Source organism: Bacillus cereus group sp. BfR-BA-01381, from assembly GCF_022663555.1.
GTDB classification, from domain to species: domain Bacteria; phylum Bacillota; class Bacilli; order Bacillales; family Bacillaceae_G; genus Bacillus_A; species Bacillus_A pacificus.
On sequence record NZ_JAKUFR010000038.1, the window covers coordinates 1 to 47701 of the forward strand.

The window sequence follows — 47701 nt, forward strand, 5'->3', positions numbered from 1 at the left end:
ATAGTATAGCAGAGACTATTTTGCAAAACAAGATAGTTAACAATATTTTTCCAAATCTTTGCAGGATTTTTATTATCCACTCTCTAAATAGAGCAATAGGAGAACTTTATTACGAAAGGATGTTTTTCATCATGGTTACAAATCGAGTTGTCTTTTTAACAGGTGCTGCAAGTGGTATTGGTTATGAAATGGGAAACGCTTTTGCAAAAGAAGGTGCAAAAGTTGTTATTACCGATCGTCTTGAAGAACGTGCAAAAGAAGCTGCTGAACAACTACAAAAAGAGGGCTTTCAAGCTATCGGCTTAAAATGTGATGTTACATCCGAAGAAGAAATAGAAGCATCCATTTCCCAAACTGTTAATCATTTCGGTTCATTAGACATATTACTTAATAACGCAGGCATGCAACACGTTTCACCAATTGAAGATTTTCCAACCAAAAAGTTTGAGCTACTAATTAAAATTATGCAAATCGCTCCTTTTATCGCAATTAAGCATGCCTTCCCCATTATGAAAAAGCAAAAATATGGCCGAATTATTAATGTCGCTTCCATTAATGGCCTCGTTGGATTTGCAGGGAAATCCGCCTACAATAGCGCGAAACATGGCGTAATTGGATTAACAAAAGTTGCTGCTTTAGAAGGCGCTACGCATGGTATTACTGTAAATGCACTTTGTCCTGGTTATGTCGATACCCCTCTTGTACGTAATCAACTACAAGACTTAGCTACTACACGAAATGTACCACTTGAAAATGTTTTGGAGGAAGTCATTTATCCACTTGTACCGCAAAAACGCTTATTACAAGTACAAGAAATCGCTGATTATGCAATGTTTTTAGCGAGCGAAAAAGCGAAAGGTATAACCGGGCAAGCTGTCGTTATCGATGGTGGTTATACTGCTCAATAAAAAATAAAGTTTGCTCACGAAGAGCAAACTTTATTTTTTATCCCGGGGATCTTCCTACTTTAGTAATTGTTTAGGGAGTTTCTCGATTGCAACAATTACCCCATCTAATTTGCTTTCAATTCGATGGAGTAAATATAATGTTACAACAATCGGAAACCCTACATTACCTATCATCTTGATCCACTCTTCCATTCTTTTTCCCTCCTTTCATTATATAAATAAGAGAAAAGAACATATTTAGGCATAAAAAAACAAGCTATTATGTATTAGCTTGTTTTTTCAAACAATGATGCAATTTCTCGCTTATAATCTCCACGTATAATACCTTCCTCAGTAATAATACCTGTAATTAATTCATTCGGTGTTACGTCAAATGCAGGATTATAAACAGTAGTTCCAACTGGCGTTACTTGTTTCCCAAAAATTTTCGTAACTTCTGTTTCATCTCTTTCTTCAATAACAATTTCAGCTCCTGTTTGTTTCGTAATATCAAATGTCGATAACGGAGCTGCAACGTAGAATGAGATACCGAAGTACTTTGCTAATATAGCTAAATTCATTGTTCCGATTTTATTTGCTGTATCTCCATTTGCGACAATCCGGTCCGCTCCTACAATAATTGCGTTGATTTCTTTCGTTTGAATAGCATGAGCTGCTGTATTATCTGTAATAAGTGTTACATCAATATGTGCCTGTTTTAATTCCCAGGTCGTTAAGCGTCCGCCTTGTAAAACTGGTCTCGTTTCACATGCATATGCATGTAAATGTACACCTTTTTCTTTCCCAATATAAAACGGTGCTAGTGCAGTACCATATTTAGCAGTTGCAATACTGCCAGCGTTACAAATTGTTAAAATGTTATCACCGTCTTTAAAGCATGATAATGCATGTTCTCCAATACTTCGGCATACCGCTTCATCTTCTTGCTGAATACGAAGCGCTTCTTCTTCTAATATTTTTTGCGCTTCTTTTATTGAAGTAATTTCTTGAATGGATTCTCTCATACGATCGATTGCCCAAAATAAATTGACTGCTGTCGGGCGTGACGTTCCTAAATAATTACAATCTCTATTAAACTTCTTTTGAAATTCTTCAATATGTAAAGTAGTATATTTTTTTGCTGCAAGCGCCAAGCCAAATGCAGCTACAATTCCAATTGCCGGTGCTCCTCGTACTTCTAGCATGACAATACTTTTCCATACCTCTTCAATCGTCGTTAATGTTTTGTATTCTGTGCTATGCGGCAACTTTGTTTGATTTAATACTGCAATAGCATCCCCTTTCCAACTGACAGACCTCGGAATCGTAACAATTGTACTCATGCTTTTACCCCTCCAGAAACTGTCTGTTGGAATAATACTCGGAACAGTTGAATATCAGCGTTTTTAGATTCATATTTTATTAGTTCTTTACCTAAGGATAACGCTTGTTTCTTAGTTTGAATTCTCGTTTCTTTATTTGTTATTTCTTCTAAATCAGCTACATGTGCTAGGCCAATTGTTCTACGGATAAGCTCACACCCAGCAAATCCAACGGCATCCGTAAAAATATTTTGCAAAATAATTGGCAACCATTGTTTCTCTTTCGTATATGCCTCTACACCTTCTCCAATCCATAACTTCGTAAAAGTTTCTACAAAATAACTCCATGTCTTCTCTATATGGAAAAATAATATACTTCTCTGTTCTTCTTCTCTAGATAAAGCATTTAATAATAGATTTGCAATAAATTGACCGATGTCAAACCCAATTGGACCGTACGTTGCAAATTCTGGATCAATCACTTTCGTTTCAGAAGGTGATGAAAAAATACTACCTGTATGTAAATCACCATGAATAAGCGCTTCTTTTTTCGTTAAAAACTTATATTTACATTGAGCCACTTTTAATTTTAGAGTTTTATCACTCCAAAGTTCATCAACAGCCAATTGTAACTCCGGCTCATAATCATTCGTATCGTAATGGTCAAACGGATCTGTAAACACTAAATCTTCTGTAATTTTGCAGAGATCTGGGTTTACAAACGTACCTTCTAGTACCCTTTTCTCTTCTGACTGTAAACCAAAATCTGAAGTATAAAATAAAACATTTGCTAGAAAACGACCGATATGTTGGGATAAAAGTGGATATTCTTCTCCATCTATTAATCCCTTTCTTGTAATTATTAGTCTTGATAAGTCTTCTATTACTGTTACTGCTAACTCTTCATCATGACTGTGCACTACCGGAACATAATCCGGTACATACTTCGCAAAAATTTTCAGTGCCTTGCTTTCAATTGTCGCTCTTTTTATAGATAACGGCCAGCTTTCACCAACTACTTTCGCATATGGCAGTGCCTGTTTTATTATAATAGACTTCTCTCCATCATCTAATTTGAACACGTAATTTAAATTTCCATCTCCAATTTCATGACAAACTACATTTGCTTTCTTTTCAAAATAACCGTGTTCTTTCGCATATTGTATAGCTGTTGTTTCAGTTAATGCATAATATCCCATCGTCTTCTCCCCCTTTTTTATATTCAGAGGTTTTTCTGACGTAGAAAAACCTCTTTCCACTAAGAAAGAGGTTTGAAGTTTATCTTCTCCCCTCTTATCTGCCAGAAAGTTTTACTTTCTGCTGGAATTAGCACCGTGCCTTTTGGCGTAAATAAACGCCCCATTTCACAATGGTATTACGGTCGGTTGCTGGGCTTCATCGGGCCAAATCCCTCCACCTGCTCTTGATAAGAGTTGTATAATTTTTTAGAATTTTTAACTTTATGTTGAAGACTATACCAAGAATAAAAATCACTTGTCAACATTTTATTTGTATAATTCTGGACGTCGATCCGCAAAAACTGGAATTCCTTTGCGGACTTCTTTAATTTTCTCAAATGTAAGCTCTCCAAATAGAATTGATTCTTCTTCATTTGCTTCTACAACAACTTCGCCCCAAGGATCGACAATTAAAGAATGGCCGGCAAACTCATTATTTGGATCCTGCCCTGCCCTATTACATGCTACAACATAACACTGGTTTTCAACTGCTCTTGCTTGTAATAGCAAACGCCAATGTGCTAAACGAACTAATGGCCATTCAGCTACAACAAATAAAACTTTTGCACCTTTAGCAGTATGAACGCGCATCCACTCCGGAAAACGAATATCATAGCAAATTGTGCCAGCGCACTCTACATCATCTAACTTAAATTCACCAGTACGATTTCCAGCGATTAAATATTTATGTTCATCCATAAGCTGAAATAAATGCACTTTACTATATTCATTGACTAGTTCTCCTTTATTCGTTACAACATACATTGTATTTGTAACACCTTGCTCCGTTTGCTTTGCTATAGAACCACCAACAATATGTACACCATATTGTTTCGACCATTCTATCAACTTTTCTTTCGTTTCCAATCCATCCCTATCTGCAATTTCAGAGAGTCTCGTTAAATCATAACCTGTTGTCCATAGTTCTGGTAAGACGATAACATCTGGTCTTTCCTTCATCGCTTCGCTTATTTTATTTTTAGCATTCTCAATATTTTTTTCTACATCTCCAAAGACAATATCCATCTGAATACATGCGACTTTCATTTTTTCAGCCCCATTCTCATTTTTTTCTTTACAAAATACTGGAAAGATTATATCATTTGTCACTAGAATTGTAACAACTTTCAAAAGAGGTGGAAAGTATGAAATCATTTCAACCTTCTGAGATAGTAACATCATTGCCAACACAATTTTTCGCTTCACTTGTTGCAAAAGTTAACAAAGTCGTTGCAGCTGGTCACGATGTTATTAATCTAGGTCAAGGTAATCCAGATCAACCAACACCGCAGCATATCGTAAAAGCTTTGCAAGATGCTGCTGAAAAGACCATTCATCATAAATATCCGCCATTTCGCGGACACGAAAGCTTAAAAGAAGCTGTAGCAACATTCTATCAACGTGAATACGGCGTAGAATTAAATTCGAAAACTGAAGTTGCTATTCTGTTTGGTGGAAAGGCTGGATTAGTAGAATTACCAGTTTGCTTTACAAACCCTGGTGATACGATTCTCGTTCCCGATCCAGGTTATCCAGATTATTTATCAGGTGTCGCTTTAGCAAAAGCAAAATTTGAAACAATGCCACTTATTGCAGAAAATAACTTTTTACCAGATTATGCGAAAATTGATGTTTCTATTGCCGAGCGTGCAAAATTAATGTTTTTAAACTATCCAAATAATCCTACAGGTGCTACTGCATCAAAAGATTTTTTTGATGAAACGATTCATTTTGCCAATAAACACAATATATTAGTTGTTCATGATTTTGCTTATGGTGCTATAGGATTCGACGGTCAAAAGCCAGTTAGTTTCTTACAAGCAGACGGTGCCAAAGATACAGGAATCGAAATTTACACATTATCGAAAACTTTTAATATGGCTGGCTGGCGCATCGCTTTTGCTGTAGGGAATGAAAGTGTGATTGAAACAATTAACCTATTACAAGATCATATGTATGTTAGCATCTTCGGTGCAGTTCAAGATGCCGCCCGCGAAGCACTATTAAGTTCACAGTCTTGCGTAATAGACCTTGTAAATAGTTACGAATCTCGACGAAACGCTCTTATTTCAGCTTGTCACTCAATTGGTTGGAATGTAAACATTCCAACAGGATCATTCTTTGCATGGCTTCCTGTTCCAAAAGGATATACTTCTGAGCAATTTTCTAATATTTTACTAGAAAAAGCACATGTCGCAGTTGCTCCTGGTGTTGGATTTGGTGAGCATGGCGAAGGGTATGTCCGTGTTGGTCTCTTACATACAGAAGATAGATTAAGAGAAGCCATTAATCGAATTGATAAATTAAATTTTTTCAAAAAGTAATTGACAACATGAAAAATATCTGACAAAATTCAGTTATCTTAAAAATTTAAACATTTCTAAATACTTCTTATCAAGAGCAGGTGGAGGGACGAGCCCGACGAAACCCGGCAACCGATCTACAATTGTAGACACGGTGCTAATTCTCGCAGCATTACGCTGACAGATAAGGAGCTGGTTGTAAAAAAACCTCTCCTTAGCTGAGAGGTTTTTTTATTTAACTAGGAGGTTATAACAATGAGCGGAATTATAGCGACATATTTAATCCATGATGATTCACATAACTTAGAAAAAAAAGCTGAGCAAATTGCACTCGGTTTAACAATTGGCTCTTGGACTCATTTGCCGCATTTATTGCAAGAACAATTAAAGCAGCATAAAGGCAACGTCATTCATGTTGAGGAATTAGCTGAACATGAACATACCAATTCGTATTTACGTAAAAAAGTGAAACGCGGAATTATTAAAATCGAATATCCGTTATTAAATTTCAGTCCAGATTTACCAGCAATTTTAACGACTACATTCGGAAAGCTATCACTTGATGGCGAAGTAAAATTAATTGACTTAACTTTTTCAGACGAATTAAAAAAACAGTTTCCTGGTCCAAAATTCGGGATAGATGGTATTCGAAATCTTTTACAAGTACATGATCGTCCCCTTTTAATGAGTATTTTTAAAGGAATGATTGGACGAAATATCGGGTATTTAAAAACGCAATTACGCGATCAAGCAATTGGTGGTGTAGATATCGTAAAAGATGATGAAATATTATTCGAAAATGCATTAACACCACTTACGAAACGCATCGTATCTGGAAAAGAAGTTTTACAATCCGTATATGAAACATACGGACATAAAACGTTATATGCCGTAAATTTAACAGGACGAACTTTTGATTTAAAAGAAAATGCGAAACGTGCAGTGCAAGCTGGAGCTGATATTCTATTATTTAACGTATTCTCTTACGGACTAGATGTACTACAATCACTTGCAGAAGATGATGAAATCCCTGTTCCTATTATGGCACACCCTGCTGTAAGTGGTGCTTATTCTGCATCTAAGTTATATGGAGTTTCATCTCCATTATTACTCGGAAAGCTACTCCGTTATGCTGGGGCTGACTTTTCATTATTCCCATCTCCATACGGAAGTGTTGCGCTAGAAAAAGAGGAAGCTCTTGCTATCTCAAAATATTTAACTGAAGACGATGCATTTTTCAAGAAGAGCTTTTCTGTTCCGTCTGCTGGTATTCACCCTGGTTTCGTTCCCTTTATTGTACGAGATTTCGGTAAAGATGTTGTTATTAATGCTGGTGGCGGAATACATGGACATCCAAATGGGGCGCAGGGCGGCGGTAAAGCTTTCCGTGCTGCAATTGATGCTACTTTGCAAAATAAACCACTCCATGAAGTAGATGACATAAATTTGCATAGCGCACTACAAATATGGGGAAATCCCTCTCATGAGGTGAAATTATGAGTATTCAAGTATTTTGTGATTTCGATGGCACGATTACAAATAATGATAACATTATGTCCATTATGGAAAAATTTGCACCACCAGAAGCTGAAGAAGTAAAGAATAGAATTTTATCACAAGAGCTATCTATTCAAGAAGGTGTTTCTCAATTATTTCAATTCATACCTACTAATCTGCACGATGAGATTATTCAATTTTTAATAGAGACTGCTGAAATCCGTAATGGTTTTCATGAATTTATACAATTTGTAAATGAAAATAATATTTCCTTTTATGTTATATCAGGTGGAATGGATTTCTTCGTCTATCCACTCTTACAAGGACTCATTCCAAAAGAGCAAATCTACTGTAATAAAACAGATTTTTCAAATAAATACATTACAGTGAATTGGCCTCACCCTTGTGATCATCATTGTCAAAATCATTGCGGATTATGTAAATCATCACTCATCCGTAAATTAAGTAATACGAATGACTTCCATATTGTAATTGGAGATTCAATTACTGATTTACAAGCTGCGAAACAAGCGGATAAAGTGTTCGCTCGTGATTTCCTTATTACAAAGTGTGAAGAAAATCATATTTCTTATACACCATTTGAATCGTTTCACGATGTTCAAGCTGAATTAAAACATTTGTTGGAGGTGAAATTATGAAACAACTTTTTCGTCAATGGTATGACTTAAGCGAGATAAAAAAAGAATTAACGATACGAAATTGGTTTCCAGCAACGAGTGGTAATATTTCTATAAAGGTTAGTCATGAACCACTCACTTTTCTCATTACAGCAAGTGGTAAAGATAAAACAAAAACGACTCCAGATGATTTTCTATTAGTAGATCATCTAGGGGTACCCGTATTAGAGACTGAATTACGTCCTTCAGCAGAAACAATTTTGCACACACATATTTATAACAATACGAATGCCGGGTGCGTCCTTCATGTTCATACAACCGATAATAATGTCATCACAAATTTATATAGCGATGCAGTCACACTTCAAAATCAAGAAATTATTAAAGCTCTCGATATTTGGGAAGAAGGTGCAACAATAAACATTCCTATTATCGAAAACCATGCCCATATCCCAACGCTTGGAGAAAACTTCCGAAAACATATACAAGGAGATTCGGGAGCAGTATTGATCCGGAACCATGGTATTACCGTATGGGGCCGAGATAGCTTTGATGCAAAGAAAAGATTAGAAGCTTATGAGTTTTTATTCCAATTTCATATAAAACTATTATCAATTCAAGGAGGCGTTTCTAATGGCGCAAATTCGTATTCATGAAGTAAATACTCGCATTGAAAATGAAGTGGAAGTATGTAAATTTCTACAAGAGGAAGGTGTTTTATATGAGAAATGGAATATTTCTAAACTTCCTCCTCATTTAAATGAAAATTATTCTTTAACAGATGAAAACAAGGCTGAAATATTAGCTGTGTTTTCAAAAGAAATTGCGGATGTTTCATCACGCCGAGGTTATAAAGCACATGATGTAATTTCACTTTCAAATAGCACACCTAACCTTGACGAACTATTAATTAATTTCCAAAAAGAACACCATCATACTGATGATGAAGTTCGCTTTATTGTTAGTGGTCATGGCATCTTTGCCATTGAAGGAAAAGATGGGACATTCTTTGACGTTGAACTTGAGCCAGGCGATCTCATATCTGTTCCTGAAAATGCAAGACATTATTTTACTTTGCAAGATGATCGTCAAGTTGTAGCTATTCGTATTTTTGTTACAACTGAAGGCTGGGTTCCAATCTATTAAGGTAGTTAGTTGAATAAAAGGCCTTGGACCCCCTTTTCCAACCTTTTATTCACTCTACATATATACATCCTCCTATGGAGCAGGCTTATTTCAAAAAATGAAATAAGCCTGATTTTTTATTGTTCTAACCGTATTCTTCCTTCCGTTCAGTACAATCTCTCCCTTCAATTTTTCAAGTATATTTATTAATACTTTTTGAACATTTATTGAACTTTTTTTGAATTTTTTCTGAAAATTCTGTTTTGTATATGATATACTACAATTAACTAAGAAGGAAAAGAAAATCGCAAACAGAGGGGGATAATCATGAGTTTACTTATCGCACTTATACTAGGAGTTATGTGTGGAGCACTTCCTGTTATTTTAGGAGCCATTATGGAAGAGTTAGAAGTTGGTGTTTTAGGTTTTGTCGCATCTTGTGTAAGCGCTTTACTTTTTGGTTTATTCGGTGCTATTCCTGTTTCAATTCTCTGTGCATTTTATATAGTACGCCATGCTCGTACAAAACAATTTGGTCCTAATCACATCGCGCAAGTGATTCCATTCCCAATCGAACGATGCCGCCGGGCTTCTAGCTTATAATTACAAAATTAAAAATAAAAGTCCTCAAATGAGGACTTTTATTTATTTTCTTCTAGAAATTGAAACAATTCTTGTAGATGCAAAGCGTCTTCACTATAGCTAACAGATACATGATATATACCATCAATCTCCGCTTCCATGTAAAGGTCAACTCCATCTCGATCATATTTCAATGCCAAATAAAATTCCATTTCTTCTAGCATCTTTTTTGAAGTTCGAATAACGCAATGCCCTTTCTCATCTCTTCCATATTCGAAATTCGGTTCAAAATCATATTTTTGTTTAAAAGCTTCTTTTTGTTTTTCATTAATTTGTATACATGTTGCTCTTTGTACAGTATCAATCATCTCATCAAATTTTTGAAGATCCATCTCATTTACCCCCTTACGTATTTTTTGTATAACACTTGTGTTCCGCTATTTTCTTCCCCATCTTTTATTAGCTCTTCATACAATTCCTTCGCCAAACTTAAACCTGGTACTGGTAATTGTAATCTTTCAGCCTCATCTAACGCGATCTTCATATCTTTCATAAAATGCTTTACATAAAAACCTGGTTCAAAATCTCCCTTTAGCATTCGAGGAGCTAAATTACTTAATGACCAGCTACCTGCTGCTCCCGTTGAAATACTCTCCAATACTTTATCAGGATCTAATCCAGCCTTTTTCGCATAAGCAACAGCTTCACATACTCCAATCATATTGGAAGCAATCGCAATTTGATTGCACATTTTTGTATGTTGTCCACTTCCAGCAGGCCCTTGCAACTGAATATTTGTTCCTAGTTTTTCAAATAACGGTAAACATCTATCATATATTTCTTTCTCTCCACCGACCATAATTGCGAGTCTTGCTTCTTTCGCACCAACGTCTCCTCCAGATACAGGTGCATCTAACGTGTATACATTCTTACTTTTACCAGTTTCATTAATACGTTTTGCCAATGTTGGTGTAGATGTCGTGAAATCAATTGCGATTGTGCCTTCATTTGCATTCTCCAAAATTCCATCTATCCCAAAGTACACTTCTTCTACATCATGTGGATACCCAACCATAGTCATTACAACATCAACTTGCTTTACTAACTCTTTCGGTGTATCACACCAATTTGCACCATCTTGCACTAAAGAGTCTGTTTTCGATTTTGTTCTATTATATACATATACTGTATGACCGTCTTGCATTAAATGACGCACCATACTTTTTCCCATTACACCAATACCAATGAAACCAATTGATACATTTTTATGTTTCATTTTCTCATCCCCTTTGTTCTAATAAATCACTTACCATCTTTCGGAAATCTTTATTAAAGTCATCATCCATACTATTTTTCACGTTTGAAAATAAAATAACAAAAGTCCCTTTTTCTTTATTAAAATTATTGAAAGTATTCCACCCAGATAGTACACCATGGTTATGAAAATAATCCGGATATATGTAAAAACTAAATGCATATTTTCGTTCTGTTGAAGGTGAAAACATCGCTTGTATACTTTGTTCAGAAAGAAGTTTCCCATTTATAATTGCTTCGTCTAATTTCTTCATATCTCCAACTGTCGTATACATCTCACCACAACCATATAGCCAATCCATGCCTACCTTCTGCGCTGGTACAAGCTCTTGATTTTTTTTCACATAACCCTTTGTGAAATTTTTATCTCCAGGTACCATATTTCCCATACCAGATTCATGCATATCTGCTTTTATAAATATATTTTCTTTTATGTAATCTCCTAAAGGTTTTTTCGATATATGTTCTATTATATAGGCAAGCACCATATAATTATAATCTGTATATCTCCAACCTGTTCCTGCAGGAAATTCTAAATTTTGACGTCCAATCCAATTCATTAACTGTAAACGGGAGGCAGCATTAACATTGCCTTTTGCGTGTTCAGGTAAACCAGAGGTATGCGTTAATAAATGATATAACGTAATATTTTTATTCTCCGGAAATGAAGGAATATATTTATTTACATTATCTTGAATATTTAGCTTCCCTTGATCCTGCAGTTGTAAAATAGATGTAGCCACAACTGTTTTCGTAATAGAACCGATACGATATTTTGTGTGAGGCGTATTTTCTATTTTATTTTGAACATCAGCATACCCATATCCTTTATTCAATATAACATGCTCTTTATCTGTTACCAAAACTGTTCCATTGAATTGCTTTCCGACTAAATATTGATCTAATTTTTGAGATATGCTAGCATAATCAATTTGCTTTTCTTTTTTTTCTTCTTCTATATTCTCTTGTACTTCTGATTCAACAGCAGGATTCACCTTAGTTGTTAATTCTTTACTTTCCTTTATATTAGGATTATAGAGAAAATAGTATACTCCTCCACAAACTACAGCACATATTAAAACTATCATCATTATTTTTTTCATCATATTGTTCCTCCATAATTCCTTCGTTCAAAATCCCCCCTACACTCTATTATCAAGTAATAAAAAAAAATCGCAACAATTTGTTGCGAAAAATCACTTTTTTTCTTTTCTATATACACACACTTGATTTTTCCCATTTTTTTTCGCTTCATATAATGCAATATCCGCTCGTTGCATTAATTCTTCTCTTGTAATCCCTTTTTCATATAATGCAACTCCAAAGCTCGCTGTTAATTTCGAAATTCCTGAGAATTGCTTTGTTTCAATGAAAAATCGTAATGATTCCGCAACTTGAAATGCTTCTTTTTCTACCGTATTTGTTACTAAAATAATAAACTCTTCTCCTCCCCACCTAGCAAATACATGTTGCTGCTCCACTTTAGATTTCATGAGCTCTGCAAGCTCAATTAATGCTAAGTCACCAAAATCATGGCCATATGTGTCATTTACTGCTTTAAAATTATCTATATCAAATAAAATAAGTGCTATGTTTTCATTATTACGCATCGCATTATCCCATTCTGCCTCGAGTATTTGTTGGAATTTCAAACGATTATAAATCTCTGTTAACGAATCTATCATAGCAAGTCTTTCTTGTTCTTGATAGATTTCATCTAATTCGGTAATCTCTGTACACTTCACAATAAATCTTGATAAATCTTCTGGCAATGGTGTCGCACGCAATAAAAAAGTTGACACTTCCCCTTCATAGTTGGACATCTTAATTCTTCTATCATATGATAATGTATCATCTAACCATGTTATATCATGAGTTGTTGAATAGTATCCATTTTCTCTAATAAGATGTTCAGCAAATACTAAATGTTGCTCACGATACGCAAACAAATTTTCATATCCGAAAAACTCTAAAAAATTTGTATTACAATCAACAATCTCATCGTCTTCTACTATAAATAATAGATCATTTCGAAAATCAAACATCGTTTGAAGTAGTTCTTGTTGCAAACTTACTTGCCGCACTAAAGAAAGCTGATATAAACTTTTATTTACTTCCTCTAACACCATTTGTGGAGTCACAGGGGCTATCACAATATTACGTATTCCTAACGTAAGCACCTCTGCAAACTCGCTTGTTATTTGTTGATCCCAAATGACAATAAATGTACTCTGTGGATTATACATATTCTTTATATATTTTATTTGAGAAAAATCTGTTACATACATAATTACAATATGTGGTTTAGTCCTCTGAAATAATACTTCTCCTTCTTCAAAACTATTTGCTATAAACATACATTTTGGATGAATATTTTCTATCGTTTGTTGATGTGTGCATCCATTTTCTATATAAAGGACATTTAACTGAAGATCTTGTAATACATTTTGGAAAACCGTATTCTCTAATAAAAAATGTAGTATGTTCATCACTAGTCTTCACTCACTTCATATATCTTGTTCTACAGAATTCCTCACAAACATTTTATAAAAAACTGTTCTCTAAAAACTTTAATGAGTGAGGGATACATGTTAACAAGCTAATTGAGAATGTTCTCTTCGTTTTTCACTCTATAAATTCCTTTTTTAGTGTATGATTATAGGAATTGTATCGTTTGTATGAATGCCCTAGCTTCCGCTTTAAAACTTGACAATTAAAATAAAGATATTATATTCTTAAATTCGATAACTTACAAAATGTAAGTAGAATATTTTATATGTATTTTTTTCATAATTTGATATGTAATTTGGAGGATATATAATGACAAACGAAAACTTTTTTAATGTTTTATATGAACGCACATCTACACGTGCATTCAACCCAGAGAAAGAAATTTCATCTACAGAGTTACACGAGATTTTAAAGGGAGCTGCTCAAGCACCTTCTGCTTGGAACTTACAGCACTGGAAATTCCTCGTATTCCAAGGTGAAGATGTACAGAAACGATTACATCCAATTGCTTATAACCAACAACAAATTCTTGATGCTTCTGCTGTAGTCGCTATTTTAGGTGATTTAGAAGCTTATAAAAATGTTGAACAAGTTTATGGTCCAATTGTAGAACAAGGATTTATGAAAGAAGAAGCAAAAGAGCGCTTAGCTAAAAATATTGAGTCTGCATATGCCCGTGAGCAATTCCCAAGAGATGCAGCCTTTTCAAATGCATCTTTAGCAGCAATGCAACTTATGCTTGCAGCTAAAGCAACTGGCTGGGATACTTGTGCGATTGGTGGTTTCAACCCACAAGCACTTACAGAAGAATTCAATGTTTCATCTCGCTACGTACCAATTATGCTTATTACAATTGGTGAATCAACTTTAAAAGGCCACCCTGCACCACGAATGAGCGTAGAACAAGTGAGTGAATGGGCAAAATAATAAAGTGAAACTTGAATCAATGAAAGGGTTTTACTGTCCTTTCATACGAATAAAAAGAAACGAAGGTAATTTCATTACCTTCGTTTCTTTTTTATTCTGTCACACATCCGTAATACTAAAATGTATGATTCGACATCCGCACATAAAAAACAGTAAATTTCATGCTATTCGCATACACATAAATGACGTTTCGTGTCGAATTTTGTTAAAGTATCGAAATATAACCGTGTGTTTTTGTTACAATTATGATACAATGATAACAAATAGATAACAAGAGAGGGATTTTCATTGAGTTCATACGGAAGCTTTATTGCACTTTTATGTTACATAGTAACTGTACTGCTTCTATATTTTATTGGCGATGCTGCAAATATTTCAGTTTTACAATTTCCAAAAGAAGAAGCATTCCACTTAGAATCAGAAAAACATACTGCACGATCCATTGTACCGCTACTGTTAGCTCTTCCTGTATATATCATCGTTTTATATAAAAGCAAAAAAGTGTAAAGGCTACCTATTTCATTCATTTCGGTGGTCTTTGCACTTTTTTGTGATATCTATCCTATTTTAAACATCATTCCATAATAAACACCCAGCTAGTCTTTTAAAATGAGAAATTCCCCTAGAAAAAATTCCACTCTCTGTCCAGTCACTCACTACCGAACTTACATAGATTATAAGTGTGAAGGGGGTGATGAGGATTATGTTTGGATCATTTGGATGCTGTGATAACTTTAGAGACTGTCATCATCATGAAAGAGAGTGCAGACATCATGAGAAAGAGAAAGAGAGAGAAGTAGTTAGACCACAACAACCAGCTGTATGTAACGTACTTGCTAACATTTCAGTTGGAACAGAGCTTTCTCTTTTAAGCATTAGAGGTAATGGCACTTTCAACAATGTAATTTTTGAAGGTTTCGCTAACGGTGTTGCTCTTTTCTCTGCTTTAGCTCGTAATAACAAAGACAACAAAGATAACAATAAAGACGATAAGAACAATCAAAACCGTAATACTTTTACTGGTATTTTACGTGTATGCCCAACTGATATCGTTGCTATCGCTATCTAATTCTGTTCCTTATCCTCTATAGTAAAAAAATAAGATTTACTTTTCTCATAGAAAAAACCTGAGACCGATTTCAAATCGACTCAGGTTTTTTTATTGATTATATGCTTTTAACTAGTTCAACAACTTCTTCAGCAGTTGACATCATTAATGCTTTTTCTGCTAATGTTTCCATTTCTGCTTTTGACAACTTGCTTAGTTGTGTTCTTGCAGGAAGAATAGATGTTGCACTCATACTGAACTCATCTAAACCTAATCCTAATAATAATGGGATAGCAAGTGAATCGCCCGCCATCTCACCACACATACCAGCCCATTTGCCTTCTTTATGAGCAGCATCAATAACCATTTTTACAAGACGTAAAATAGATGGGTTATATGGTTGGTATAAGTAAGATACTTGTTCGTTCATACGGTCTGCAGCCATTGTGTATTGAATTAAGTCGTTTGTTCCGATAGAGAAGAAATCAACTTCTTTTGCGAATTGATCTGCTAATACTGCTGAAGCTGGAATTTCAACCATCATACCAACTTCAATAGAATCAGAAACCGTTGTACCCGCTTCTACAAGTTTCGCTTTCTCTTCTAATAAAATCGCTTTCGCTTGACGGAACTCATCAAGAGTTGCAATCATTGGGAACATAATTTTTAAGTTACCGTATACGCTAGCACGAAGTAATGCACGAAGTTGTGTACGGAACACATCTTGCTCATCAAGACATAAGCGAATTGCACGGTATCCTAAGAATGGGTTCATTTCTTTTGGTAAATGTAAGTATGGAAGCTCTTTATCTCCACCGATGTCAAGTGTACGAACAACAACAGGTTGACCTTCTTTTACACCTTCAAGAACTGCTTTATACGCTTCGAACTGCTCTTCTTCTGTTGGAAGATTGTCACGGCCCATGTATAAGAATTCTGTACGGTATAAACCAACGCCTTCTCCGCCATTATCGATAATACCTTGTACATCATTTGGTGTTCCGATATTTGCAACAAGCTCAACGTGATGTCCATCACTTGTTACAGTAGCTTGGTCTTTTAATTTTGCCCATTCAGCTTTTTGCTCTTCAAATTTCGCTTTCTTTTCTTCAAACGAGCGAAGAGTTTCTTCTGATGGATTAACAATTACTTCTCCATCTAAACCATCGATGATTACGATATCGCCATTTTGGATTTTCTCCATAACAACTTTTGTACCAACAACAGCTGGAATTTCCATAGAACGAGCCATAATTGCAGAGTGAGATGTACGTCCACCGATATCAGTTGTAAAACCTTTTGCATACTTACGGTTTAACTGAGCTGTATCAGATGGTGTTAAATCTTCAGCAATAATGATTACTTCTTCAGAAATTGTACCTGGATTTGAGAAGTTAATGCCTAGTAAATGTGCAAGAACACGTTTTGTTACGTCACGAATGTCCGCAGCACGTTCTTTCATATATTCGTTATCCATGTTTTCAAACATAGAAATAAACATTGATGCAACTTCATCCATTGCAAATTCAGCATTTACTTTTTCGCTATTTACTTTATCTTTTACTGGGTTTACTAGTTCTGGATCATTTAACACTAATAAATGTGCTTCAAAGATCGCAGCTTTGTCAGCACCTAGCTCAGCAAAAGCGTGGTCCTTAATAGCTTCTAATTCAGTTTTTGCTTTCTCAAGCGCAGCTTCTAAGCGTGCAATTTCTGCAGCTTCGTTTGTAATTGATTTCTTTTCGATGTTAAATTCAGGATTTTCAAGTCTGAAAGCCTTTGCAATAGCAATCCCACTTGATGCAGCGATCCCTTGAATGTTAAGAGTCATTATTCTCCTAATCCTTCGTTTTTCATAGTTTCTTCGATAGCTGCTAGTGCTTGAGCTGCATCATCACCATTTGCAGTGATTTTAATTTCCGCGCCTTGTTGAATACCTAAAGACATAACGCCCATGATTGATTTTAGGTTAACGTTCTTTCCGTTATACTCTAAGTTAATGTCAGAACCAAATTTGCTTGCAGTGTTTACAAGTAGAGTTGCTGGACGTGCATGAATTCCTGAGTCGCTAGTTACTTTAAAGATTTTTTCCATGATAATTTATCTCCTTTAAATTACAGTATTTTTTAGTTGTATAGACGTGAGTACTACATCATCTATTGTATATAATAGGCGATGTTCGGTCAACCACATCGCCTATTATAATTATAAACATTTTGCGTCAAATTCCTACTGAATGTCAATAATAGCGTTTTCGCCCTTCTTAACATTTCCATCTTTTTTCAATTCGACTTGTTGCCCTTGTTGTAAATTCGTAAATACAATTGGTGTAATGATAGATGGTGCATTTTCTTTTACAAATGCAAGATCTACTTTTAATAATGGTTGTCCTTGTTTCACTTTGTCACCTTGTGCTACAAGTGCTTCAAAACCTTCACCATTTAATTTTACAGTGTCAATACCGAAGTGGATTAAAATTTCTTTTCCACCTTCAGATTGAATACCAATTGCATGCTTTGTAGGGAATACGTTGACAATTTCACCATTAACTGGAGAAACTACTGTTCCTTCTGTTGGCTCAATTGCAAATCCATCTCCCATCATTTTTCCTGAGAATACTTGATCCGGTACTTCTGTAATCGGTAGGATTTTTCCTTCAATTGGTGAAACGATTGTTTCGTTTTCATCAACTTTTTGAGGAGCTTCTTCTACTTTTACAGGCTCTTCTTTTTCAACATGAGGTGTACGACCTGACATAATATCATGAATTTGTGATTTTAATGTGTCAGATTTCGGTCCAAAAATAGCTTGAATATTATTTCCAACTTCAAGTACACCAGCTGCTCCAAGCTCTTTCAAGCGATCTTTATTTACATTCTTTTGTTCGTTAACTTGAACACGTAAACGAGTAATACAAGCGTCTAAAGAAGCAATGTTTTCTTTACCACCAAGTGCTACTAATACTTCACGAGGAAGTTCACCAGCTTCTGCTTTTCCTGCACCTTCATTCGCATTTGCAACTTCACGACCAGGTGTTTTTAAATCCCATTTACGGATTGCAAATCGGAATCCGAAGTAGTAGATAACTGCTAGTACAAGACCAACAATAATTACCCACCACCATGCCGTACGGCCTGGTAGTACACCGAATAATAGGAAGTCGATTAAACCACCAGAGAATGTCATACCAATTTTAACACCTAAAATTTGCATTGTCATAAATGATAGACCAGCGAATACTGCGTGAATTCCAAATAATACTGGTGCTACGAATAAGAATGAAAATTCAAGTGGCTCTGTAATACCTGTTAAGAAAGATGTTAATGCAGCAGAACCTAAAATACCAGCTGCTAATTTTTTGTTTTCTGGACGTGCTTCATGGTACATTGCTAAAGCTGCTGCTGGAAGACCGAACATCATGAACGGATACTTACCAGTTGTAAATGTACCTGCCGTTAATTCTACACCGTCTTTTAACTGTGCCATAAAGATTTTTTGGTCACCACGAATTAATTCGCCAGCCGCATTTGTATACTGACCGAATTCGAACCAGAACGGTGAATAGAAAATGTGATGTAATCCAAATGGAATTAATGAACGTTCAATTAAACCGAATATGAATGCTGCTAGCGTTCTATTTGCATCAATCATTTGATGTGAGAACGTATTTAAGCCACCTTGAATGTATGGCCAAACGAAGCACATGATAATACCTACTATTAAAGAGAATGTTGCAGTTGCGATCGGTACGAAACGCTTACCTGCAAAGAAACCTAAGTATGATGGTAATTCAATGTTGAAGTATTTATTGTAACAATATGCCGCTACTATCCCGACGATAATACCACCAAACACTCCCGTTTGTAGCGTTGGAATTCCTAATACGTTTGCATACGCTGGATCTGCAAATCCAATTTTTACTGGGTCTGCTCCAGAACTTGTTACTTTCACTAGCTTATCTACTTCTAAGAACACACTCATCGTTTTGTTCATAATTAAGTAGCCGACGAATGCTGCTAAACCAGCTACTCCGTCTCCACCAGCTAAACCAATTGCTACCCCAACTGCGAATAGTAATGCAAGGTTAGCGAAAATAATATCACCAGATTGTTCCATAATTTTTGCTACCATTACGAACCAATCTGCCTTTAAAGCAGGAATAACATTTGTTAACTGTGGATTTTGAAATGCATTACCAAATCCAAGTAAAATACCTGCTGCCGGTAAAATCGCTACTGGAAGCATAAGCGCTTTTCCGACTTTTTGAAGAACACCAAAGATCTTCTTAAACATGGAAACCCTTCCTCTCTTATCTATATTGATACCTTCCGACAAACGCCAAAAAGGCATGAGGAAAAAAAGATAGAACGATAGCTATACAAAGGGTAGTATATCCCTTTCTCTAGCTTACATTCCTTACTTTTCTCCACTCATGCCTGATCGAATCAGTAACACGTGTCAAAAATAGGTTTACGTATAAGTTCACTATAATTAAGGCAAACGTTTTCGTTTTATACCTTAATGTGTTTGTCGAAATTTGTATAACTTTGCAATAGTTATTATACATAACTATTGTAAGCGATTCAATGATTTTTTTTAACGTTTTCATTTTCGACAAAAATATATGGCTATTTACACATGCTCTGCCTTCACTAAGCGCTGCAGGTGCATCGTTAAATATATACTCTCTGCTTCATAAACAGGAAGTTGCAGCTCTTTTTGCATGACCTTAACTAGCTTCCAAGCTAAATTATAACAGACAGGATATTCCGCCTTTAATAAATCAGCAAAACTTTGTGATTCCTCTACTTTCTCCCCTTTTTTCACCCGTTCAATAGCATACTGCAAATGACGAATAAGGCGTAAATAGTGAATACTTTCTTGGTCTAATGTAATTTGTAAGTTTGTCTCAATTAAAGATACAAGCTGTGCAATGAGACGAGAGTTTTGATTAACTGAAGATAAATCTGAATTTGTAAGTGAACTGTAAATATGGAGTGCAATAAACCCAATTTCTCCTTCTGGCAATGTAATTTGCAAACGAGAATTTAAAAGGTTTACAACACCTTCAGCAATTTCATATTCCTCTGGATAGAGCATTTTCGTTTCAACTAAAAAAGGATTATCAATTGTAAGTCCTTGTTTTAAACGCTTAATCGCAAAAGAAATATGATCTGTTAAAGCGATATGAATATGTTCATTCAATGGCGATTTTGCTTTTTCTTGAATATAGAACATAATATCATTCATTAATTCAATTAACTTTTCACTCACATGTGGAACTAGCAGTTTGTATTGTTCACGATCACGTTCATTTTTTAGAACAAACATTTTTTCAATTTGTTCTTGCTCCAATACATCTTTCGCTTTTTTCCCAAATCCAATTCCTTTACCAATCACTACTACTTCCTCATGTTCAGGATGGCTAGCAATGATGACATTATTATTTAAAACTTTTTTAATTTCTAGATAATTACTCATATAACACCACCCTCGTACTTAAATAGCCTGCTTTTATGTTACAGAACATTCTTCTTTGTCGTCAATGTAAAACATCTACCATTTCATAAAAATTCATTTTTTAGACATGTTTATATATGATGCGTATAATGTAAGAGCAACTGTACATAGAAAGGAGATAGCAACATGATTAAAATGTTTGTAAGTGATATCGACGGTACAATGATGCAACACGGAGGTTTAATTGACGAACAGGATATTGTAGCACTTCGTAGTCTTGCTGAACAAAATGTGATTCTTTGTTTCGCTTCTGGCCGACTTGATAATGAAATTGCAGACTTAATGAAAGCTGTAAATACAAATTTCCACCGCATTAGTGTTAATGGTGTTTTTGTATATACAAATGAAAATAAGCAGCTATTATCTGCAACTTTTGATTCCAGCATTCTTCCTGAGTTGTTACACATGACGAATGAAGAGCCTTATTTCCGTTATGTTAGTGATGAACATAATTACTACATTGAAGAAAAAACACCGTTTATTCATGAACTTGAGCAACAAGTAACGATGACTTCTGTCGAAGAACCAAATTTATTACAGAAAATAGATGATACAATTTTCCCGAATAAAATTTCTGTCGGTGGAACAAAGGAGAGCTTACAACTTCTTCAGAAAAAAATTGATGAAAAATTTCATGGAAAAGTTAGTACGTTCATTTCAGCAGAACAATGCTTAGATGTAATGCCACCTAATATTAGTAAAGGTTCTGCTATTTCTGTTTTATTAAAGGAGTTTCAATTACAACCAGAGGAAGTTGCTTGCATAGGAGATTCTTATAATGATATTCCAATGTTTGCTTTAACTCCTCACAGTTTTGCTATGGCTCAAGCAGATGACGCAGTAAAAGAACACGCTCACTATGTAGTAAATACAGTTAAAGATGCTGTTAACCACGTAATTGCTCATAATAAAAATACGACTCACTCCTTGTAAGGATGAGTCGTATTTTTTCTTTACATGTTAAACAATTTGACATTTACTGTACTTCACAAACTGAAATATATTATTTGTTACGTGCGATGTTTGTAATAAACTTATAACGATCTCCACGATAAATACATTTCACATACTCTAACGGTACTTCACCTTCTGAATATGACCATTGACGCATGACAAGCACTGGCGCCTTTTTAGGAATATGCAGATGTTCCGCTTCATTATCCGTTGCAATTGAAGCTTCAATTGATTGAGTAGCGCTAACAAGTTTGAAGCCCAGTTTTTTCTCTAAATGTTCATATAAAGATTGTTGCAATATTTCTTCGTTAATATCTTTTACAAGAGCTGGCGACAAATATGTCGTCTCAAAAGCAATCGGTTCATCATCAGCTAAGCGAATACGCCTCACTTCATAAACCGACTCTCCCTCCTGTATTCTCAGCCGGTCTGCTATTTTCGCAGTAGCTGGAACGAGGCGGAAACTTAATAATTGACTACTTGGGTTCATCCCACGAGAAATCATATCTTCTGTGAATCCTGTCATTCCTTGCAATTTTTGTTCCACTTTCGGAAGTTGGACAAACGTACCGATTCCACGTTTCCGATATAAATAACCTTGTTCCACTAAATTATTAATCGCCTGTCTGATTGTCATACGACTCACTTCGAACTTATCGCAAAGTTCATTCTCAGATGGGATTTTATCTCCCGGCTTCCATTCGCCGTCCTCAATTAGCTGTTTCACCCACTCTTGAATCTGATAATAGATCGGAAATGGTGAATACTTGTCGATGTTCATCAGCAATCGCCTCACTGCATAAAGATAGAGCTTCTTGATCAGCGATTACGGTTACATTCGGATGACGTTGTAAAACTGTAGCAGGACACGCTTCACTATATGCACCTTGCAATAATTCTTTAACTGCTTCTGCCTTTTTAGAACCCATAGCAACAAGTAGAATTTGTTTCGCTTTCATAATGCTCCCAATTCCCATTGTAATTGCTTGAGTTGGCACATCTTCTTCTTTTTCGAAGAAGCGAAGGTTTGCTTGGCGTGTAGATTCTGTTAATTCAACAATGTTTGTTGGAGAATTAAACGGTGTTCCTGGTTCGTTAAATCCGATGTGACCGTTTTCACCGATTCCAAGAATCTGTAGGTCAACTGGGTTAGCAGCTAGAATGCCCTCGTAACGTTTGCACTCTTCCTCTAAATCACTTGCCATCCCGTTTGGTACATAAGTTTGTTTAAATGGAAGATGATCAAACAACTGTTCTTGCATGAAATAGTGATAGCTGTTTTTATCTTCATGTGGTAAATTTACGTACTCATCTAAGTTTACAGTGGTTACACGGCTTGTATCAAGTTTATTTTTTCGCATTTCTGCATAAATACCTAATGGAGAGCTTCCTGTAGCCATTCCTAATGTTGGATTTTCTTTTGTTTTTACAACTTCTTCAATTAATTTATAACCTGCTTCTGCTAGTTCTTCTGGAGTTTTTACAACAAGAATATTCATTTCATTACTTCCCTTCCTTCATATGAATTCCTAAACGAACCGTATCATATACATGTAAATCTTCATTCATCACAACAAAGTCTGCATCTTTTCCTACCGCTAATGCACCTTTATTATTTAATCCAAACTCTTCTGCTTGGTTCACTGATGTCATTAGTACTGCTTCTTCGATTGAACAACCTGTAAATTCAATTACATTTCGGAAAGCTTGATCCATTTTTAGAATACTACCAGCTAACGTTCCATCTTCTAATCGAGCACTACCATCTTTTACATGTACTGGCTGTCCGCCAAGCTCATATAATCCATCTTCAAGACCTTTTGCACGCATTGCGTCAGTAATAACACTTACTTTTTTCGGTCCTTTTAATTTATATGCTAATTTCACCATATCAGGGTGAATGTGAATACCATCTGTAATTACTTCAACCATTACATCTGGATTTAATAACACATGACCAACAACTCCTGGTTCACGGTGATGTAATCCACGCATTTGATTATATAAATGCGTTGCATGTGTAATGTTTCTATTTTTTAGTTGTGCATCAATTGCATCGGTATGTCCCATTGTGCCAACAACACCAGTTTCAGCAAGATACTGCTCAAACTCTAACGCACCTTCTTCTTCAGGTGCATATGTTACTAATTTAATTAAATTTCCGCTTGCTTCCTGCCATTGTTTAAATTGTTCAATATTCGCAGGAACAATATGTTCAAGTGGTTGTGCACCCGCACGTTTCTTTGAAACATACGGTCCTTCTAAGTGAATATATTCGAAATGTGCTCCTTTTTCTTTCGCTTCCTTCGCAGCATGTAGTGCTGCTTCGATTGCTTCTGGAGCTTGTGTCATTGTTGTTGGGAAGTAAGTTGTAACTCCTTCTTTTAACATTTCTTTACCTAGAGTTACTAACCCATCGCTATTTGCATCCATCGCATCAATATCGTATCCACCATGAATATGAACATCAATCATACCTGGAATCACAATTTTTCCTGTCGCATCTAAAACCGCTTCATTTTCTTGTGATACATATTGAGCCATCAAACCAATTTCTTTAATTGTTTCTGCGTAACGAATAAATCCGTTTTCCACTACTTCTTGACCTGTATAAATTTTGGCATTGATGACAACTTGCGTTTTCATTTTCATCGATCCTTTCCCATGAAATACCTACTTGTTATTATTACCTTATTCGCCTAATTCCATCTTAATATATGCACGAGTAGTTGTCTATACATTCTATTGAAATTTCCTCTTTGTTTAACAAAAAGGAAGCTTAGTACGTCTCTCGCAATTATAATATATGTTATTCATTTTTTCCAAAAAGGAACAATATCATCTATCGTATGAATCACTTAAGTAATGGCATTAATCCGCTAGACCCAATTGTAATATGTTCGCCGTCTGTTTCCATTTCTACTGTACGCTTATTTGTTCCATACATCATTATACCACGCTGTTTTAATCGTCTCACTACACTTTGATGAGGATGTCCATACGGATTTCTGCTACCATAAGAAAGAATCGCGAACTGTGGTTCTACCTTCTTTATAAACCTTTCACTTGTTGAAGTATATGAGCCATGATGTCCCACCTTTAGCACATCTGCATGTACATCAAATTGCTTTAATATTTCATTTTCCGTCCGCACATCAGCATCACCCATTAGTAAAAAATCTGCCTTACCATACCGAACCTTTAATACAATTGAAGATTCATTATTTTCATCTTTGGACTTCCCATTGTTTAATACTTGTATGGAAACATGCGGATCTAGCGGTATGTATTGGCCCTCTTTTACTGAAATGAAAGGGATTCCCCTTTTCTTTATATGATTTCGATACGTATGATAAGTAAGAGAACTATATGTTTTTCCACTATCTAATATAAGTGATACCGGCATTTGCTCTACAATCGGAATGAGCCCTCCAATATGATCCATATCAGGATGAGTACTGACGATAGCATCTAAATGGTTAATTCCTTTTTCAATTAGCTTTTGGATGATAACCTCACCAGCTTCATAAGGTCCTCCATCAATTAACATCGTTTGTCCATTTGGCAATATAATAAGTGTTGCATCACCTTGTCCAACTTTTAAGAAACTCACTTTCATTTTACCAAAATGTTGCCGCTGCATATGTAAAGGAGACGCAGTATGAATAGACATCATATACCTTTGGGCCGATGCACTATTTAAAGAAAAGCATAACAAAACAGAAACTAATAATAAAACACTTCGTATACCGCTCATAACTCGTCTCCTTTTTTCAATTAGTATGGCACGGTATATAATTGATATACAAAAAAAGCTTAGCAAAATGCTAAGCTTTTATTTCGATATCTCTTGTAAAGAACCAAAGAATAAATCCGCTTCATTCATTTGTTCGTTTTCTTCAGAAAGCGGAGGTAAATCATCTAATGTTTTTAATCCAAACGTGTCCAAAAATTCTTTCGTCGTTCCATATAAAATAGGACGCCCAGGTCCTTCTGCTCTTCCCATTTCTTTTATAAGTAAGTGTGATACTAACGTTTGTAACGCCTTATCAGTTTTTACTCCTCTAATCTCTTCCATTTCAGTTCTTGTAATGGGTTGACGATACGCAACAATTGCTAACGTTTCTAGCGCGGCCTGAGAGAGTGAAGCAGCTGTTGGGATATCTATTAGTTTTTGATAGTACGACGCATGTTCTTTCTTTGTAGCAAAACGATATACTTTTGCATACTGTACAATTTGCAAACCTCGGTGTGCACCTTCACATTCTTTTTGCATTTCTTCTAAAATATCTATTACTTCGTTTCCTTCAATTTCAAGGACTTTTGCTATTTGTTCAGGATAAATCCCTTCATCACCAGAAACAAATAAAAGCCCTTCAATGATTGATTTCTGTTCTGTTCTATCCATCTTACGAGCTCCTTCCTCCTATTTTTCCCATAAAAATACACATCAAAAAAACCGAATCACAATCAATGCGTTCGGTTCAATATTTTTTCTCTTGTTCCAAACGATACATTCAAACCTAGCATGAGATATACTATTTCTATCCCATTTTCCATACTAACTCTATGCAGATTTAGTATAGCTTGATACGAAAATTTCATCAAAATTATGTTCTTGTTCAATTACGATTTGTTGATTTTTCATAAGCTCAAGAACCGCTAAAAATGTTACAACCATTATTTCCCGTTCATCATCAACAAACAAATCATAAAAACTTTGACGACCACCTTGTATTTCTAACTGCTTTAAAATATCCGTCATACGCTGTTCAATTGGTATTTCTTGACGAGTAATACGTGTTGTCACAGGTTTCTTTGCTTTTTTACGGCGCATTAATTTTTGGAATGCCGCTAGCATATCATATAACGTAACATCAAGAGGCAAGTTTGTCTCCTCTTCTTGTTGCAATGATGTAAAATCAATTGGCGGACGTGTATATAGCTGTGCTCTTTCTTGTTCTCTTTCTTTTAGTTCAGTAGCAACTTGCTTATATTTCTTATATTCAATTAACCTCTCCATCAATTCTTGACGAGGATCATCTATAAAGTCATCACCGTTATCAAGTACATCTTCTTCATGTTTCGGCAACAACATTTTACTTTTAATTTGTAATAACGTTGCAGCCATTACTAAATACTCACTTGCAACATCTAATTGTAGTTCTTTCATCGTATGAACATAAGATAAATATTGCTCTGTAATTTCCGCTACAGGAATATTATATATATCAATTTCATAACGATGTATTAAATGTAACAATAAATCTAAAGGCCCTTCAAAAGCCTCTACTTTAAAATTATACTGCACAAAGCATCCCACCACATTTTTTCTATAACAACATAAGTATAGAGCATACTCATGTTCTATCCAACCTTTTTAAGAAATTTAATTAAAAATAGACCTATGCCTATGGCATCATGCCCACCACTTCATATGATAACAGTGTAGTAAGAACAATGTAGGAGGTCAAAAAACTATGGGTCACGTTGATTGTGGTTTTAGCGGTGGGTTCGCATTACTTGTTGTATTGTTTATTTTACTAATTATTGTAGGGGCAGCTTGCTTCTGCTAATATGAACAATAACGACTAGGGAGAAATTCCCTAGTCGTTTATTGTTCATATTTCTATGATAAACTTATACTTATAACCGTTAGATAGGGGCGAAGAAAATGTATCCTACGGAATACATACAGTTTTTAATTCATTTTCACGGAGATTATGATTATTTTGAATGCCACGAAATACTGGAAGAATATTGGAAAACAAAACCGAGAGGAAATCGGGATCATTATTTAGTCGGCCTCATTCAAATTGCAGTTTCTTTATACCATCACAGACGCTCTAACTGGAATGGCGCAGAGAAGATGATGAAAAGCGCCATAACGATTTTAGAAAAAAACAGTGCACATTTACTTCGTTTAGGAATAAATGAGACACAACTTCTGTTCTTACTCAAAGATAAATTGCAATCTATCCAGAAAGAAGAAGGTTTTACACCGTTATTTTTACCATTGTCGGATACAACATTAGAAAAGTACTGCATAGAATTATGTCAGAAACAAAACCTTCCTTGGAAAGACGTGAATGCTACTTCTAATGAATTTATAATAAATAAGCACACATTACGTGATCGAACAGAAGTCATCGCTGAACGAAACGAACAATTACAAAAAAGAAAGCAGAGATAATAAACTACTTATCTCTGCTTTCACGAATGTATATTTTGTTCAAGCCCTTTACACTTTTTGCAAAAACTTGCTGTTTGCTCATTTCCGCAAATTGTAAACTCAAGAAATTTACTCTTTAACTCTTGAACCATCTTCGTCCCAATACCCATATGACGGTGAGATGGGTTCACACTCAAATGCTGAATTTCCAAAACTTGATTCTCTTTTTTTACAATCCCCATTATCCCAACAAAATCTTCGTTTTGTTTCCACAAATACAATTGCCAATCATCCTTTGCTTCATAATCTTTCATAGTCAATTGTAATGTTTTCACATCTTTTTCAGTTGGCATAAATGAAAGAAGCCCCATTGCAATCTTTTCATAACTTTTTTTAAAACGAATTAACATAACCCTTATCCCTTCTTACAAAAGTTACAAACTATTAAATCCCCTCAATCACTCTTTTCATATCACATTCATTTTACAATATTTTCAACAGAGTGAGAAGAGCTTAAAACAACTTGATAATCATACAAAGCGAAAAGAAGAAAGTCAAATATACATTTCATTACTATTTTTGTTAAGTAGATAAAAGAAGAAACGCTGTTATATGAAAATGAAAAGAAACATCCACCGCTCATTATCACTTCACTATTCATCACCTTAGAGCAGATGAATTCTAGCAAAATGAATGCAACAAAAAATCTTTATTGAAACGTGTAATCTAATGTATTCTATGTAATTTGTTAATATTTTGTTCTCATAAGCGACTTATTTTCACTACAGTCACATTACTACTTGTATCATGTACCGTAAACGAAATACCCATTCCTATTAAAAAAAAGAGAGCAATAGCTCTCTTTTCTCATTCACTTATTCTTCCCAAACTTTAACTTCTTTCATTACATCACCTTGACGCATGTTTAATACTGTTTCAATACCGCTTGTTGCTTTACCAAATACAGTATGTACACCATCTAAGTGTGGCTGTGGCTCATGAACGATAAAGAATTGACTACCGCCTGTGTTACGACCAGCATGTGCCATAGAAAGTGATCCTACAAGGTGTCTATGAGGATTTCCATCAGTTTCACATGGGATAGAGTAACCTGGACCACCCGCACCTGTTCCTGTTGGATCTCCACCTTGGCTTACGAAGCCAGGAATAACGCGGTGGAATGTCACACCATCATAAAATCCTTGCTCTGCTAGTTTTTTAAAGTTTTCTACTGTTTTTGGTGCCTCTTCTGGGAAAAATTCTAAATCGATTTTTTCACCATTTTCCATTAATATGTATCCTAAAGTTTTCATACGTATATGTCTCCTTTCAACTATCTCAGCACTATATTACCACATTCATGACTAGAAACAAAAAGAATCCGACAATCTACATACTTCTTTTTTGAAATGTGGAAAAAGCTAGGTGACAAATAAGAAATATATACTATAATAACTGTGTTGCCCGAAAATTTTAGAAAGAGAAAGGGAGCGATTTTTCGTGAAAACGAAATTACTAGCTCTGCTATTAGCTGTCGCAGTATTTATTATGCCAACAGCTTCGTTTGCAGACATCATCGAAGGAGAATCAATTGTTACACTAGGAGAAAACTTGTCTGAACAACAAAAACAAGATCTGTTAAAAGAAATGAAAGCACCAAAAGATGCTACAATTATTACTGTGTCTAATGCGGAAGAACATAAATTTCTAGAAGGGATTGTTCCAAAAGCTCAAATTGGTACGAGAGCAATTTCCTCTTCTATGATCACATACACAAAGCCAGGTTCTGGTCTCATTGTACGTTCAAAAAACATTAATTCAATAACAGATGCAATGTACACAAACGCACTTATTACAGCAGGTGTGAAAGATGCAGAAATTCAAATTACTGCACCATTTAAAGTTTCTGGAACTGCTGCTTTAACTGGCTTAATGAAAGCTTATGAAACGACATCAAACAAAGCAATTCCTGAGGAAGTAAAAAAAGTAGCCAATGAAGAAATGGTGCAAACATCCCAGCTCGGTGATAAAATTGGTGAAGAAAAAGCGGTTCAACTTGTTGCGAAAATTAAAGAAGAAATTGCCAAAGAGCAGCCAAAAACAACTGAAGATTTACGTTCATTAATAAAAAAAATTGCGGATCAACTTGGTATTACATTAACGGATGAACAGTTAGATAACTTAGTTGCGCTATTTGATAAAATGAAAAATCTTAACATCGATTGGAATCAAGTTGGCAGTCAGTTAAATAAAGCAAAAGAACATGTTTCTGCCTTTTTAGGATCTGAAGAAGGGCAAAGTTTCCTAGATAAAGTGAAAGATTTCTTCTCAAGTATCATTGATTTTGTTAAATCTTTATTCAAGTAAAAAGAAGCTCGTCAGTGACGAGCTTCTTTTTTATACAAGTAACGGCAATTTCATAATAGCTTCTTCAACCGAACGAACTATATGATTTGCCTTCTCCTTGACATATGGATGAGCATGATGCAGAGTGAATGAATGCGGGGTTACTTCAAACATAGAAATATCATTGAAAGAATCTCCAATGCATGCAACTTCATTTGCTTCAATTTGCAAATGTTCCATTAGTCGTCTTAAAGCACTCCCTTTACTTACTCCCCTTGGCATAATGTCAACATAGCGTTTACCAGACATAAAAACTTCCGCTTCATTCTGAAAGGTATCTCGTAATTCTTGGTCTAATGCTTCAATTGTCTCTTCTTCCCCAAAAACAAACAATTTCGCAGGATGTACAGTTTTACCAAATTCCTCTTCTAATGCTTCTATTTCAGCGATATGCACGCCCATATACGTTTCAAAATTATGATGATGTTCATTTTTTCTTTTTGTATACCGTTGCTCATTTGCACAAACAATATCTGCTAGTCCCTTTTTATGGATATATCGATATATTTCCTGGGCAATCCCATCTTCAAAACTTGATTCATGAAATATTTTCCCATCCGGTAGTAACATCGTCGCTCCATTTAAACTCGTTGTGTAATACGGGAATGCAAACCTATTTACGACTTCATCAATTCGATGAGTAAAGCGGCCTGAGGCAAAACAAATATTTGTCCCTTTTTCAGCTAACCAACAAATTGCACGTTCATCTTCTTTTTGCATATCATTCACATTGTAAACGAGCGTGTCATCTAAATCACTTACAAATAATTTAATCATGTCCTCTTCCCCTTCCATACACAATATCTACTCTAAGTGTACACAAAAAATGTATGATTTTTGTTAAAAAACAATAAATTTTTGCTAAAAAAATAAACGGGTGTATAATCCCGTTTATTTTTGTCTTTTTACATTTTGAGGTCTTACAATACTTGGTCGTACTTTTAAACTAGACATCGTCGGACGAAGTAGAATTTTTGTTAATGCGCCCCAATCAAATGGTAAAAACGGCCATAAATAAGGTGTTTGCAAACTTTTTATAGACGTTAAAAATAAAATCAATATCGTCATACCAATTACAAAGCCCATCTCATGGAAGAGACCTGTTAAAATAATAACAAATAATTTTCCAACCTTATTCCCTAGCCCTAATTCATAACTCGGTGTTGCATAAGCACCGATCATAGAAACTGCTACATACAAAATAACTTCTGGTACAAACAAACCTACATCGATTGCTATTTGACCAATTAATATAGCGGAAATTAATCCTGCTGCAGACGATAACGGCGTTGGAGTATGAATGGCAGCCATCCTTAAAAACTCAAGCCCGACCTCTGCCATTAATACTTGTAATAAAATTGGTAAATGTGTCATCTTAGTCGGTCCAATAAAAGCAAGATTTTCTGGTAAAAGAGTTGGATCAAATACAAACACTAACCAAAATGGTAGTAAAAACAAGGAGAATAAAACACCTAAAAAGCGTACCCAGCGTAAAAATGTACCGACAGCTGGATTTTGTCTAAACTCTTCTGCATGCTGTAAATGATGGAAATATGTTGTTGGCGTAATCATAGCACTCGGTGATGTATCAACAAGTACTAGAACATGTCCTTCTAATAAATGATTGGCTGCTACATCCGGTCTTTCTGTATATCGAATAAGCGGGAATGGATTATAGCTTTGCTTTACAACAAATTCTTCCACTGTTTTATCCGCCATCGTAATGCCATCAACATCAATGTTATTTAATTCTTGTTTTATAATCTTTACTAAATCTTGATTTGCAACATCTTGTACATATGTAATACAAATATCCGTTTGCGATCTATCTCCTACTCGAATAATTTCGTTTCGAAGACGTGGATCTCGAATTCTCCTACGAATTAATGCTGTATTCACAACAATATTTTCAACAAATCCATCTCTCGCACCGCGCACTACTTTTTCGGTATCTGGCTCTGTCGGTGTTCGCCCTGGATAGCTACGAACATCTATTGCAAACGCTTCTGTTTCACCCTCCACAAATATAATAATAAGCCCTGATAACGCTTGAACCATTACTTCATCCATCGTTTTCACTTTACTTACTTGCTGATGAATTAAACGATTCTCTAAAAGCTTTACTGTATCTTCTTCAACATCCCTTATTTCATTCGTATCCACAGCTTCTTCTAAAATAGGAATGATATAATTTGTATCACAAAGTCCATTTACGAATAACACAGCAATTTCTTTATTCAAAATTTGAAATTTACGAATACCAACATCAAATGTAACGCCTAATCCAACCGTTTGTTTTAAATAATTTTCATTGTCACTTATGAAAGTTGAAATAGGAATATCTATTTTTTTAGGCTTCGTCATAAAACCCACTCCTTTCCAAAATTAACTGAATTGCTTTTTTAGTAATTGGTGAACCTCTCTCCCATTCATCGTTTCCACACATCTTACCAATATCACCAATTCCAACAATGACAGGAACATTCAAATCATCTAGACAATAAATTGTATCTCCGCTAATTCTGCCAATTTCACCATCTGGGAGTCCAAACTTATCAACGCCATATTCCGTTAAATTCCCGTTTCGATCCACGCTTACATCTACACGTGCCCATTCCCAATGATGTGTATTAGACGCTACTGCCAAAATCCCAAGTACATCAATTTGTTTATGCGTGGCTACATATTTTAAAGCTTTTTCACCAGATCCTTCTCCAATAAATCCACTGTCATCAAACATGACAAATACAGGGTCATATGGCGTTTGCATAATAAGCTCAACAACTTTCTTCCCTGTTAATTTGGTTGGATTGCTTTGTGATGCTGAAATACACCTTCCCCCAAATTCCTTCGTTAAAAGCTCAATTGTTCGCTTTGCATATTCATCTCCATCTGTGACCAAAACAACCCTTCGTCTCATTTGATTTATCCTTTCGGTTTACATATTAGTGCTATAAAAAATGAAAATAATATCGCTGCAGAAATGCCTGCAGACGTTAAACTAAACATACCCATACCAATCCCTATATATCCGTATTTCTCCGCCGCATGCATTGCCCCGTGTAATAAGGAATGTCCAAAACTTGTAATAGGAACTGTTGCCCCAGCACCAGCAAACTTTATAAGCTTATCGTACAATCCAAATCCATCTAAAACTGCTCCTATCACCACAAAGGTAGCCATTAAATGAGCTGGTGTTAACTTTGCAAAATCTAACAATACTTGTCCAACTAGACAAATAGCGCCTCCTACAAGAAATGCATATATAAAATCCACAATTCACTCTCCCTTCACTCTCTCAAATACGACACCATGTGCAATTGTTGGAATTGTTTCTTTCTGCTGCATCATCATCGGGCTTAATAACGCGCCAGTAGCAACGACAAAAATTCGTTGTAAATTCCCTTTTTGCATCTCGCTTAATAAATGACCATATGTGACAACAGCTGAACAAGCACAACCGCTACCACCTGCAAATACTTCTTCTTGACCCGAATCATAAATCATTAATCCGCAATCATTATATATATGCCCAATATCATAACCTTCTTCCAGTAACAGTTGCTTCGCGATCGGTGTCCCAATAGCAGATAAATCACCGGTAACAATCACATCATAATCATTGGCACTTCTCTTCAAATCTTCAAAATGTTGCTGAATTGTATGAGCCGCAGCCGGCGCCATCGCCGATCCCATATCTAAAGGATTCGCAATTCCTAAATCTTGTACTTTTCCAATCGTAGCCGACGTAATTTTAATGGCACTTTTTTCTTTACTAATTAATATGGATCCCGCACCTGTAACAGTGGAATTTGCTGTTCCTGGTTTTTGTCCCCCATACTCTGTTGGATAACGAAACTGTCTTTCAGCTGTTGCATTATGACTACTTACCGTCGCTAAAACACGATTTGCGAATCCACCGTCTATAAAGGCTGATCCGACCGCTAAAGTCTCCATCGAGGTCGCACAAGCACTAAACATGCCTAAAAAGGGAATTCCCCACTTACGCGCAACGTAATTTGCTGTTACTGTTTGATTTAATAAATCACCCGCTAAAAAGAAATCAATTTGTGATGTTTCTACATTTGCTTTTTGCATGACTTGTTGAATAGAATCTGACATTAATCTTCGTTCAGCAAGCTCCCAGTTTTCCTCTCCGCAATGTAAATCATCATATGAAATATCAAATTCCTTTCCAAGAGGGCCTTCAGCTTCTTTTGGACCGACGGCAGTACCGGTTGCATTCACATAAATATCATTTTGAAATACCCACGTTTGTTTTCCTGTCAACCTCATACTAGCCCCTCCTTTAAGACATAAAAATTTTAAAAGTATATCTTATTAACCCAATAATGTATGCCCCGACAACACCAAAAACGATTACACTTCCCGCTAGCTTAAACATGTTTGTAGCAACCCCAAGCACAATTCCTTCACTCTTATGCTCTAGCGCAGCACTTGCCATAGAATTCGCAAATCCCGTAACAGGTACGGCCGACCCTGCTCCAGCAAATTGACCGATTTTATCATATACACCACAACCTGTTAAAATCGCCGATAATAGTACAAGAGTTGCGACGGTTGGATTCCCTGCCTCTTGTTCACTAAAATGAAAATAATGTATATAAAATTTCATCAATACTTCTCCGATTGTACAAATGAGTCCACCTACAAAAAATGCCTTAACACAATTTATAAAATAATTTGGCTTCGGATGGTATTCCTTCACTTTATTTACGTAATCGTCCTTTAGTTTTCGCCCTGTCATTTATATATTGCCTCCTACTTTACGAAATAAATCCAGTGAAACAACGAGCCTATTACTTTTCCAAGTACAAGAGCAACGAGTAAAACAACAATCTTCCCCTCTACCCCTACTCGTTTCGCTAAAATAGGTAAAACATTTAACACTTCTGTTAATGCGGCAGCGAGCATTCCAATGAATGTGCCACAAAATATTCCTAATATAACAAGCCAATATTGCGACGTTTGAAATGTAATGTTTTTCAAACTACACCAAGCTCCTGTTAATGTACCTGCAATAACTGCCCACTCAAAATATTGAATGTGCTTTCCACTTCTCGTTAATTGAGCTAGACGAGGGATTATACCAAGCACAGCTAAAAATGCAACATATCCGCTACCTACAGCAATTCCTCCTGCTAAGGCAATTAAAATAACGAATCCAGACTCAATCATCGGTAAGTTGTTTCATATTATCCTTGTTTTCATGAACAATTACATATTGGTCAAGTGACTGCTGGTATTGGAACATCTCCACTTCTAACGGACTCGGTTCTTCATTAATACGCTTTTGAAATACATGATTAAAAAATAAAACCATACCTAACCCAAGACCTAATGAATAAGGAATTTGAAATAAAAGTGGTTGCGCCTTAAATTCTCCCGTAATCATGTAATATAACCGTTGGTGCACTTGTTGCATGCTTACATCTTCATGAAAATATATGATGGCAAGAGCTGCTCCAATGAAAAGTAACAACCATACAAGTCCGAAAAAAATCGGATGTACTTTCTTTTTTTCATATATAATTTCAACAAGAGTTTGTCCAGAACCGAGTAAATTAATTTGTATATGAGCAGCTTTTTGCCTAATAATCTCAATTATTTTCATAACATCAATTACAACATGCGTTTTATCACGCGCTGTAATTTTATAAATTACCTCATCCTGTAACGACTGAACTACTACAGCATCTCCGGCAAGTTGAGCAACATCTCCCAGCTTTACTTCATACGTAGGAGAAACTTTTAATCGATTACGCATTTTAATATAAATTGTTTGTTCCAATTTCCATTCACCTCTTCACTCTTCCTCGTAGTTGTAGTATGGTTATTCAATTTTTTTCTAATACAATTTTTTCATAAAAAAACATCTGTACCATTTCGGTACAGATGTTTTTTAGTTTATGCTTTTTTCTTAAATAAATTTGCAATGCTTAATGCGAGCCCTCCCCAAATGACTACTATTCCAATAACCATCATCATAATCGCTGATCCACTCATTATGAAACACCTCGATCTTTCCATTCTTTTTCAAGCTTATCAGAATCTGAATGTATTTGTGCATTCCATTTCTTTAAACTAATGATTAGCGCAATGATAAGGAACGCTGCTGCAATTGACCAACCATATGTTACAACAAACTCCGTTGGGTACCCTCCATAGTTCTTTTTAATATTTTGGATTGTACCATCAATTAACATGTACCCTAACATAAGCGGAGTAATAACGAGTAAACTCACTCTCCAAAACGTCCCTAACTTAATATCAGATACGAAGTTTGCGTGGTTTTGATAAACCGGTAAACGACGTAAAATGAGTCCTATCGTAACTACTTCCGCTAGAGCAATTGTAATTAATCCGAAGTTATTAGCGAAGTAATCCACAACATCTAGGAACATAAGCCCGCCACGTGTCGCAAAAACGAGAGAAACGAGTACGAGAAGCGTCCCCATAATTCCAATTGTTTTCTGGCGGCTTAAGCTAAACTTTTCAGATACGGCAGCAAAACATACTTCCGCAAGCGAGATGAGGGATGTAATTCCAGCAACCGTTAATGATAAGAAAAATAATACGCCAAATAAAGGTGACATCGGTAATTCATTAATAATTTGCGGGAATACTACGAAAGCAAGCCCTACACCAGCACTTGCTACTTTATCAACTGGTACTCCCATATTGTTTGCCATAAATCCAAGAGCCGCAAAGACCCCAATCCCTGCTAATAATTCAAATCCTGAGTTTGCAAATCCAGTAATAAAAGCGTTATTTGTTGTATCTGAGTTTTTCGGTAAATAACTAGAATACGTAATCATAATTCCAAATGCTAAAGATAAGCTAAAGAAGATTTGACCGTAAGCAGCAAGCCATACTTTTCCGTCAAAAATACGACTCCAATCTGGTTTAAAGAATGCATCTAATCCTTGCATCGCACCTTCCATCGTCACTGCACGAACTACGATAATAAGGAACATAACAACTAGTAAAGGGATGAAAATACGGTTCACAACTTCGATTCCTTTTTTAACTCCTTTAAAAGCAACACCAAGCACAATAATCCAAACGAGAGCTAGTGGAATTAATACTTCCGGTACGAGCCCTCCAAACTGTCCAGGTTTATCTGCAACATGTAAATACTCTTTAAATAAAAATGATTCCGTGTCTTTCCCCCATGCGCCAGTAATTGCAAAATACGTATAAGAAATAGACCAAGCAATAATTACTGCATAATATGTTGAAACGATAAACGTTACACACATTTGCCACCATCCGATGAATTCAGCACGCGGATGAATACGAAAGAACGTAAGTGGCGCTGAACCACGGTGACGATGCCCAAGAGCAAATTCAAACGCCAATAATGAAATCCCAGTCGTTAATAATGCGAATAAGTACGGTAAAAAGAATGCGCCTCCTCCATTTTCATACGCCGTATAAGGAAAACGCCATATGTTTCCTAATCCAACGGCAGAGCCGACCGCTGCAAAAATGAATCCAGCCCTCGTGCCCCATTGTTGCCTCGTTTCCATATTTTCTTCCCCCTTTGTGACAAGTTCATAATTGGATTATATTTTAAATTTACTAAATTATCAATAAATTCTGTTAATTTTTAAGAAAGTTTACAATCTCCTCCTATTAAAGTCATAAAAAAAGATCGAATAGATAGCTATTCATCTATTCGATCTTTCATCTGTTTTAATATTTTCTTTTCAAGTCTTGAAACTTGTACTTGCGAAATGCCTATTCGCTCTGCTACTTCTGATTGGGTTTGGTCTTTATAATAGCGTAAATATACAATTAAACGCTCTCTCTCATCTAATTCTCTAATTGCTTCTTTTAAAGCAATTTTATCAAACCATTTCGTTTCAGATTGATCTGCAATTTGATCTAAAATAGTAATTGGATCTCCGTCGTTTTCATACACCGTTTCATGTATGGATGAAGGGGCACGACTCGCTTCTTGCGCCAGAACCACTTCCTCTGGCGTTAGTTCTAACGCTTCAGCTACCTCATTAATCGTTGGAGCCCTTCCGAATTCTTTCGAAAGCTCGTCTCTCATCTTTCGAATTTTGTTTCCTGTTTCTTTTAAAGACCTACTTACTTTCACTGATCCATCATCACGTAAAAATCGTTGTATTTCGCCAATAATCATGGGAACTGCATATGTTGAAAATTTCACGTCAAAAGATAAATCAAATTTATCTACCGATTTTAAGAGTCCAATACATCCAATTTGAAACAAATCGTCTGGTTCGTATCCGCGATTAAGAAAACGCTGCACAACCGACCATACGAGACGCATATTACTTTGAACAATTGTATCTCTTGCTTGTTGATCTCCATCTTGACTTTTTTGAATTAACGCTTTTAGCTCGTGGTCCTTTAACTGAGGTTTCTTCTTCTCATTTTTGACCTCTATGTCCATAGGCTATTCTCCTTAATTGCATAGAGCGTTACTATTTGATAAGTATTTTGTCAAATGGATTGTTGTCCCGAAAGATTCGTTTGAAATAACTTCTACTTCATCCATAAAATTTTCCATGATAGTAAATCCCATTCCGGAACGCTCTAATTCAGGTTTAGTTGTAAAAAGGGGTTGTCTCGCTTCATCTAAATTAAAGATGCCAATCCCTTCATCTCGAATCGTGAGTTTCACCATTGCTTCTTCCAAAATTACAGAAATATAAACAACACCTTCTGCATTTCCTTCGTACCCATGAATAATTGCATTCGTAACCGCTTCTGACACAACTGTTTTAATCTCTGTAAGTTCTTCCATCGTAGGATCTAGTTGTGCAATGAAAGCAGCTACTGTAACGCGAGCGAACGATTCATTTTGACTTAATGCTGAAAATTGAAGGTTCATTTCATTTCTCATTTATGCCACCCCCAACGTCGCGAGCGCATGCGCTTCACTTTCTTCTAAGCGAACAATTTTAAATAAGCCCGACATTTCAAATAAACGTTTAACAGGCGGTGAAATTGCACAAACAACCATTTCTCCACCTAATCCCTTTACATGCTTATATCGGCCTAATATAACACCTAAACCAGAACTATCCATAAACGATAAGTTCTCTAGGCTCAAAACAATATGATGAACACCATGTGTCTCAATCATATCTGTTACTTTCGTTCGCAACTCTTCAGCAGTATGATGATCTAATTCACCCGCTAGCCTCACACATAGGACGTCACGTTTTACTTCTAATTGCATGGAAAGACTCACACGATTTCCTCCTTATGCTCAAACTTTACTCATTTACATACATAAAGATTTTCGTGATACAACATAAGAATCCTTCCTACTGACAAAAGAAGAACTATTTCGCCATAAAGTGAAACCATTCAGCAATTATTTACTTACATACGAATAGAAAAGCGGCAAAATGTTTGCCGCTATTTTGATGTTGAAAACATCCCAAAACTTCTTTTAAATAACTCCCACCAGCTCGCTGCAGCAACATCTTCTTTTGCTACAATTGTTTGTTTTAATAAAACATCTTTATCTTTTTTAATAACAAGTGTACCAAGTGCATCGCCCTTTTTAATCGGCGCTTTCACTTTCTTTTCAGCAATTACTTCTTGCTTTACCTTGTCCATGTTTTCGCCCTTCTTCATAAGAAGAGATACATTGTCTGACGCAACTAAATCTACTTTTTCTTTCTTCCCTTTTCCTACTTGGACAGTCTTAATTTTTTCGCCTCGTGTATACAATTTCTTTGTCATATATTGACCAAATGCGTAGTCAAGAAGCTTCGTTACTTGATTGTTCCGTTCTTTTGATGTAGGTGCTCCCATAACAACTGAAATAACACGCATCCCATTCTTTTCAGCCGATGCTGTTAAACAATATTTTGCTTCTGTCGTAAAGCCCGTTTTTACACCATCTACTCCAGGATAAAAACGCACTAACTTATTCGTATTAACGAGCCAAAACTTCTTATCCGTATCTTCACGTAAATAGTCTTCGTATTTTCCTGTGTATTTGCGAATAAGTGGGTACTTCATCAATTCTTTCGCCATTATAGCCATATCATTTGCTGTTGAATAATGATCTTTAGCCGGAAGACCTGTCGGATTTTGAAAATGAGTATTTTTCAGTCCTAAATCTTTCGCTTTTTTGTTCATCATATTTACAAAACCTTCTTCTGAACCAGCGATATGCTCCGCTACTGCAACAGACGCATCATTTCCAGATGCAATTGCAATACCCTTTAGCATTTCATTTACAGTCATCTCTTCTCCAGGCTCTAAAAAGATTTGTGATCCACCCATTGAAGCTGCATGCTCACTTGCTCTCACTTTATCGGTCAGTTTTAGTTTTCCTTTTTCAACTTGTTCCATAATTAATAGCATTGTCATAATCTTCGTCATACTAGCAGGTGGTAACTTCTCATTTGGATTTTTATCAAACAAAACTTTACCTGTATCTTGTTCAATTACAATTGCTGATGACGCTTGTTCCGCTAACTTCGGTGTTGTTTCTTCTGTTTTCTCCTGCTTCGTCTTCTCAGATTGTGCGAAACTAACTGAAGTACCAGAAAGCAATAACATGAAACAAACAAGTATTCCAAAAACTCGCTTCATGACTAACCCTCCATTCTATATCAAACCTATTTTTTCCAATTCACTGTTTTTTAATACCATATTTTTCTAACATTTTCAGTTGACAAACACATTCATCACCTTTATTGTATTAAGTGTATTACACATAGTAGTACACTTAATACAAGTCAGAAAGGAGACATTGCTCTTGCATATTCAACTTGATCCAAGAAGCAACACTCCGATATGGGAACAAATTGTTCAAAATATAAAAGAACTCGTATTAAAGAACATGTTAGCTCCAAGTGACAAACTACCTTCTGTACGCGAACTCGCTTCTTTACTCGTTATAAATCCAAATACAGTGAGTAAAGCGTATCAAGAGTTAGAGCGACAAGGGATTATTGAAACATTACGAGGAAAAGGAACATTTGTATCCCAATCGATTACCCCAACATTAGACGAAAGGAAAATCGCTATGGTTGAAAAGCAATTTCATCAATTACTATTAGAAGCCTCTTATCTTGGTGTTACGAAAGATAAAATTCATGATTGGATAGATTCATACTATAAAGAGATTGGAGGAAATACAGATGCTGAAAGTGACAAGCTTGAAGAAAACAATTGATAATCAAACGATTTTAGACGATGTTTCTTTCACATTGCAAAGAGGGAGTATCATCGGACTACTCGGAAGAAACGGTGCGGGAAAAACAACTTTATTACGAACGATGGTCGGCATTTTAGACCCTGATGAAGGATGTGTTACATATGAGGATACCGACATTCATAAGAATCCTGAAACGAAACAAAAAATCGTATATGTTCCGGATTCTACTAACATACTGAACGGCTATACGGTAAAAGAAATTGTAAAGTTTTATAAATCAGTTTATGCCGCATTTGATGAAGCATATTTCTATGAATTGTTAAAACGTTTTAACTTACCAAACAAACGAATTCGTAGTTATTCAAAAGGAATGAAAGCACTGCTTGCTATCATTTTAGCCGTTTCTACAAAGGCAGAATATATCATTTTAGATGAACCGACAAATGGGCTTGATCCTATCGTTAAACGGCAGATCCTCCAATTTCTCGTTGGAGAAGTTGCAGAAAAAGAAATTACCATTTTCATCTCAACTCACCATTTAGATGAAGTGGAACAAATTGCAGATACAATTATTATATTAAAAGGCCATACTATAGCTTCTATTACATCACTAGACGATGCAAAATCACGATTTGCTAAAATCCAAGTAGCTTACGAACGTTCATTACCTCAAAAACTAGAAAACTTAAGCAATATTAAAATATTAAATCAAACAGGAAAAGTATATACAATCTTAATTGAAGGAAATGTGGCTACAACACTGGAAAAGTTTTATAAAGAACAACCACTGCTCATTGAAGAATTAACAATGTCGCTTGAAGATGTCTTCGTTACGACACTGGAGGAGGATGGGTATGTTTCATAAAGCGTTATGGATGTGGAATTGGAAGCGCGGAAAATATGCTGTGTTACTATTCTTCTTTAGTTCGCTTTACTTGTTACCTTTTGGCTACTATAGAAGTGCTCAGCAACAACTTGATGCGTATTATGAATTACAAGAAAAGGGGAAACAGTATTATTATTTTTATATTTTTTCTTCAGGAGAAAGTAATAGTTTTTGGTTAACTGTTCTTATTATCGCTTTAGCCTGCTTATTGATAGGATGGGAACGCAGCTACCAATCTAATACACTACTTATGACAATGCCATTTAAAAGAAAAGATGTTTTCTTATCTAAATGGGCTTTCGGTTCATTTTGTATTGTGGGCTCATTACTTATCAATTGGGTTCTTATGTATGTTATTTATAGAACAACTATTCATTTTGATTATCAATCTTTTAGTCCGTTTCATCGATACTTTCTTTATGCGATAGTTTCTTATGTTGCAGTCTATACAGCTGCCTTATGTATCGGTACTTTTACTGGAAGCATCGTTTCGCAGATTATTTTTTGTATTCCATGGTTACTAGCAGGAGTTACATTTATTACATTACTATACACTTTTACAACTAACCATTTATACGCTGCAAATATTAAAAATGAAAACTTATATCGACAACTTTATGAAATCAATCAAAAAACAAATACAGCTGCACCAATTAGTCATTTTTCTATCAATTATTACTATGATCCGGAATCCCGTAAGATCGAGAACAATCCAACTGCTTTAAGAGATCCAGCATCTCATATATATTATTCAGCAAAATCAATGTTAGTCCCGATTTTTTATACATTAGTTTACTTACTACTTGGAACATATTTATATACAAGATCACCAAATGAAAACACTCAGAAGATATTTATGTTCCAAAAGAGTTTACCGATATGGATATGGGGCTCAACCATTTACTTTGCATTACTAGGCGGCTATAAAATAAACCATTTTAATTTCTTACCTAGTTACTATATCGGTTTGTTTCTAACCGGAATCATTACTTATGTTATATTATCACGCCTAACAAATTATAAAGTTTTTTAAAGGAGGGATCCTATGTTTCAAAAAGCACTGTGGCTAAGAACGTATCAACAAAGTAAATATGTTGTATGGTTATTTTGGCTCGTCAGCTTCTATACTTTGTCATATCAATACTATATGACTTCTATTCAAGAGCAACAATTTCTAAATGACAATAAAAAGTGGAACTATGTATATCATTACCATTTTGATTTAACACTTCTAGATCCTGTTCTGCTGTTAGGTAGTGTACTTATCGTTCTAGCTTGTACGTTAATTGGATGGGAAAGACAAAATAACGCTAGCGACTTGTTATGGTCTATGCCCTTTAAACGTTCGCACCTTTATATAACAAAGTGGTTATTTGGAATCTGTAATATCGTCGCAGTTGTCATTTTAAACTGGGGGCTATTTGCTATTATGAAAAAGTTAACTTTTCATAATAAATATCAAGTATTCTCTCCCTTTCATAGTTATTTTATATACATGTTAATTGTATTAATCGCTATTTATACAATTACCTTATGTGTAGGTACAATGACAGGGAATATTATATCGCAAGGATTTCTCACTACAGCTATATTAATCTTTCCAGCTTTACTTCCATCACTTATCTCCGGAGTCATTGCTGTTCACTCAAACACTGAATTTCATGAAGACAACAGTCTTATACATGATGTGATGGAAAACATACGTATCTCTAGCCCAGCAGAAGATTTTCGTATTTACTTTAATTATGATCCACAAAGCGCTTATACTGATCAAAATGGAGTACGTCATAACGAACCAAACTTTACAAAGATTCCACCGGCAAAAACATTGATTGGACCTATTGCACATATTATTCTTTTATTACCACTCGGTATATATTTATATGCTCGTTCAGTCAATGAGCGAAATGGTAACTACTTATTATATCCAAAACTACAAAAAGTAGTTTTAGCTTGTGCGATTTTCTTTGGTGGGATCGTTGGAGGTTTAATACTAAGTCGAGCGCACTCATTGTCCAGCTTTTACATCGGATTTTTAGTGACTAGTTTCATTACGTATTTCTTCCTACCTAAAATATTAAAATGGAAAGTATCTTGGAATTTCAAATAAAATAACCTCCTCTCGATGAGGAGGTTATTTCACATTCTCTCTCCTATCCCCATACACCATCTCTTCTTTCATCCCAAATCCATCACCATTTTGCACAATTTGCTCTGTCGGTGCAACTACACTTTCAGCAATTTTCCATTCCCCACGCTCTTTCACAAATACTTGTAGAAAATAGTTCATGCCATCTAATTGATATGCATTTTCTTTTTTCACATTATAGTGAATCGCAATGTAGTACACTTGAATATTTTCTTTTCCTATTTTTGATACGTATTGCGATAGTCTCGGTATATAGAGTGCTGCTTTCTGAAAAGATAGTTGCTTCGCTTTAACAAGCGATGAACTTGTTACATTACGTAATGTGTCCTGATTACGAATATTATCGCTATGGTGGAATAATACTGTGTTTTGCATAGAACGAACCCATAATTTTGAATATAAGACTGTATTATCGTTTTCAATGTACTTCACTTCTTTTCGCACCACTTGGATAGGCGTATCTGCGTACGTGAATGTTTGAAAATAGAAAAAACCACCAAATAAAATGGTAAGTGCAGCAATATATTTCATAATCTTTCCTCCGATCTTTTAATTAAAGTATCGGAGTTTCAAAATGTTTTTATTCAAAAGAAAAAGGATAGGAAAGCTGTCGCTCCCTATCCTCATTTATTATAATACGCGGCCAAATAGCTCTAACACCATTTCTATTTCTTGGTCGCTCCAACCTTTAAATCTCTCTTTATAATACTCTTTACGCACAGCTTCAAGTTTTTCAGTTACTTCTCTTCCGTGTTCTGTAATTTCTAAGTACACGATACGACGGTCTGAATTTGAACGTTTTCTTTCTACAAACCCTTTTCGTACGAGACGATCAGTAACAGCTGTAATATGACTGGAGGTTACGTTTACTTCACTCGCAATTTGCGAAGCCATCTGTGGACTTTTTAAAAATAATGCGCGTAATACAGAAAATTCATTATATGGCATATGTTCTGCAAAACGTGTATTAATATCATTTTGTAATAAACGTATCATCTTTCTAAATGATCCGGATAACTCTAAAATCAATGTTTCTCTTTTTTCGTTCACTAGCCTCGTCCCTTTTTTATCATATTTACACATATTATAATCTATAAATACCCTCGTTGTATATGCTTTCTTTCTTTAACATTCCCATTTATGTAACTTTTTCATACAAATTTCTTTTTTGTTCACACATATACATATAAAAAGGATGGTGATGGAAGATGCAAGGTGGAATGAACCCTTATTTACACAACGTACGTACAGCAAATACTGGTAAAGAAGCTACCATTACGGTGCAAGGTGAAGGCGTTGTGAAAGCAAAACCAAATGTCGTTATATTAACAATCGGTATTCGTACAGATCATAAAAATGTAAAACAGGCACAAGAAGAAAATGCGGTGCAATCAAAACAATTATTAGATGCACTGAAACAACTAGGTATTGCTGAAAAAAATATAGAAACCATTTCATATACGATTACGCCTCAATACGAATATATAAATGAGAAAGCATTACTACAAGGATATCGTGTGGAACATTTGTATGAAATTACCGTTTTAAATGTACAAAAAGCAGGGGAAGTATATGATATAGCCGTTTCAAATGGAGCAAACGTAGCAAAAGGATTACGTTTTAGAATATCTCACCCAAATAAATATTATGAGCAAGCTCTCATTCAAGCTCTGCAACAAGCGGTAGAAAAAGCTCGTGCTATTGCGAGTACATACAATTTAAACATTAATCCTGTTCCACTCTCATTCGTTGAAGAATCTGCTCAATTACCACGGGAAGTTGCATCCTATGCTGCTTTACATGCACAAGCAGCTCCTCCCATTCAATCGGGAGAATTAGAGATCATTTCTACAATACGAGCGATTTTTACGTATTTATAAATAATTTCATTTATAAGTAAACGTTATCATTTTCCTTGTTGTAAAAACATGATGTTCTGATATAATAAAGGACGGTGAGCTCTTACAAAAGAGATATCACGGGTGGGAGAGGGATATGAAAAAGAAGGTTTAACATGAAAGGAATACTTGAAAGAACATTTAAATTAGGTTTACACGAAACATCACCGAAACAAGAAGTTTTAGCTGGAGTTACGTCATTTTTTACGATCGTATATATTATGATTGTAAATGCATCCATTTTATCCGATGCTGGCATTCCTCTTGAAGCTGGAATTTTAGCAACTGTTTTCAGTTCATTTGTCGGATGTCTGCTCATGGCATTTTGGGCAAATGCACCTGCTATTCTTGTCCCTGGTATGGGTGTAAATGCATTCTTCACGTACACTGCTGTGCATACGCTCGGATTAACTTGGCAGGAAGCATTAGCAGCTGTCTTCATCTCTGGTATTATTTTTGCAATTGCTGCGTTTACACCAATCGCTCGCGTGCTTTCAGTATCGATTCCAAAGTCACTAAAGGAAGCTATCACTGTCGGCATCGGATTATTTTTAGCATTTATCGGATTGCAAAAAGGTGGTTTAGTCGTTTCGAATCCAAATACTGCTGTTGCAATGGGTAAATTAAGTAGCCCTGTCGTTCTTGCGACCTTGCTTACTCTTATCGTTGCACTCGTATTATTTATTCGTAACGTACGTGGAAACTTTTTATGGACGATTGCAATAGGAACTGGTATTGCATGGCTATTTGGCCTTGTTGATACAAGTCAAATCGGAAATAGTTCATTCTCATTCGCGAGTTACGGCGATGTGTTTGGGGCTATGTCATTTGGCAAACTTTCTTCCTTACCATTTTGGATTGCAACATTCTCCTTAAGCATGGTGCTTATTTTTGAGAACATGGGACTTCTGCACGGTTTATTAGAAGATGACCGTAAATTCCCACGTGCTTACCAAGCCAATGCAATTTCAGCAATGACATGTGGTCTATTTGGCACAAGCCCTACCGTATCAACAGTAGAGAGTGCCGCAGGTATTACTGCAGGCGGAAAGACAGGTCTGACGTCTATCGTTACAGGGTTGTTATTCTTTGCATCACTGTTTGCACTTCCGTTTGTCAAACTAATTCCTGATAGTGCCATT

General features: G+C 35.6%; 57 protein-coding genes and 2 riboswitches. Of the genes, 20 read left to right on the top strand and 37 right to left on the bottom strand.

What is annotated here, in order from left to right:
* Positions 1-131 precede the first annotated feature (131 nt).
* Positions 132-908 (top strand): 3-hydroxybutyrate dehydrogenase, encoded by a 777-nt coding sequence (locus MR079_RS14700; RefSeq protein ID WP_242294200.1) that lies wholly within the window; start codon positions 132-134, stop codon positions 906-908.
* A gap of 54 nt (positions 909-962) precedes the next feature.
* On the opposite strand, the gene MR079_RS14705 is transcribed toward MR079_RS14700, so the two are convergent.
* From MR079_RS14705 to MR079_RS14720, 4 genes are all read right to left on the bottom strand, one after another.
* Positions 963-1100 (bottom strand): YvrJ family protein, encoded by a 138-nt coding sequence (locus MR079_RS14705; RefSeq protein ID WP_000393326.1) that lies wholly within the window; start codon positions 1098-1100, stop codon positions 963-965.
* Between the two features lie 74 nt (positions 1101-1174).
* A complete protein-coding gene (mtnA, locus tag MR079_RS14710) occupies positions 1175-2230 on the bottom strand; it encodes an S-methyl-5-thioribose-1-phosphate isomerase (protein ID WP_242294201.1) in 1056 nt (351 codons plus the stop codon).
* A complete protein-coding gene (mtnK, locus tag MR079_RS14715) occupies positions 2227-3408 on the bottom strand; it encodes an S-methyl-5-thioribose kinase (RefSeq protein ID WP_139866832.1) in 1182 nt (393 codons plus the stop codon). The genes mtnA and mtnK overlap by 4 nt, the downstream gene beginning before the upstream one ends.
* 91 nt (positions 3409-3499) lie before the next feature.
* A riboswitch (SAM riboswitch) is annotated at positions 3500-3642 on the bottom strand.
* Positions 3643-3714: 72 nt separating this feature from the next.
* The gene (locus MR079_RS14720) at positions 3715-4578 is read right to left on the bottom strand and encodes a carbon-nitrogen family hydrolase (RefSeq protein ID WP_139867107.1); all 864 of its coding nucleotides are present in this window, start codon (positions 4576-4578) and stop codon (positions 3715-3717) included.
* Positions 4579-4592: 14 nt separating this feature from the next.
* Here MR079_RS14720 and MR079_RS14725 point away from each other — a divergent pair, with 14 nt between their 5' ends.
* From MR079_RS14725 to MR079_RS14750, 6 genes are all read left to right on the top strand, one after another.
* Positions 4593-5771 (top strand): pyridoxal phosphate-dependent aminotransferase, encoded by a 1179-nt coding sequence (locus MR079_RS14725; RefSeq protein WP_139866830.1) that lies wholly within the window; start codon positions 4593-4595, stop codon positions 5769-5771.
* A 64-nt stretch (positions 5772-5835) separates the two neighbouring features.
* Positions 5836-5941: riboswitch (SAM riboswitch) on the top strand.
* Positions 5942-6005: 64 nt separating this feature from the next.
* On the top strand, positions 6006-7250 hold the full coding sequence (mtnW, locus tag MR079_RS14730) for a 2,3-diketo-5-methylthiopentyl-1-phosphate enolase (protein WP_139866828.1): 1245 nt from the start codon (positions 6006-6008) through the stop codon (positions 7248-7250).
* Positions 7247-7906: a 2-hydroxy-3-keto-5-methylthiopentenyl-1-phosphate phosphatase gene (gene mtnX / locus MR079_RS14735; protein WP_139866826.1), complete on the top strand. Its 660-nt coding sequence runs from the start codon at positions 7247-7249 to the stop codon at positions 7904-7906. The genes mtnW and mtnX overlap by 4 nt, the downstream gene beginning before the upstream one ends.
* On the top strand, positions 7903-8541 hold the full coding sequence (locus tag MR079_RS14740) for a methylthioribulose 1-phosphate dehydratase (protein ID WP_098344938.1): 639 nt from the start codon (positions 7903-7905) through the stop codon (positions 8539-8541). Before mtnX ends, MR079_RS14740 begins: the two co-directional genes overlap by 4 nt.
* The gene (locus MR079_RS14745) at positions 8519-9031 is read left to right on the top strand and encodes a cupin domain-containing protein (RefSeq protein WP_139866824.1); all 513 of its coding nucleotides are present in this window, start codon (positions 8519-8521) and stop codon (positions 9029-9031) included. The genes MR079_RS14740 and MR079_RS14745 overlap by 23 nt, the downstream gene beginning before the upstream one ends.
* A gap of 306 nt (positions 9032-9337) precedes the next feature.
* Positions 9338-9613 (top strand): hypothetical protein, encoded by a 276-nt coding sequence (locus MR079_RS14750; RefSeq protein ID WP_098921516.1) that lies wholly within the window; start codon positions 9338-9340, stop codon positions 9611-9613.
* Positions 9614-9651: 38 nt separating this feature from the next.
* Here the strand turns inward: MR079_RS14750 and MR079_RS14755 are convergent, their stop codons facing one another.
* From MR079_RS14755 to MR079_RS14770, 4 genes are all read right to left on the bottom strand, one after another.
* Entirely contained in the window at positions 9652-9984 is a 333-nt protein-coding gene (locus MR079_RS14755; protein WP_242294202.1) for a DUF3909 family protein, read from the bottom strand.
* A gap of 5 nt (positions 9985-9989) precedes the next feature.
* On the bottom strand, positions 9990-10868 hold the full coding sequence (locus MR079_RS14760; protein ID WP_139866823.1) for an NAD(P)-dependent oxidoreductase: 879 nt from the start codon (positions 10866-10868) through the stop codon (positions 9990-9992).
* Positions 10869-10872: 4 nt separating this feature from the next.
* Positions 10873-12012, bottom strand: coding sequence for a serine hydrolase (locus tag MR079_RS14765; RefSeq protein WP_242294203.1), 1140 nt, complete (start codon positions 12010-12012; stop codon positions 10873-10875).
* Positions 12013-12102: 90 nt separating this feature from the next.
* Positions 12103-13395, bottom strand: coding sequence for a GGDEF domain-containing protein (locus MR079_RS14770; protein ID WP_001023204.1), 1293 nt, complete (start codon positions 13393-13395; stop codon positions 12103-12105).
* 331 nt (positions 13396-13726) lie between these two features.
* On the opposite strand from MR079_RS14770, the gene MR079_RS14775 reads away from it, so the two are divergent.
* The 3 genes from MR079_RS14775 (at position 13727) to MR079_RS14785 (ending at position 15413) form a co-directional block, all read left to right on the top strand.
* Complete coding sequence (locus MR079_RS14775; RefSeq protein WP_000180605.1) at positions 13727-14344, top strand: nitroreductase family protein; 618 nt, start codon at positions 13727-13729, stop codon at positions 14342-14344.
* Positions 14345-14632: 288 nt separating this feature from the next.
* Positions 14633-14851 (top strand): hypothetical protein, encoded by a 219-nt coding sequence (locus tag MR079_RS14780; RefSeq protein ID WP_000100486.1) that lies wholly within the window; start codon positions 14633-14635, stop codon positions 14849-14851.
* Positions 14852-15047: 196 nt separating this feature from the next.
* Complete coding sequence (locus MR079_RS14785) at positions 15048-15413, top strand: DUF3915 domain-containing protein (protein ID WP_000468015.1); 366 nt, start codon at positions 15048-15050, stop codon at positions 15411-15413.
* A 97-nt stretch (positions 15414-15510) separates the two neighbouring features.
* Here MR079_RS14785 and ptsP read toward each other — a convergent pair whose 3' ends face one another.
* From ptsP to glcT, 4 genes are all read right to left on the bottom strand, one after another.
* Positions 15511-17223: a phosphoenolpyruvate--protein phosphotransferase gene (gene ptsP / locus MR079_RS14790; RefSeq protein ID WP_000174221.1), complete on the bottom strand. Its 1713-nt coding sequence runs from the start codon at positions 17221-17223 to the stop codon at positions 15511-15513.
* Positions 17223-17486 (bottom strand): phosphocarrier protein HPr, encoded by a 264-nt coding sequence (gene ptsH / locus MR079_RS14795; RefSeq protein ID WP_000411079.1) that lies wholly within the window; start codon positions 17484-17486, stop codon positions 17223-17225. The genes ptsP and ptsH overlap by 1 nt, the downstream gene beginning before the upstream one ends.
* A gap of 135 nt (positions 17487-17621) precedes the next feature.
* The gene (gene ptsG / locus MR079_RS14800) at positions 17622-19685 is read right to left on the bottom strand and encodes a PTS glucose transporter subunit IIABC (RefSeq protein WP_000473182.1); all 2064 of its coding nucleotides are present in this window, start codon (positions 19683-19685) and stop codon (positions 17622-17624) included.
* A 339-nt stretch (positions 19686-20024) separates the two neighbouring features.
* The gene (glcT, locus tag MR079_RS14805) at positions 20025-20873 is read right to left on the bottom strand and encodes a glucose PTS transporter transcription antiterminator GlcT (protein ID WP_087954397.1); all 849 of its coding nucleotides are present in this window, start codon (positions 20871-20873) and stop codon (positions 20025-20027) included.
* 165 nt (positions 20874-21038) lie between these two features.
* On the opposite strand from glcT, the gene MR079_RS14810 reads away from it, so the two are divergent.
* Positions 21039-21845, top strand: coding sequence for an HAD family hydrolase (locus MR079_RS14810; protein WP_139866821.1), 807 nt, complete (start codon positions 21039-21041; stop codon positions 21843-21845).
* Positions 21846-21915: 70 nt separating this feature from the next.
* On the opposite strand, the gene phnF is transcribed toward MR079_RS14810, so the two are convergent.
* The 6 genes from phnF to scpA all read right to left on the bottom strand — a co-directional run bounded on the left by phnF (position 21916) and on the right by scpA (position 27177).
* Entirely contained in the window at positions 21916-22647 is a 732-nt protein-coding gene (phnF, locus tag MR079_RS14815) for a phosphonate metabolism transcriptional regulator PhnF (RefSeq protein ID WP_002194085.1), read from the bottom strand.
* Positions 22577-23365 (bottom strand): glucosamine-6-phosphate deaminase, encoded by a 789-nt coding sequence (gene nagB / locus MR079_RS14820; RefSeq protein WP_139866820.1) that lies wholly within the window; start codon positions 23363-23365, stop codon positions 22577-22579. The genes phnF and nagB overlap by 71 nt, the downstream gene beginning before the upstream one ends.
* A gap of 4 nt (positions 23366-23369) precedes the next feature.
* On the bottom strand, positions 23370-24512 hold the full coding sequence (nagA, locus tag MR079_RS14825; RefSeq protein WP_242294206.1) for an N-acetylglucosamine-6-phosphate deacetylase: 1143 nt from the start codon (positions 24510-24512) through the stop codon (positions 23370-23372).
* A 208-nt stretch (positions 24513-24720) separates the two neighbouring features.
* Positions 24721-25623, bottom strand: a complete 903-nt coding sequence (locus tag MR079_RS14830; protein WP_139866819.1) for a ComEC/Rec2 family competence protein — start codon at positions 25621-25623, stop codon at positions 24721-24723.
* Between the two features lie 78 nt (positions 25624-25701).
* On the bottom strand, positions 25702-26274 hold the full coding sequence (gene scpB, locus MR079_RS14835; protein WP_000376224.1) for a segregation/condensation protein ScpB: 573 nt from the start codon (positions 26272-26274) through the stop codon (positions 25702-25704).
* Positions 26275-26433: 159 nt separating this feature from the next.
* Entirely contained in the window at positions 26434-27177 is a 744-nt protein-coding gene (gene scpA / locus MR079_RS14840) for a segregation/condensation protein A (RefSeq protein WP_001199759.1), read from the bottom strand.
* A 169-nt stretch (positions 27178-27346) separates the two neighbouring features.
* Between scpA and MR079_RS14845 the strand changes: the two genes are divergently transcribed.
* Positions 27347-27442 carry a YjcZ family sporulation protein gene (locus tag MR079_RS14845; RefSeq protein ID WP_000510194.1) on the top strand — a complete coding sequence of 32 codons (96 nt, stop codon included), beginning with the start codon at positions 27347-27349 and terminating at the stop codon, positions 27440-27442.
* A 98-nt stretch (positions 27443-27540) separates the two neighbouring features.
* On the top strand, positions 27541-28059 hold the full coding sequence (locus tag MR079_RS14850; RefSeq protein WP_139866818.1) for a DUF309 domain-containing protein: 519 nt from the start codon (positions 27541-27543) through the stop codon (positions 28057-28059).
* A 20-nt stretch (positions 28060-28079) separates the two neighbouring features.
* Here the strand turns inward: MR079_RS14850 and ribT are convergent, their stop codons facing one another.
* The 3 genes from ribT to MR079_RS14865 form a co-directional block, all read right to left on the bottom strand.
* The gene (ribT, locus tag MR079_RS14855) at positions 28080-28448 is read right to left on the bottom strand and encodes a GNAT family N-acetyltransferase RibT (RefSeq protein WP_000908397.1); all 369 of its coding nucleotides are present in this window, start codon (positions 28446-28448) and stop codon (positions 28080-28082) included.
* A 68-nt stretch (positions 28449-28516) separates the two neighbouring features.
* Complete coding sequence (locus MR079_RS14860; protein WP_087954393.1) at positions 28517-28699, bottom strand: hypothetical protein; 183 nt, start codon at positions 28697-28699, stop codon at positions 28517-28519.
* A 214-nt stretch (positions 28700-28913) separates the two neighbouring features.
* Positions 28914-29351 carry a peptidylprolyl isomerase gene (locus MR079_RS14865; RefSeq protein ID WP_000853783.1) on the bottom strand — a complete coding sequence of 146 codons (438 nt, stop codon included), beginning with the start codon at positions 29349-29351 and terminating at the stop codon, positions 28914-28916.
* Positions 29352-29538: 187 nt separating this feature from the next.
* Here MR079_RS14865 and MR079_RS14870 point away from each other — a divergent pair, with 187 nt between their 5' ends.
* Positions 29539-30405, top strand: coding sequence for a DUF1002 domain-containing protein (locus MR079_RS14870; RefSeq protein WP_000850502.1), 867 nt, complete (start codon positions 29539-29541; stop codon positions 30403-30405).
* 30 nt (positions 30406-30435) lie between these two features.
* On the opposite strand, the gene MR079_RS14875 is transcribed toward MR079_RS14870, so the two are convergent.
* The 14 genes from MR079_RS14875 to dacF form a co-directional block, all read right to left on the bottom strand.
* On the bottom strand, positions 30436-31239 hold the full coding sequence (locus MR079_RS14875; protein WP_061183918.1) for a Cof-type HAD-IIB family hydrolase: 804 nt from the start codon (positions 31237-31239) through the stop codon (positions 30436-30438).
* Positions 31240-31335: 96 nt separating this feature from the next.
* A complete protein-coding gene (gene spoVAF / locus MR079_RS14880) occupies positions 31336-32808 on the bottom strand; it encodes a spore germination protein SpoVAF (protein WP_000165588.1) in 1473 nt (490 codons plus the stop codon).
* Positions 32795-33364, bottom strand: a complete 570-nt coding sequence (spoVAEA, locus tag MR079_RS14885; RefSeq protein ID WP_001254414.1) for a stage V sporulation protein SpoVABEA — start codon at positions 33362-33364, stop codon at positions 32795-32797. The genes spoVAF and spoVAEA overlap by 14 nt, the downstream gene beginning before the upstream one ends.
* 5 nt (positions 33365-33369) lie before the next feature.
* Complete coding sequence (gene spoVAE / locus MR079_RS14890) at positions 33370-33720, bottom strand: stage V sporulation protein AE (protein ID WP_139866816.1); 351 nt, start codon at positions 33718-33720, stop codon at positions 33370-33372.
* A 3-nt stretch (positions 33721-33723) separates the two neighbouring features.
* Positions 33724-34740 carry a stage V sporulation protein AD gene (gene spoVAD, locus MR079_RS14895; RefSeq protein ID WP_001241152.1) on the bottom strand — a complete coding sequence of 339 codons (1017 nt, stop codon included), beginning with the start codon at positions 34738-34740 and terminating at the stop codon, positions 33724-33726.
* A 13-nt stretch (positions 34741-34753) separates the two neighbouring features.
* Positions 34754-35212 carry a stage V sporulation protein AC gene (gene spoVAC, locus MR079_RS14900; protein WP_000147736.1) on the bottom strand — a complete coding sequence of 153 codons (459 nt, stop codon included), beginning with the start codon at positions 35210-35212 and terminating at the stop codon, positions 34754-34756.
* A 14-nt stretch (positions 35213-35226) separates the two neighbouring features.
* On the bottom strand, positions 35227-35643 hold the full coding sequence (gene spoVAB / locus MR079_RS14905; protein ID WP_000572932.1) for a stage V sporulation protein SpoVAB: 417 nt from the start codon (positions 35641-35643) through the stop codon (positions 35227-35229).
* Positions 35636-36256 carry a stage V sporulation protein SpoVAA gene (gene spoVAA, locus MR079_RS14910; RefSeq protein WP_074606896.1) on the bottom strand — a complete coding sequence of 207 codons (621 nt, stop codon included), beginning with the start codon at positions 36254-36256 and terminating at the stop codon, positions 35636-35638. The genes spoVAB and spoVAA overlap by 8 nt, the downstream gene beginning before the upstream one ends.
* Positions 36257-36372: 116 nt before the next feature.
* Positions 36373-36471, bottom strand: a complete 99-nt coding sequence (locus tag MR079_RS14915; RefSeq protein WP_000016826.1) for a methionine/alanine import family NSS transporter small subunit — start codon at positions 36469-36471, stop codon at positions 36373-36375.
* Positions 36471-37997 (bottom strand): sodium-dependent transporter, encoded by a 1527-nt coding sequence (locus MR079_RS14920; protein ID WP_242294204.1) that lies wholly within the window; start codon positions 37995-37997, stop codon positions 36471-36473. The genes MR079_RS14915 and MR079_RS14920 overlap by 1 nt, the downstream gene beginning before the upstream one ends.
* A 137-nt stretch (positions 37998-38134) precedes the next feature.
* Positions 38135-38893: an RNA polymerase sporulation sigma factor SigF gene (gene sigF, locus MR079_RS14925; protein WP_000350729.1), complete on the bottom strand. Its 759-nt coding sequence runs from the start codon at positions 38891-38893 to the stop codon at positions 38135-38137.
* 12 nt (positions 38894-38905) lie between these two features.
* Entirely contained in the window at positions 38906-39346 is a 441-nt protein-coding gene (gene spoIIAB / locus MR079_RS14930; RefSeq protein ID WP_001243400.1) for an anti-sigma F factor, read from the bottom strand.
* On the bottom strand, positions 39347-39697 hold the full coding sequence (gene spoIIAA / locus MR079_RS14935) for an anti-sigma F factor antagonist (protein ID WP_000059133.1): 351 nt from the start codon (positions 39695-39697) through the stop codon (positions 39347-39349). It abuts the gene before it with no gap.
* A 170-nt stretch (positions 39698-39867) separates the two neighbouring features.
* Positions 39868-41058: a serine-type D-Ala-D-Ala carboxypeptidase DacF gene (gene dacF, locus MR079_RS14940; protein ID WP_000831992.1), complete on the bottom strand. Its 1191-nt coding sequence runs from the start codon at positions 41056-41058 to the stop codon at positions 39868-39870.
* A 166-nt stretch (positions 41059-41224) separates the two neighbouring features.
* Here dacF and MR079_RS14945 point away from each other — a divergent pair, with 166 nt between their 5' ends.
* The 4 genes from MR079_RS14945 to MR079_RS14960 are packed head-to-tail and all read left to right on the top strand — an operon-like array spanning position 41225 to position 44622.
* On the top strand, positions 41225-41644 hold the full coding sequence (locus tag MR079_RS14945) for a GntR family transcriptional regulator (RefSeq protein WP_000548040.1): 420 nt from the start codon (positions 41225-41227) through the stop codon (positions 41642-41644).
* Positions 41610-42491, top strand: a complete 882-nt coding sequence (locus tag MR079_RS14950; RefSeq protein WP_139866814.1) for an ABC transporter ATP-binding protein — start codon at positions 41610-41612, stop codon at positions 42489-42491. The genes MR079_RS14945 and MR079_RS14950 overlap by 35 nt, the downstream gene beginning before the upstream one ends.
* Positions 42481-43545: an ABC transporter permease subunit gene (locus MR079_RS14955; RefSeq protein WP_139866812.1), complete on the top strand. Its 1065-nt coding sequence runs from the start codon at positions 42481-42483 to the stop codon at positions 43543-43545. The genes MR079_RS14950 and MR079_RS14955 overlap by 11 nt, the downstream gene beginning before the upstream one ends.
* A gap of 12 nt (positions 43546-43557) precedes the next feature.
* Positions 43558-44622: an ABC transporter permease gene (locus tag MR079_RS14960; RefSeq protein WP_139866809.1), complete on the top strand. Its 1065-nt coding sequence runs from the start codon at positions 43558-43560 to the stop codon at positions 44620-44622.
* A gap of 24 nt (positions 44623-44646) precedes the next feature.
* Here MR079_RS14960 and MR079_RS14965 read toward each other — a convergent pair whose 3' ends face one another.
* Positions 44647-45192, bottom strand: a complete 546-nt coding sequence (locus MR079_RS14965) for a hypothetical protein (RefSeq protein ID WP_000873780.1) — start codon at positions 45190-45192, stop codon at positions 44647-44649.
* Between the two features lie 99 nt (positions 45193-45291).
* Complete coding sequence (locus tag MR079_RS14970; RefSeq protein WP_001003309.1) at positions 45292-45711, bottom strand: MarR family winged helix-turn-helix transcriptional regulator; 420 nt, start codon at positions 45709-45711, stop codon at positions 45292-45294.
* Between the two features lie 158 nt (positions 45712-45869).
* Between MR079_RS14970 and MR079_RS14975 the strand changes: the two genes are divergently transcribed.
* Together MR079_RS14975 and MR079_RS14980 are read left to right on the top strand one after the other, a co-directional pair.
* A complete protein-coding gene (locus MR079_RS14975; RefSeq protein WP_139866807.1) occupies positions 45870-46541 on the top strand; it encodes an SIMPL domain-containing protein in 672 nt (223 codons plus the stop codon).
* Between the two features lie 134 nt (positions 46542-46675).
* A partial coding sequence (locus tag MR079_RS14980) for an NCS2 family permease (protein ID WP_242294205.1) occupies positions 46676-47701 on the top strand: 1026 nt, incomplete at its 3' end.

Coding starts and splice junctions, on each gene's coding strand:
- nagB (WP_139866820.1), bottom strand. CDS start 23,365: ATGAATATTCTTGTTGTAAAAACTCCAGAAGAACTAGCAGAAGCAGGT.
- phnF (WP_002194085.1), bottom strand. CDS start 22,647: ATGAACATCGACAAGTATTCACCATTTCCGATCTATTATCAGATTCAA.
- mtnX (WP_139866826.1), top strand. CDS start 7,247: ATGAGTATTCAAGTATTTTGTGATTTCGATGGCACGATTACAAATAAT.
- ribT (WP_000908397.1), bottom strand. CDS start 28,448: ATGTTAATTCGTTTTAAAAAAAGTTATGAAAAGATTGCAATGGGGCTT.
- MR079_RS14755 (WP_242294202.1), bottom strand. CDS start 9,984: ATGGATCTTCAAAAATTTGATGAGATGATTGATACTGTACAAAGAGCA.
- MR079_RS14920 (WP_242294204.1), bottom strand. CDS start 37,997: ATGGAAACGAGGCAACAATGGGGCACGAGGGCTGGATTCATTTTTGCA.
- MR079_RS14850 (WP_139866818.1), top strand. CDS start 27,541: ATGTATCCTACGGAATACATACAGTTTTTAATTCATTTTCACGGAGAT.
- MR079_RS14955 (WP_139866812.1), top strand. CDS start 42,481: ATGTTTCATAAAGCGTTATGGATGTGGAATTGGAAGCGCGGAAAATAT.
- MR079_RS14950 (WP_139866814.1), top strand. CDS start 41,610: ATGCTGAAAGTGACAAGCTTGAAGAAAACAATTGATAATCAAACGATT.
- MR079_RS14725 (WP_139866830.1), top strand. CDS start 4,593: ATGAAATCATTTCAACCTTCTGAGATAGTAACATCATTGCCAACACAA.
- ptsH (WP_000411079.1), bottom strand. CDS start 17,486: ATGGAAAAAATCTTTAAAGTAACTAGCGACTCAGGAATTCATGCACGT.
- scpB (WP_000376224.1), bottom strand. CDS start 26,274: ATGGATAGAACAGAACAGAAATCAATCATTGAAGGGCTTTTATTTGTT.
- MR079_RS14865 (WP_000853783.1), bottom strand. CDS start 29,351: ATGAAAACTTTAGGATACATATTAATGGAAAATGGTGAAAAAATCGAT.
- glcT (WP_087954397.1), bottom strand. CDS start 20,873: ATGAGTAATTATCTAGAAATTAAAAAAGTTTTAAATAATAATGTCATC.
- MR079_RS14740 (WP_098344938.1), top strand. CDS start 7,903: ATGAAACAACTTTTTCGTCAATGGTATGACTTAAGCGAGATAAAAAAA.
- MR079_RS14775 (WP_000180605.1), top strand. CDS start 13,727: ATGACAAACGAAAACTTTTTTAATGTTTTATATGAACGCACATCTACA.
- MR079_RS14830 (WP_139866819.1), bottom strand. CDS start 25,623: ATGAGCGGTATACGAAGTGTTTTATTATTAGTTTCTGTTTTGTTATGC.
- spoIIAB (WP_001243400.1), bottom strand. CDS start 39,346: ATGAGAAATGAAATGAACCTTCAATTTTCAGCATTAAGTCAAAATGAA.
- MR079_RS14785 (WP_000468015.1), top strand. CDS start 15,048: ATGTTTGGATCATTTGGATGCTGTGATAACTTTAGAGACTGTCATCAT.
- dacF (WP_000831992.1), bottom strand. CDS start 41,058: ATGAAGCGAGTTTTTGGAATACTTGTTTGTTTCATGTTATTGCTTTCT.
- spoVAC (WP_000147736.1), bottom strand. CDS start 35,212: ATGACAGGGCGAAAACTAAAGGACGATTACGTAAATAAAGTGAAGGAA.
- mtnW (WP_139866828.1), top strand. CDS start 6,006: ATGAGCGGAATTATAGCGACATATTTAATCCATGATGATTCACATAAC.
- MR079_RS14700 (WP_242294200.1), top strand. CDS start 132: ATGGTTACAAATCGAGTTGTCTTTTTAACAGGTGCTGCAAGTGGTATT.
- MR079_RS14915 (WP_000016826.1), bottom strand. CDS start 36,471: ATGAGTGGATCAGCGATTATGATGATGGTTATTGGAATAGTAGTCATT.
- MR079_RS14975 (WP_139866807.1), top strand. CDS start 45,870: ATGCAAGGTGGAATGAACCCTTATTTACACAACGTACGTACAGCAAAT.
- mtnK (WP_139866832.1), bottom strand. CDS start 3,408: ATGGGATATTATGCATTAACTGAAACAACAGCTATACAATATGCGAAA.
- MR079_RS14760 (WP_139866823.1), bottom strand. CDS start 10,868: ATGAAACATAAAAATGTATCAATTGGTTTCATTGGTATTGGTGTAATG.
- spoVAD (WP_001241152.1), bottom strand. CDS start 34,740: ATGAGGTTGACAGGAAAACAAACGTGGGTATTTCAAAATGATATTTAT.
- nagA (WP_242294206.1), bottom strand. CDS start 24,512: ATGAAAACGCAAGTTGTCATCAATGCCAAAATTTATACAGGTCAAGAA.
- ptsP (WP_000174221.1), bottom strand. CDS start 17,223: ATGACTCTTAACATTCAAGGGATCGCTGCATCAAGTGGGATTGCTATT.
- MR079_RS14745 (WP_139866824.1), top strand. CDS start 8,519: ATGGCGCAAATTCGTATTCATGAAGTAAATACTCGCATTGAAAATGAA.
- MR079_RS14965 (WP_000873780.1), bottom strand. CDS start 45,192: ATGAAATATATTGCTGCACTTACCATTTTATTTGGTGGTTTTTTCTAT.
- MR079_RS14765 (WP_242294203.1), bottom strand. CDS start 12,012: ATGATGAAAAAAATAATGATGATAGTTTTAATATGTGCTGTAGTTTGT.
- spoVAB (WP_000572932.1), bottom strand. CDS start 35,643: ATGATTGAGTCTGGATTCGTTATTTTAATTGCCTTAGCAGGAGGAATT.
- mtnA (WP_242294201.1), bottom strand. CDS start 2,230: ATGAGTACAATTGTTACGATTCCGAGGTCTGTCAGTTGGAAAGGGGAT.
- MR079_RS14770 (WP_001023204.1), bottom strand. CDS start 13,395: ATGAACATACTACATTTTTTATTAGAGAATACGGTTTTCCAAAATGTA.
- spoVAEA (WP_001254414.1), bottom strand. CDS start 33,364: ATGAGACGAAGGGTTGTTTTGGTCACAGATGGAGATGAATATGCAAAG.
- MR079_RS14860 (WP_087954393.1), bottom strand. CDS start 28,699: ATGAATAGTGAAGTGATAATGAGCGGTGGATGTTTCTTTTCATTTTCA.
- MR079_RS14750 (WP_098921516.1), top strand. CDS start 9,338: ATGAGTTTACTTATCGCACTTATACTAGGAGTTATGTGTGGAGCACTT.
- spoVAF (WP_000165588.1), bottom strand. CDS start 32,808: ATGACGAAGCCTAAAAAAATAGATATTCCTATTTCAACTTTCATAAGT.
- MR079_RS14845 (WP_000510194.1), top strand. CDS start 27,347: ATGGGTCACGTTGATTGTGGTTTTAGCGGTGGGTTCGCATTACTTGTT.
- MR079_RS14705 (WP_000393326.1), bottom strand. CDS start 1,100: ATGGAAGAGTGGATCAAGATGATAGGTAATGTAGGGTTTCCGATTGTT.
- sigF (WP_000350729.1), bottom strand. CDS start 38,893: ATGGACATAGAGGTCAAAAATGAGAAGAAGAAACCTCAGTTAAAGGAC.
- MR079_RS14875 (WP_061183918.1), bottom strand. CDS start 31,239: ATGGAAGGGGAAGAGGACATGATTAAATTATTTGTAAGTGATTTAGAT.
- ptsG (WP_000473182.1), bottom strand. CDS start 19,685: ATGTTTAAGAAGATCTTTGGTGTTCTTCAAAAAGTCGGAAAAGCGCTT.
- MR079_RS14810 (WP_139866821.1), top strand. CDS start 21,039: ATGATTAAAATGTTTGTAAGTGATATCGACGGTACAATGATGCAACAC.
- MR079_RS14960 (WP_139866809.1), top strand. CDS start 43,558: ATGTTTCAAAAAGCACTGTGGCTAAGAACGTATCAACAAAGTAAATAT.